This is a genomic window from Enhygromyxa salina (genome assembly GCF_000737335.2).
In the GTDB taxonomy this organism is placed as follows: domain Bacteria; phylum Myxococcota_A; class Polyangia; order Nannocystales; family Nannocystaceae; genus Plesiocystis; species Plesiocystis salina_C.
On record NZ_JMCC02000063.1, the window covers coordinates 1 to 53,791 of the forward strand.

45 protein-coding genes and 1 pseudogene are annotated in these 53,791 nt (G+C 68.2%); 29 read left to right on the forward strand and 17 right to left on the reverse strand.

All coding sequences use genetic code 11. The features are described from left to right. Together DB30_RS23225 and DB30_RS23230 are read right to left on the reverse strand one after the other, a co-directional pair. Window positions 1-3,373, reverse strand: a 3,373-nt coding sequence (locus DB30_RS23225) for an Hsp70 family protein (RefSeq protein ID WP_153258392.1), incomplete at its 3' end; no start/stop codon positions are given. 141 nt (window positions 3,374-3,514) lie between these two features. Beyond that, the gene (locus DB30_RS23230; protein ID WP_052552666.1) at window positions 3,515-4,195 is read right to left on the reverse strand and encodes a glutathione S-transferase family protein; all 681 of its coding nucleotides are present in this window, start codon (window positions 4,193-4,195) and stop codon (window positions 3,515-3,517) included. An 84-nt stretch (window positions 4,196-4,279) separates the two neighbouring features. On the opposite strand from DB30_RS23230, the gene DB30_RS23235 reads away from it, so the two are divergent. From DB30_RS23235 to DB30_RS23270, 8 genes are all read left to right on the forward strand, one after another. Continuing rightward, entirely contained in the window at window positions 4,280-4,948 is a 669-nt protein-coding gene (locus DB30_RS23235; protein ID WP_165703912.1) for a DUF3152 domain-containing protein, read from the forward strand. Between the two features lie 18 nt (window positions 4,949-4,966). After that, entirely contained in the window at window positions 4,967-5,986 is a 1,020-nt protein-coding gene (locus DB30_RS23240; protein WP_052552671.1) for a hypothetical protein, read from the forward strand. A 9-nt stretch (window positions 5,987-5,995) separates the two neighbouring features. Then, entirely contained in the window at window positions 5,996-6,358 is a 363-nt protein-coding gene (locus DB30_RS23245; RefSeq protein ID WP_052552673.1) for a DUF971 domain-containing protein, read from the forward strand. Next, window positions 6,355-7,374 carry a TIGR02996 domain-containing protein gene (locus DB30_RS23250; protein ID WP_052552675.1) on the forward strand — a complete coding sequence of 340 codons (1,020 nt, stop codon included), beginning with the start codon at window positions 6,355-6,357 and terminating at the stop codon, window positions 7,372-7,374. The genes DB30_RS23245 and DB30_RS23250 overlap by 4 nt, the downstream gene beginning before the upstream one ends. 357 nt (window positions 7,375-7,731) lie before the next feature. Beyond that, on the forward strand, window positions 7,732-8,676 hold the full coding sequence (locus DB30_RS23255) for a hypothetical protein (RefSeq protein ID WP_052552676.1): 945 nt from the start codon (window positions 7,732-7,734) through the stop codon (window positions 8,674-8,676). Window positions 8,677-8,794: 118 nt separating this feature from the next. Beyond that, window positions 8,795-9,376 (forward strand): LOG family protein, encoded by a 582-nt coding sequence (locus tag DB30_RS23260; RefSeq protein WP_052552678.1) that lies wholly within the window; start codon window positions 8,795-8,797, stop codon window positions 9,374-9,376. 208 nt (window positions 9,377-9,584) lie between these two features. Continuing rightward, the gene (locus DB30_RS23265) at window positions 9,585-9,899 is read left to right on the forward strand and encodes a DUF4234 domain-containing protein (protein ID WP_052552681.1); all 315 of its coding nucleotides are present in this window, start codon (window positions 9,585-9,587) and stop codon (window positions 9,897-9,899) included. 150 nt (window positions 9,900-10,049) lie between these two features. Further along, entirely contained in the window at window positions 10,050-10,289 is a 240-nt protein-coding gene (locus tag DB30_RS23270) for a hypothetical protein (RefSeq protein WP_052552683.1), read from the forward strand. Window positions 10,290-10,307: 18 nt separating this feature from the next. Here the strand turns inward: DB30_RS23270 and DB30_RS23275 are convergent, their stop codons facing one another. The 4 genes from DB30_RS23275 to DB30_RS23290 are packed head-to-tail and all read right to left on the reverse strand — an operon-like array spanning window position 10,308 to window position 19,096. After that, a complete protein-coding gene (locus tag DB30_RS23275; RefSeq protein ID WP_146660253.1) occupies window positions 10,308-12,659 on the reverse strand; it encodes an FG-GAP-like repeat-containing protein in 2,352 nt (783 codons plus the stop codon). A 56-nt stretch (window positions 12,660-12,715) separates the two neighbouring features. Next, window positions 12,716-13,414 carry a hypothetical protein gene (locus DB30_RS41610; protein ID WP_052552687.1) on the reverse strand — a complete coding sequence of 233 codons (699 nt, stop codon included), beginning with the start codon at window positions 13,412-13,414 and terminating at the stop codon, window positions 12,716-12,718. A 40-nt stretch (window positions 13,415-13,454) separates the two neighbouring features. Then, window positions 13,455-17,237 (reverse strand): WD40 repeat domain-containing serine/threonine protein kinase, encoded by a 3,783-nt coding sequence (locus DB30_RS23285; protein ID WP_052552689.1) that lies wholly within the window; start codon window positions 17,235-17,237, stop codon window positions 13,455-13,457. 35 nt (window positions 17,238-17,272) lie between these two features. Further along, on the reverse strand, window positions 17,273-19,096 hold the full coding sequence (locus DB30_RS23290; RefSeq protein ID WP_052552692.1) for a peptidylprolyl isomerase: 1,824 nt from the start codon (window positions 19,094-19,096) through the stop codon (window positions 17,273-17,275). Window positions 19,097-19,361: 265 nt separating this feature from the next. Here DB30_RS23290 and DB30_RS23295 point away from each other — a divergent pair, with 265 nt between their 5' ends. The 9 genes from DB30_RS23295 (at window position 19,362) to DB30_RS23335 (ending at window position 27,432) form a co-directional block, all read left to right on the forward strand. Further along, window positions 19,362-20,396, forward strand: a complete 1,035-nt coding sequence (locus DB30_RS23295; RefSeq protein ID WP_052552694.1) for a rod shape-determining protein — start codon at window positions 19,362-19,364, stop codon at window positions 20,394-20,396. 7 nt (window positions 20,397-20,403) lie between these two features. Then, on the forward strand, window positions 20,404-21,288 hold the full coding sequence (gene mreC, locus DB30_RS23300; RefSeq protein WP_146660257.1) for a rod shape-determining protein MreC: 885 nt from the start codon (window positions 20,404-20,406) through the stop codon (window positions 21,286-21,288). Window positions 21,289-21,700: 412 nt separating this feature from the next. Continuing rightward, window positions 21,701-22,306, forward strand: a complete 606-nt coding sequence (locus DB30_RS23305) for a DUF4331 family protein (protein ID WP_240480308.1) — start codon at window positions 21,701-21,703, stop codon at window positions 22,304-22,306. 3 nt (window positions 22,307-22,309) lie between these two features. Beyond that, window positions 22,310-23,032: a DUF4331 family protein gene (locus DB30_RS41615; protein WP_052552700.1), complete on the forward strand. Its 723-nt coding sequence runs from the start codon at window positions 22,310-22,312 to the stop codon at window positions 23,030-23,032. A gap of 87 nt (window positions 23,033-23,119) precedes the next feature. Next, window positions 23,120-24,457 (forward strand): tetratricopeptide repeat protein, encoded by a 1,338-nt coding sequence (locus DB30_RS23315; protein ID WP_165703913.1) that lies wholly within the window; start codon window positions 23,120-23,122, stop codon window positions 24,455-24,457. 81 nt (window positions 24,458-24,538) lie between these two features. Continuing rightward, window positions 24,539-25,216 carry a DUF4331 family protein gene (locus DB30_RS23320; protein ID WP_052552705.1) on the forward strand — a complete coding sequence of 226 codons (678 nt, stop codon included), beginning with the start codon at window positions 24,539-24,541 and terminating at the stop codon, window positions 25,214-25,216. A 120-nt stretch (window positions 25,217-25,336) separates the two neighbouring features. Next, window positions 25,337-26,029, forward strand: a complete 693-nt coding sequence (locus tag DB30_RS23325; RefSeq protein ID WP_146660263.1) for a DUF4331 family protein — start codon at window positions 25,337-25,339, stop codon at window positions 26,027-26,029. A gap of 323 nt (window positions 26,030-26,352) precedes the next feature. Then, window positions 26,353-27,054 (forward strand): DUF4331 family protein, encoded by a 702-nt coding sequence (locus DB30_RS23330; RefSeq protein ID WP_052552709.1) that lies wholly within the window; start codon window positions 26,353-26,355, stop codon window positions 27,052-27,054. Window positions 27,055-27,201: 147 nt separating this feature from the next. After that, window positions 27,202-27,432 (forward strand): hypothetical protein, encoded by a 231-nt coding sequence (locus DB30_RS23335; RefSeq protein WP_052552710.1) that lies wholly within the window; start codon window positions 27,202-27,204, stop codon window positions 27,430-27,432. Between the two features lie 26 nt (window positions 27,433-27,458). On the opposite strand, the gene DB30_RS23340 is transcribed toward DB30_RS23335, so the two are convergent. Both DB30_RS23340 and nhaC read right to left on the reverse strand, forming a co-directional pair. Next, entirely contained in the window at window positions 27,459-29,321 is a 1,863-nt protein-coding gene (locus tag DB30_RS23340; RefSeq protein WP_052552712.1) for a thioredoxin domain-containing protein, read from the reverse strand. Next, entirely contained in the window at window positions 29,318-30,733 is a 1,416-nt protein-coding gene (nhaC, locus tag DB30_RS23345) for a Na+/H+ antiporter NhaC (protein ID WP_240480307.1), read from the reverse strand. The genes DB30_RS23340 and nhaC overlap by 4 nt, the downstream gene beginning before the upstream one ends. 46 nt (window positions 30,734-30,779) lie before the next feature. Between nhaC and add the strand changes: the two genes are divergently transcribed. Beyond that, window positions 30,780-31,859: an adenosine deaminase gene (gene add / locus DB30_RS23350; protein ID WP_052552715.1), complete on the forward strand. Its 1,080-nt coding sequence runs from the start codon at window positions 30,780-30,782 to the stop codon at window positions 31,857-31,859. A 27-nt stretch (window positions 31,860-31,886) separates the two neighbouring features. Here the strand turns inward: add and DB30_RS23355 are convergent, their stop codons facing one another. Beyond that, window positions 31,887-33,290 (reverse strand): carboxymuconolactone decarboxylase family protein, encoded by a 1,404-nt coding sequence (locus DB30_RS23355; RefSeq protein ID WP_052552716.1) that lies wholly within the window; start codon window positions 33,288-33,290, stop codon window positions 31,887-31,889. A 14-nt stretch (window positions 33,291-33,304) separates the two neighbouring features. After that, window positions 33,305-34,054: a pseudouridine synthase gene (locus DB30_RS23360; protein ID WP_052552718.1), complete on the reverse strand. Its 750-nt coding sequence runs from the start codon at window positions 34,052-34,054 to the stop codon at window positions 33,305-33,307. A 31-nt stretch (window positions 34,055-34,085) separates the two neighbouring features. Between DB30_RS23360 and DB30_RS23365 the strand changes: the two genes are divergently transcribed. The 8 genes from DB30_RS23365 to lon all read left to right on the forward strand — a co-directional run bounded on the left by DB30_RS23365 (window position 34,086) and on the right by lon (window position 42,092). Beyond that, window positions 34,086-34,694: an RNA polymerase sigma factor gene (locus DB30_RS23365; protein WP_165703914.1), complete on the forward strand. Its 609-nt coding sequence runs from the start codon at window positions 34,086-34,088 to the stop codon at window positions 34,692-34,694. 214 nt (window positions 34,695-34,908) lie between these two features. Continuing rightward, complete coding sequence (locus DB30_RS23370) at window positions 34,909-35,553, forward strand: hypothetical protein (RefSeq protein WP_146660267.1); 645 nt, start codon at window positions 34,909-34,911, stop codon at window positions 35,551-35,553. A 74-nt stretch (window positions 35,554-35,627) separates the two neighbouring features. After that, a complete protein-coding gene (locus DB30_RS23375; RefSeq protein ID WP_052552724.1) occupies window positions 35,628-36,119 on the forward strand; it encodes a YfgM family protein in 492 nt (163 codons plus the stop codon). Next, on the forward strand, window positions 36,116-36,835 hold the full coding sequence (locus DB30_RS23380) for a hypothetical protein (protein WP_052552726.1): 720 nt from the start codon (window positions 36,116-36,118) through the stop codon (window positions 36,833-36,835). Before DB30_RS23375 ends, DB30_RS23380 begins: the two co-directional genes overlap by 4 nt. Next, the gene (locus tag DB30_RS23385; protein ID WP_146660269.1) at window positions 36,819-37,367 is read left to right on the forward strand and encodes a hypothetical protein; all 549 of its coding nucleotides are present in this window, start codon (window positions 36,819-36,821) and stop codon (window positions 37,365-37,367) included. Before DB30_RS23380 ends, DB30_RS23385 begins: the two co-directional genes overlap by 17 nt. Window positions 37,368-37,410: 43 nt before the next feature. Further along, window positions 37,411-38,094, forward strand: coding sequence for an HAD family hydrolase (locus tag DB30_RS23390; protein ID WP_165703915.1), 684 nt, complete (start codon window positions 37,411-37,413; stop codon window positions 38,092-38,094). Then, on the forward strand, window positions 38,091-39,383 hold the full coding sequence (locus tag DB30_RS23395; RefSeq protein WP_052552732.1) for a hypothetical protein: 1,293 nt from the start codon (window positions 38,091-38,093) through the stop codon (window positions 39,381-39,383). Before DB30_RS23390 ends, DB30_RS23395 begins: the two co-directional genes overlap by 4 nt. A 237-nt stretch (window positions 39,384-39,620) precedes the next feature. Next, complete coding sequence (gene lon / locus DB30_RS23400) at window positions 39,621-42,092, forward strand: endopeptidase La (protein WP_052552734.1); 2,472 nt, start codon at window positions 39,621-39,623, stop codon at window positions 42,090-42,092. A gap of 614 nt (window positions 42,093-42,706) precedes the next feature. On the opposite strand, the gene DB30_RS23405 is transcribed toward lon, so the two are convergent. Continuing rightward, complete coding sequence (locus tag DB30_RS23405) at window positions 42,707-43,474, reverse strand: YkgJ family cysteine cluster protein (RefSeq protein WP_052552736.1); 768 nt, start codon at window positions 43,472-43,474, stop codon at window positions 42,707-42,709. A 126-nt stretch (window positions 43,475-43,600) separates the two neighbouring features. On the opposite strand from DB30_RS23405, the gene DB30_RS23410 reads away from it, so the two are divergent. After that, a complete protein-coding gene (locus DB30_RS23410; RefSeq protein WP_052552738.1) occupies window positions 43,601-44,494 on the forward strand; it encodes a hypothetical protein in 894 nt (297 codons plus the stop codon). Window positions 44,495-44,496: 2 nt separating this feature from the next. Here the strand turns inward: DB30_RS23410 and DB30_RS23415 are convergent, their stop codons facing one another. Next, window positions 44,497-45,459: a serine/threonine protein kinase gene (locus DB30_RS23415; RefSeq protein WP_052552740.1), complete on the reverse strand. Its 963-nt coding sequence runs from the start codon at window positions 45,457-45,459 to the stop codon at window positions 44,497-44,499. 299 nt (window positions 45,460-45,758) lie between these two features. Between DB30_RS23415 and DB30_RS23420 the strand changes: the two genes are divergently transcribed. Next, on the forward strand, window positions 45,759-46,358 hold the full coding sequence (locus DB30_RS23420; protein ID WP_052552742.1) for a hypothetical protein: 600 nt from the start codon (window positions 45,759-45,761) through the stop codon (window positions 46,356-46,358). Between the two features lie 13 nt (window positions 46,359-46,371). Further along, window positions 46,372-48,495 (forward strand): 2OG-Fe(II) oxygenase family protein, encoded by a 2,124-nt coding sequence (locus tag DB30_RS23425; protein WP_146660271.1) that lies wholly within the window; start codon window positions 46,372-46,374, stop codon window positions 48,493-48,495. Here DB30_RS23425 and DB30_RS23430 read toward each other — a convergent pair. The 5 genes and pseudogenes from DB30_RS23430 to DB30_RS41620 form a co-directional block, all read right to left on the reverse strand. After that, entirely contained in the window at window positions 48,485-49,834 is a 1,350-nt protein-coding gene (locus DB30_RS23430) for a sigma-54-dependent Fis family transcriptional regulator (protein WP_052552746.1), read from the reverse strand. The genes DB30_RS23425 and DB30_RS23430 overlap by 11 nt on opposite strands. A gap of 2 nt (window positions 49,835-49,836) precedes the next feature. Next, entirely contained in the window at window positions 49,837-50,703 is an 867-nt protein-coding gene (locus DB30_RS23435; RefSeq protein WP_052552748.1) for a hypothetical protein, read from the reverse strand. A 14-nt stretch (window positions 50,704-50,717) separates the two neighbouring features. Then, the gene (locus DB30_RS23440; protein WP_052552750.1) at window positions 50,718-52,247 is read right to left on the reverse strand and encodes a dickkopf-related protein; all 1,530 of its coding nucleotides are present in this window, start codon (window positions 52,245-52,247) and stop codon (window positions 50,718-50,720) included. Window positions 52,248-52,277: 30 nt separating this feature from the next. Continuing rightward, window positions 52,278-53,099 carry a hypothetical protein gene (locus DB30_RS23445; protein ID WP_052552752.1) on the reverse strand — a complete coding sequence of 274 codons (822 nt, stop codon included), beginning with the start codon at window positions 53,097-53,099 and terminating at the stop codon, window positions 52,278-52,280. Beyond that, a pseudogene (locus tag DB30_RS41620) lies at window positions 53,096-53,791 on the reverse strand (hypothetical protein); the annotation flags it as partial. The gene DB30_RS23445 and the pseudogene DB30_RS41620, both read right to left, overlap by 4 nt.

Sequence of the window (53,791 nt, forward strand, 5' to 3'; positions counted from 1 at the left end):
CGGGCTCCGAGTCGATGGCGGCGGACTCGGGGTCGAGGTCGCTCGCGGCGGGCTCGGGGGCGGGGTCGCTCGCGTCGGGCTCCGAGTCGATGGCGGCGGACTCGGGCTCGAGCTCGCTCGCGTCGGGCTCCGAGTCGATGGCGGCGGGGTCGCTCGCGTCGGGCTCCGAGTCGATGGCGGCGGGCTCCGGCTCTTTGGTGCTCACATCCGCGTCAGCGTCTCCGGCCCCGGCTTCGCTGGCGGCGATGTCCGTGTCTAGCTCGTCGGCGTCTACCTCGGCAGCGTCGTCGTCGGGGTTCGAGTCGTTGGCCTCAGCCTCATTCTCGGCTTCGTTGGCGCCGGGGTTCGAGTCATCGGAGCCGTCGGCCTCCGCCTCGACTTCGTGGGTGCTGGGGGTCGCGTCGTCGGCCTCAGCCTCGGGTTCAGCGTCGTCGGGCTCGGGCTCGGGCTCGGGGGCGTCGGCGTCCGCTTCGGCAGCGATGTCGTCGGGCTCGTCGGCGTCGGCAGCGGTGTCGTCAGGCTCGGGCTCGAGGGCGTCGGCGTCCGTTTCGGCAGCGGTGTCGTCGGGCTCGGAGGCGTCGACGTCCGTTTCGGCAGCGGTGTCGTCGGGCTCGTCGGCGTCGGCGTCCGCAGCGATGTCGTCGGGCTCGTCGGCGACGGCGTCCGCTTCGGCAGCGATGTCGTCGGGCTCGGGCTCGTCGGCGTCGGCGTCGGCAGCGGTGTCGTCGGGCTCGTCGGCGTCGGCGTCCGTTTCGGCAGCGGTGTCGTCGGGCTCGGGGGCGTCGGCGTCCGTTTCGGCGGCGGTGTCGTCGGCGTCGGCGTCGGCGTCCGCTTCGGCAGCGATGTCGTCGGGCACGGGCTCGTCGGCGTCGGCGTCCGCTACGGCAGCGGTGTCGTCGGGCACGGGCTCGTCGGCGTCGGCTCCCGTTTCGGAAGCGGTGTCGTCGGGCTCGAGGGCGTCGGCGTCCGTTTCGGCCGTCGGGTCCTCGGCGTCGACGTCCGCCTCGGTCGCCTCGGTCGCCTCGGTCGCCGCGTCGTCGGCCGTTGTCTCCTCGGTGGCGTCGGCGTCGGCGTCGGCCGTGGCTTCCGTGCTGTCTGCGTTCTCCACCTCCGCGAGCTCGTCGTCCTCCACCTCGTCGGGCTCGGGCTCATCGGCGCGGCGCAGCTCGAGCGGCGCGACCCGATCGTTGCTGCCATAGTCATCCTCGCCGTCGTCGAGGTCGGCGAACTCGTCGGCTTCCGCGGCCTCGTCCTCGCTGGCCTCGTCGCCGGACTCGCTGGGCTCGATCGCCACCGCGTCATCATCGAGCTGCGCGCGCAGCTTGGTCGGCAGCGCCTCGATCAGCCCAGCGAAGGCCTCGAGCGCCAACGGCAGCAGCTCTTCGTCGCCCTGCTCGAGCGCGGCCTCGGTGTCCTTGCCCCACGTGACCAAGCTGGTCCGCAGCAGATCGTCAACCCCGGCGTTGAGGTTGGCCAGCCACGCCTCGTTGATCTTGGCGAGCTTGGCCACGCGCTGGCGCAGGCGATCGCTGCGATCCCGCGCCGCCGCGAGCTTGGCCCGCGTCCGCGCCTCGAGCCGCAGTCGCGCGAGCGCCCGCGGGCTCAGGCCCACGCGCTCGCTCAGCGTCAGCGACAAGCTGGGATGATCGACGCGCAGGCCGATGCAGCCAGCGGCGTCGAGCTCGATGTGGAGCTTGGCCTGCTTGCGGCTGCCGCTGTAGCCGTCAACGAGCACCCGCAGGGCGAGCGCGCGCTCATCGTCGTCGGCCTCGTGGAGCTCGAGCAGCGCGCGACCTTCTTCGTCGAACTCGACCAGCGGGATGCTGCGGACCACGGGGGTTGGTGTGCCGCGGTCGATCAAGCGCCGCGTGGTGCCGCCGAGGGTCAGCCACAGCTCGCGGCTGGCGATGTCGACGACCCGGGTCTGCGGGCGCCGTTGGTTGCGACGGTGGGCCTCGAGCGCGAGTCCGCGCACGACGAAGTCATCGTCGAGGGCGGCGGTCGCCAGCTCGGTCTCGGGCACCCGGCCGAGCAGCGCCTCGATCCGATCCTGAATGACGGGGACCCGGGCGCTGCCGCCGACGAGCACGACCGCGTCGAGCTCGTCGGGATCTTGGCCGGCGTCCTCGAGCAGCGCCTGCGCGAGCGCGGCGGTGGCCTCGACCAGATCGTGGATCAAGCGCTCGAAGCGGCTCCGCTCGAGGGTCACGAACAAGTGCTTGGGCCCGCTCGCGTCGGCCCACACGAAGGGCAGGCGGATCTGGTGCTGCTCGTCGTCGCTCAGCGCTCGCTTGGCCTTCTCCGCCACGTCGCGCATCCGGGCGCGGACCGTGGCGTCGCCCGACAAGTCGACCTCGTTGGCGTCTTCGAACTGGCCGAGCAGCCAGTTGACGATGCGCTCGTCGATGTCGTCACCGCCGAGGTCCGCGCGGCTGCGGGACGCGAAGATCTCGACGTTGCCGTCGTCGAGTCGCGCGAGCGCGGCGTCGAAGCTGCTGGCGCCGAGGTCCAACAGCAGCACGGTCTGCTCGCGGGTTTCGTCGGCTTCGCTGCTGCCGTCGTCTGCGTCGTCGGCCTCGTCTGCGTCGCCGGGCTCGTCTGCGTTGGCCTCGCCAGAGTTGGCGTCGTTTTCGTCGTCGCTCTCGTCGCTTTCGTCGTCAGCTTTTTCGTCAGCTTCGTTCGCGTCGTCGTCGTCGCGTCCAGCGACGAGAGACGGCCCGGCGCGACCCATGAGCGCGGTCTCGAGCCCGCGAATGCCCAGTGCGGCTGCGCCCTCGCGCTCGAGGGTCGCCCAGGCCAGGGCCGCCGCGGTGGTCCCGTGAACCAGCTCGACCTGCTCGAGCCCGGCGACGCGGAGCGCGTGAACGAGCGCGCGTCGGCGCGCGTCGCTGCTGCCGGGGGCGATCGACACGACCGCGCGCTCGATCACGAGGTCATGAGCGCGCTGAACCTGCTCGATGATCGACTGGGCCAGGGCCCCAAGCACCCGCGGCACCGGCCACGCCTCGCCGGCCAGGCGAAAGTGCACGTCGCCACCGGGGCCGCGCTCGACCGCGACCTGCCGCCAGCGATCGTCGTCCAGCTCCGCGAGCTCATGGCGGCGACCCGCGAGCCGCAACGCCCCAAACACTTGGGTCCGGGGCTCGGTGATCGCCAGCCGGCGGGCGACGTCACCAAGCACGAGCTGGTCTTTGGGTTGGTGCACGCGGCTGGTGTCGAAGCCCACGATCGTCGGGATTCGCCCACCCTCGGCGGGGAACGTGAGCACCTGCGGCCGACCATCGACGATCAACGCGGCGCGCACCGAGGCGCTGCCGAGGTCGAGCACGAGGATCGGGTCGGGTCGGGAGTTCGTGGGCTTGCGGGCGCGCATGAGAGACGCCGCAGCCTGTCCGCGGCGACGGATCGGTGTCAAGCCGGCGCAGGCGGCGTTACGCGGCGATCGGACAGTTTCCGTGGTTCGCGTCTGCGCGACTTGGAGATCTAATCGCGCGGCGCCTGCCGGGCGAAGGCGTCACGACGAGCCGAGCTGCGAGCCAACCCAGGAGTCTGCCCGGTCGCCGAGGTAGGCCCGATACAGCTCACGCAAGTTTGGGACCGCCGAGCGCTTCACGGACTCGAGCTCGAGCGCGGCTGCATGCCACGCGCGGACCTTGGGCAGTCCCTCGAACACCGCCAGCTCCGGGACGATCTCCACGGTCCAAAACGTGCGCAGGAGCACGGGGATCGTGGCGGTGTCGACCAGCGACAACTTGTCGCCGGTGAAGAACGGCCCGACCAGCTCGGCTTCGACCCGCGCGAGCTTGCCATGTAGCGCCTGCGCGTGCTCGATCGCTGCCTCTCGCGTGCTCGCGGTGCCCATCCGCCACGAGTCGGCGACCATCGCCGAAGCAAACTCGATCATCGCCCGGTGGCGCGCCCGCACCAGCGGGTCGGCGGGCAGCAGCGAGTCTGGGGTGATCTCGTCCAGGTACTCGTTGATGACCGCAGACTCGAACAGCACGATCGCGCGCTCGTCTTCTTGCACCACCAGCACGGGGACCTTGCCGAGCGGCGACAGATCCAGAAACCACTGGGGCTTGTCGTCGAGGTCGATGAACTCGATCTCGTAGGGCACCTGCTTGTGCTCGAGCGTGATCGCCGAGCGCTGGACGAAGGGGCAGGTGGCAGCAGAGATGAGCTTGAACGTGGGCATGGAACGCGGATGGGGTTCGCGCAGCTGGCCCCGATGTTACGCGGGTAGCCGCGCGGTGGGGGCGGCGTGTATGATCGCCACCCAGTGTCGTTGAATTTGTGGTTGTTGCAATGGTTGTTGAGTGCCCGCGCGCTGTTCGTGGTCGAGCCCGAACAAGCGCTCCAGGCTGCGCAAGAGGACATCCTGGGGGCGAAATTCTGGGTGCTGCGTGATCCCGCGCGGCCATCGGTCACGCCCGCGCAGGCGCGCCAACGCCACGCGATTGGCTATCGGGTGTTGCTCGAGGTCGGGCTCGAGTCGGAGCTCCCCGACTGGCTGCGTACAGTCGACGAGGTGCTCGCAGATCCGCGCGGGTGGCAAGGGATCGGTCGCGAGTTCGTGCGGGTCGAGTCCAACGCGCGCTTTAGCGTGTTGCTCGCGCGGCCCAGCACCATCGATCTTCTGTGCGCGCCGCTGCGGACGGGGGGCGTGCTCTCGTGTGGCCGCAAGGGCCGGGCTGCCCTCAACCTCACGCGCTGGCGCGAGGGCACGCCGACCTGGGGCGACGACGTGGAGGGCTATCACCTGTACATGATCAACCACGAGGTTGGGCACCTGCTCGGGATGCCCCACCAACGCTGCCCGGAGGCCGGCGGGCCCGCGGCGGTCATGCAGCAACAGACCATCGAGCTCGACGGCTGCACCCCCCACGGTTGGCCGTCTCCGACCGAGGTCGAGCGGCTCCGGGCGATGCGGGCCAGCTGGGGCCGGTGACCGGGTACAATCGCGGCGATGCAGTCGCTCTCGCGCGCGTGCCCGCTGTGTGGGGTCGACGACGAGGGCCAGCCAGACCCGCTTGGTGTGTACCGATGCCGCGGCTGCGAGATCGAGTTTCGTCCGCCATTGCGTGTGCCGATCCGCCGCGCGGGGGTCAGCGCGGTCCCGGTTGCGGGTTCGGACAATCGCGCGGTCATGTGGATCCTCGCGGGGGTCGGCGCGACGATCGGGGTGGCGATCGCGGCGGGGGACAGCCAAGCACCGAGCAAGCCGGCGCCGTTTCAACTCGACGAGATCAACCTCGCGGTACCAACATTCGAGCCGGTCCACCTCAGCGGGCTCGAGGGGGTCGAGGAGCTCTACGACCCGTTTGCACGGGTAGAGCTCGAGCACGAGGTCCACGCGTCGGTGTTCGACCATGGTGACTTCGTGGCGACCGGGCTGTTGCGCAACCCCAGCGCGGCCGCGCTCGGCGATGTCAGCATGCACGCGCGCTTCCTCGACAGCACGGGCGCGCTGGTGGCCACCCTCTCGGCCACGGTCGCGTGCCTCGCCATCCAGCCAAACGAGGTGTGCGCGTGGAGTCTGGACGCGCCCGTGCCTGTCGCGAGCGAGGTCGTGTTCGAGGCCAACGGCGCGCGCGGGCTGCTTGTCGACCTGCCGACGCTCGCGGCGCGCGGGCGCTTTGATCTGCAGGGTAAGGCGATCACCAAGGTCGCGGTGCCGAGCGCCCAGGGCTTGCGCCTGAACCCCCCGAGTCCTCGTGGCGCCCGCGACGACACGGCGTGGACGGTGATCTTCCCAGTCGACGCGGGCACCGTGCTGCTCGACAGTTGGGCCGCGGTCACCAGCCTCGACGAAGAAGATCAGGTGCTGGGCGTCGAGCTAGCGACGCGCTCCGATCCTCAGCTTGGTGACGCCGAGCTTCGGATATCGGTCGCGGTCGCCCAGCACGAGGGCACCCACGCCTACGAGGTTCGCGTTGGCGGTCACGTGATGCGGCAGCCGGTCGATCCCGGCGTCCCCCCGCTGTAACCTGCAGCGATGGCCCGCCCGACCGATGTGGCTCACAGCCCCAGCGACAACACCCTGACGATCACCTGGTCCGACGGCGTCGCTTCGACCTACCCGGTCCCGTACTTGCGTAGCTGGTGTCCGTGCGCGGGCTGTCAGGGCCACTCGACCCGGATCGCCTACCTGGGATCGCCAGCGACCACCACGATCGCCGGGCTGTGGGAGGTTGGCGCGTACGCGCTTGGCGTGAAGTTTGGCGACGGTCACGACGACGGCATCTACACCTGGTCGTGGCTGCGGCGGATCGCGTTCGAGAGCCCGCCGGTCGGGCCCAAGCGCGGCGCGTTCGAGAACGGGGTCTACGCGCCGCCGATCGAACCCGCGGCGTCATGAGCAACGCCAAGCTCGCGCAGGCCGTGGCGCAGGTGAACCTCAGGCGCGCCCACGCGGCGGTCTGCGCCGGGGACGACGAGGCCGCGCTCGCGCGCCTGCTGACCGCGTGGGTTGCCGTGCGCGATCGGGCGATCGCCGATCAGATCGACATTGTCTCGCACCGGGCGGCCCAGCGCAGGCCGCCCGTGACCGACGAAGCCTCCTGGTTTGCGCGGACCCGCGACGCCGACTGTGTGGAGCTCGGGCGCCTGCTCGAGAAGCTTCCGCGGCGCGCGTCGCTGCTGGTGCCCGGGCTCGAGGCGCTGTGCGAGCGCGGGCCGGATCCTCGCCTGGCTTCAGTGGCGATGCGGCTGCGCGCTCAGTTGCCCCACGAGTTGACGCGCAGCCTGGCGATGCTGCGTCACCTCGATCCCGCGTACCACGAGACGACCCTCGCACTTCGAGCTGCCGCGTCGGATCCGATCGAACGATCCTCGCTCGACGCCATGCTTGCGGACCAGCAGGCGCTGGCCCAGGTCTGCGCGCTGCGCTTGGATCCTGACGGCGCGGCTTGGTTGGCGATGCTCGACGTCACGAATGTGGTGAGCAAGCCGGCGAGGAGCTTCGCCGCAGCGCAGAACAGGCGCCGTCTCGCGCTGGCGACCCCTCGCTTGGATCCGGGCGTCGAGCTGCTCGCCCGGATCGCCGTGACCCCATCCGAGCGGCGGCAGCGAAAGGTCTACGCCGATCTGCTCCAGCAGCGCGGCGACCCCCACGGCGAGTTCATCGCGCTGCAGCTCCGCGACGAGCAAGGCGAGCTCGACCGGACTGGCGGCCAACGCGTCGAGGTGTTGCGCCACCAACACGAGCGCGAGTGGATGGGTGGGCTCGCAGCCGTGCTGGATCTCGAGCGGCTGGAATTTGTCGCAGGCTTTGCGGCGCGCGGTGAGTTTGTCGCGCTCGACGGTACGCAGATGCTCGGCGCCCGCGAGGCGGTCTGGCTCGAGACACACCCCGGCGTCAGCACATTCGTGTAGCGCTGGATTGGTACAAACTGGCGACCTGTTTCGATAGCAGTCGAGCGAGCACGTCAATACAAATTTGCGCTGGCGTGCAAATCATGTTAGGTTGTATGAGTTCGTGTCCCGTGGAGGCGCCCCGCGCTTCCGGTCGATACGCTCCGACCGGGCTTCTTGGCCCGTTACTACGCTAGCTAGGTCGCTAGTCATCGCTGGGTGCCACTCGGGCGCCCGTCAATCAGCCAATGCGCGAATCATCGCGCCTTCGCACTGCAAGGAGAACATCGCATGCAACCCACCACCCATCAACCTCCTCATACACCCGCTGGCTCCGAAGTCCAATTGGTTCGTCATCAGAGCCGCAAACACTGGGGCGTGGCCGCGTTGTTGTGGGAGCAGGACGGCAAGCGCGGCTATCAGTTCTCCGATGGTAAAATGCGAGTGTTCAAGCAGGGATTCTATCACCTGTTCGAGACCGCCGAGGCGCCGGGTGACGGCAGCGCCAAGGCGGTTCGGCGTTTGGCCCGACTCGCCCGCGCCGATGGTGTGACAGAGGCGACCCGGCTGCCAACGCTGCGCGACCAGATCTTGCTGTTTCGGCGCAGCTACCCCAAGGGTTTTTATGGTGATGCGTGGATGGCAAAATGTCGCGGTGTTGGGGTTCGCAAGGCGCTCAAGCGGCTCAAGCGGCATCGCGATCCGGCGATCAGTGACGCGCACCAGCTCAGCGCGGCGCAGCTCGCCCCGCTGGTCAAAGCCGGTGATCATGCGCAGATCCTCGATCGCATGATCGCGGTGGCCGAAGCCACCAACTTGGTCCCGGGCGCGCACGTGAAAAAGCTGCGCAAGCTCTCGCCGTCCCGCGAGCTGACGACGGCCGTCTACGAGTGGATCACCTGCGAGCAAGACAACGATGACGCGGATCGCCGCTTCAACCACCTCGTGCGGCAGCTCGGTGATGCCGGGACCTGGCCAGTCGTCACGTCGTTGCGGGGGTTGCTCGAGGCGGGCGAGCACGTGTGTGTGCGGCCAAGCGTGTTCAGCAAGCAGGCCAAGCTGCTGCTGCCAAGCTTCAGCGCCGAGTCACGGCCGCGCTACAAGAGCTACGTTCGCTACCTGCACGTGGCCAACGTCGTCCGCGACGAGCTCACCGAAGCGGGGTTCGAGCCGCGTGACCTGCTCGATGTCCATGACTTCATGTGGGAGACCCTGCGGCCGGCGGCGCGCGAGGATCTGATCGCCCAGTACGAGCTGCCGCCGCCCGCGGTCGCCGAGGTCGCCCCAGCAGTCGCACCGGTCGCCGAGCAGGCCGCTGCCTGATACCTGACACCTCGTTGGGCGAGGCCCTCTTTCAGGGGGCCACCCCTGTCGAGCTAGCTAGAGCGAGGGATGAGCGCGGCGAGCCGGCCCTCGTGCTCCCGCGTGCTATGCAACGCCCATGCAGCGAATCTGCGTGTTCTGTGGTTCGGCCGCCGGAGTCTCCCCAGCGTATGCCCAGGCCGCCAAGCAGTTTGGCCAGGCGCTCGCGGGCCGGGGTCTGGGCTTGGTGTTTGGCGGCGGAAACGTCGGGCTGATGGGGGCGGTCGCCAACGCGGCGCTCGAGGCCGGAGCCGAGGTGATCGGTGTGCTGCCCAAAGCCCTACAAGCGCGCGAGCCCGGACACCAGGGGCTGACGCAGCTGCACGTGGTCGCGGGCATGCACGAGCGCAAGGCGATGATGGCCGAGCTGTGTGACGGCTTCGTCGCCTTGCCTGGCGGCCTCGGCACGCTCGAGGAGCTGTTTGAGGTGTGGACCTGGGCGATGCTGGGCTTTCATCGCAAACCGGTCTGCCTGCTCGATGTCGGGGGCTACTGGGCCCCGCTGTTGGCGATGGTCGAGCGCATGGTCGATGACGGGTTCGTGATCGCGGCCCACCGGCGAATGCTGATCGTCGACGACCGTATCGAGAGCCTGCTCGATAAGATCTCCGAGTATCAGCCGCCACAGGTCCCCCGCTGGATCGGCGACGGCGAGACCTGAACGAGGTTTAGCGGCCCGGGCCAGGGCGGGAGGGCCAGGATGTGGCGAGCGCGATGCCGCGCTCGAGCGCTCGAGTGTGCCCGCTCGGACCCCTCTGGTTCCTCTTGCCATGCGTGAGCGGCCCAGTCATGCTCGCCGCTCGATTGTCGGAGGATTTGCGAGGCGCTGGGCCAAGCAGAATCCCGACTCCCACCGACAGGAACCAAGCATGTTCGAGAAGAGCCCCATCTCCGTCCTCATCCTCTCCTTCGTCACCTTCGGCATCTACGGCATCATCTGGATGTACAAATGCTCCGAAGAGATGAAGCAACGCGGCGTCGAGCTGCCCAGCTTCATCCTCGTGTTCATCCCCATCGCCCAGTTCCTCTTCATTTGGAAGTTCTATCAGGGCGTCGAGAAGCTGAGCAACGGCGAGCACACGGCCTCGATGTTGTTCCTGTTCTCGCTGCTGGGCCCGCTGGCCCTCGTTTCGTTCTGGCAGACCCAGACCACCTTCAACAAGGTCGCTGGCGTCGCAGGCTGAACCCCGGTCTCCCACCTGTGCCCGGCTTGTCGGGCCAGGTTGGGCTCCCCCGCTGATGTTGATCGTTAGATTAGATATGCTGCGGCATGCCGCAACGAACGCTGCCCTCGGTGAACCGACGCGGCGGATCGAGCTCGGTTTGCCCAGCGCGTGGCGGACAGCCTGGGGCCGGGCGGTGAATGGCTGAGCCTCGTTGGCAGCACCGAAGGGCCCGCGCGCGAGCAAGGGCCCCCGCGCCGCTCGGCGCGTGATCTCGTCGAAGCGGTCGAGCCGGTGCTCGAGCTCATCGAGCTGCGCTCGAGCGAGTTTGACGGGAGCGTCGCCAAGGCTTGGCAGCTGCTCGCTCGCGTCCGCGAGGTCCCAGCGCAGCCGTCGACCCGGTGGACCTGAGCTTGGCGCGGCGCGGCGTCAGCCGATCGTTGGGCACAGCTCGACGGGCCCGAAGTCGTTGTTGTCCTCGATGCACTCGTTGAAGTCGTTGCCGCCCATGCCGTCGTCGTCGACTGACACGCTGACCTCGAAGGGCGCGGCGCCAGGCAGCGGGACGCTGAGCCCAACCTTCACGCAGCCGCCGGCCGGGATCGCCTGAGTGGTTTGCACGGTCCCAAGCACGCCCGCGTTGGTCTCACTGAAGGTCACGTCAACCCCAGGCCCGACGCCAAGGCAGCCCTGATTGCAGATCCGCACCGACACCCCCAGCTCGTCGATGCACATCCCAACGGCCTGGAGGTCCTGGGCGACCAGATCCGGCGCGCAGCCGTCGACGCCGCCTTGGCTGTTGCGGCGGTACGAGTTGTAGGGCTTGGACATGGGGAATTCCCAGTTGTTGGGCTCGACCACGGGGATCTGGCCCGCCGCGTTCACGTTGGTGATGTGATAGGTGTGCTGATTCCAGATCGGCAGGGTCCCCACCCAGTTGTCCAGACGATCCTCGAATACCTCGATCCCTGCGTCGCCAATGTTGCCCTGATCGAAGTTGTTGTTGGTCGAGACCACCAGCTCGGCCTTGAAGTCGCCGTCGACGTCGGCGACGACCGGGTACTCGACCCGGGTGCCCGACGAGGTGATGTCGATGAACAGGATCTCGGCGTCGGTCATGTTCTGATCGCAGTTGGGGCCGGCCGGGTCGAGGGCGCAGTCCGGCTCGACGCCAGGGTAGATCCGCAGGTACCACTCGTCGGCGTAGATGACCTCGCTGCGCCCGTCGCCGTCAAAGTCGAACACCGATGAGCCGGTCCGGTTCGAGGACACGTCCTTGGTGACGGCGTCCCACAGCTTGGTCATCGTGTTGACCCCGTCGAACTGCACGACCACGTAGCGTGAGCCGCCCGCAGAGCCGATGTCCGGGAACCCGTCGCCGTCGAAGTCGGCGATGTTGGGGGCCCCGCCGCTGCCGCCACCCGGAATCGAGAACGTGGCCAGTTGCGCGCCGGTTGGGCCGTCGAGGATCACGATGTTGCCGCCGCGCACGACGACGACCTCGGGGATCCCATCGAGCTGAAAGTCGGCGACGCCACAGTAGCCGTCGCCGCCGCTCTGCCACATCGTCGAGCCAGTAAAGTCGACGCCGACCGTGCCGGTGAAGGTGTAGGCCGTGCCGCCGCCGATCAGCTCGGGGCGAAGATCACCGTCGAGGTCGGCCACGCACGAGAGCGTCGCGTAGGAGCTGTTGGTCCCCAGCCCGCCGTTGCCAGCCCACAGCAAGCTGCCGTCGCTGGCGTAGATCTCGCGGCCGTGGGCGATCTCGGCGTCGCCGGACAGATCGAAGTTGGCGAGCGCGGGCGCCCCCGACACGAGGTTGGCCGCGAGCACGTTGGCGGTCTTCCAGATCGGGTTGCCCTCGTGATCGATGAGTTGGAGGTGTTGGTCGGCGCTGACGTTCACGATCTCGAGATCGCCGTCGTAGTCGATGTCGCCGATCGCAGGGATCGCCGTGCCGTCGCTGCGCCAGGCTGGATCGCCGAGTGACCACAGCTTCTCGCCAGTGTCACCGTGGACCGCCCGCAGCACACCGTTGTTGGTCCAGCTGCTGGGCTCGTAGCTGTTGAAGATGACCTCGGGGATGCAGTCGCCGTCGAGGTCCGCGACCATCGGCGAGGCCATGACCTGATGGTGCTGGGGGTAGTCGTCGGGCTGCGGGACGTGGTGGGGCCAGGTCACCGCGCAGCCGCCGTTGTCGCAGATCTCTTCTTTCTGGCAGTCGCTGTCGATCATGCAGTTGCGAGGCTTGCGAACCCCCCACGACCAGCGCGGGACTGGATCGAACACGCCAGGCTCGGGCATGAAGGTGCAGGTCTCGTCGGCCAGGTTGGGCACACACAGGCCCAGGTCGCCGTCGCAGATCTCACCTTCGGCACAGTCGGACTCGGTCTGGGTCGCGCAGCCAAGCTCGGAGCAGGGGCCACCCGGGATCACGCATTGGCCGACGTAGCAGATCTGGCCGTCTCCGCAGCACTCACCGGGCGCGACGCCGCATGGATCGGTGTCGCCGCAGTCGAGCACACACTCGAGCGTGTTTGGGTCGCAGGCTTCGTCCGCAGCGCAGCAGTCGTCGCCGCAGGGGTTGGTGCACGCGTCACCGTCACCGTCGCCGGGGTCACCGTCGCCGTCGCCCGTGGGGAGCTCGTCACCGGTGCCGCTGCCGTCGATCGTGGTGACGCCCTCTTCGGTGCCGAGCGTGGTGTCACCGTCCGCGCCGCTGTCGCCGCAGGCAACGGTCAGGGCGGTGAGGCTGACGAGGGTCAGGGCAACGTGTCGCATGGCGTGGTTCTCCACGGAATCGGCAGGGGCTGCAAGCTTGGAGGGTGAGAACGGTCTCAGCAGCCGAGGTGGGCGGCTTGGCAGTCGTCGAGCTCGAGCGGCAGGCTCTCGCAATCTGGGCCTTCGCACTCGCAGCCGTTGACCGCCACGCACATGGCCCCATCCCAAGCCCAGCCGAAGAACTGATCGCACAGACCCACGCCGAGGGCCTGCTCCGGAGCGCACTCGGGCGGGGGCTCGGTGCACTCCGCGTAGGCAGCTTGGCAGCTGGGCTCGTCCCGGTACAGGGCGTTGCAGTCGCTACCTTCACAGGTGCACAGGATCTGATCGCAGACGGTGCCGTCCCAGAACCATCCGCGTGGGTTGAAGCACTCTTCGGGGCCGTTGGCGGCGTCCATCGCGGAGCAACCTGGGTCGCCGTCGCCGTCGCCGTCGCCCGTGTCACCGTCGCCGTCGCCGTCGCCGTCACCCGAGTCGCCATCGCCGTCGCCGGAGTCACCGTCGCCGTCGCCCGTGTCACCGTCGCCATCGCCGGAGTCGCCGTCGCCGTCACCATCGCCGGAGTCGCCGTCACCGTCGCCCGGGTCGCCATCGCCATCGCCATCGCCATCGCCATCGCCATCGCCGGCGGACTCAGTCGTGTCGGCGCCGCCCGAGTCGGCGGGGCTCGAGTCGTCGGCGCAGCCAAGTGAAGCCAGCGGGCCAAGCAGCAGCGCGAATGTCAGTGAGGGTTTTGTGAACTCGAGCCAAGTCATGCTCGAAGTCTACCCTGGCCTCGGAAGCCGCGGCGCGAGATCACAGGTCGTCGAGCCAACGGACGCTGCACGCCGCGTTCGCCTGGGTTGCGGCTTCGGGCGACTCTCCGACGAAGCGCATGCGCTGCTCGGGGCTCAGGCACACCTGCGTGGCTTGCATCACGCGGGCCTGCAGGTTGCCTGGGTCGAGCGAGTCGCCCAGCGACCACAGCGGCAGCTGGGTGGCAAACCCGGCCACGGCGACGCGTCGGCCTGCGTCGGCGAACGTGACCAGGTTGAGCTGGAAGCCGGCGTCGAGCACGATCGGGTCGCCGCCCTGGGTCGGCCACAGGCGCAGCATGCCATCGAGGGAGACCGCCGCGATCAGCTGACCATCGGGGCTGAACTCGACGTCCCTGACCTCGGCGGCGGCGCCTGAGAGCACCACCGGCTCGCCGGGATTGTCGAGATCCCACAGATAGGTGTGGGCGTCGCTGCCAGCGGTGATCAAGCGCCTGCCTTCGGGATCGAACTCAACCCCGTTGATCTGGTAGGGGTGCTCGAGCACGAGCGGCGCCGCGTCGGGCTCTGCGACGGTCCACACCCGCAGCATGCAGTCGATGTCCACGGACGCGAGCCGGCCGCCATCCGGTGAGAAGCGCAGGTAATTGATGCGGTTGGTGTGGCCGACCAGCTGGGTTGGATCGGCTGCGGGTCCGCCCGACGTCGCCTGCAGCAGGGATTCGCGGTCCCACAGGTTGATCAGGCTGTCGCCGCCCGCCGACGCCAAGGTCTGGCCGTCGGGCGAGAATTCGACCGTGGTCATCGATGCCATCGCGCTGCGGTGTGGGTGTTGGCCAAGCCGCAGGGCGGACGGGGCTGGCGGCGGGCTCGAACCAGCGGGGGCGGGCGTGGCGTACGAACCAACCGGCCAGACGAGGACCGTGCCGTCGAGGGTCGACGCGCCCAGCAGCTCGCCCTGGCCGTCGAGCGCGAGCACGCGGATCGGGCCAGCGTGGGTGAGCAGGGTCGCCGCGGGCCGCTCGGGGTCGAGCACCCATGTGCCGGTGATCCGCCACAGTCGCACCTGCTCGTGGGTGTCGTCTGCGGTGGCCAGCAGGCGAGGGAACGCGTCGAGGCTCACGACCACGCGCCCGCTGTGACCTTCGAGCGCGGCGGGGCGCTGGCTCACGGCTGGCGCCGGGCCGGGATCGGTGACCGGCCACACCCGCACCGTGCCGTCTAGCGAGCCACTGACCAGCACCTTGCCGTGGCGAGCGAGCGTCGAGATGTCGTCTTGGTGCCCGTCCAAGCCGCGCGCGACGTGCTGCCAGTTGGTGTTCCACACCCGCACGGTGCCGTCGCTCGACCCCGAGTACAGCCGGGTCCCGTCCGGCGAGTAGCGGACCCGAAACACCTCCGTGGAGTGACCGGCGAGCCGCAGCGGGGGGCCACCTTCGAGCGGCCAGACTTGGACGAGGCCGGGCCGCATCCCCAGGGCGAGAAACCGTCCGTCGGGGCTGAAGTCGGCGCTCCAGACCGAGCCGGCCTTGGTCGCGAAGACTTGCGGGGGTCCAGTTAGCTCCCCGCTGTCGTCGAAGGTCCACAGCTTCGCGGTCTCGTCGTGCGAGACCGTGACCACGCGCAGGCTCTCGGGCGAGAACCGGGCCCGGGACACAGCGGCGTCGTGCTGCAGGATCGCGTGGGCCTGCAGCGGGCCGGTCGCGCTGGGGTTGAAGCGATAGACGCGAGCGGTGTTGTCGTCCGATGTCGTGACGATCAGGCTCATCCGACCATTGAAGTGCACGTCGCCGACCCTGTCGGTGTGACCCTCCAAGATCATCGGCGGCCGCGCTGGCTCGTCGACCGACCACACCCTGGCCTTGTTGTCGCCCGACGCTGCGACGATCCAGCGGCCGTCGGGCGAGAACTCCGACCACCACACGATCGACTTGCCGACGCGGTAGACCGTGGAGTCATCGGGGGCGTCGAGTGACCAAATCCGCGCCGTGCCGTCGCGCGAGCTGCTGACGACCTTGCTGCCGTCGGGGGAGAAGCGGGCCGACCACAGGACCGACTCGTGCCCCTTCAGCACCAAGGGTTCTGGCGCTGGCGCTGGCGCGTGGGTGGTTGGCGGCTTGGGGACCTGCCAGACCCGCGCCGTGCCGTCGCCGCAGGCCGTGACCACGCGCTGGCCCTGGCGGTCGAAGGTTACCGAGACGACCTTGGCCGGGTGTTGCAGCACCGTGGGCGGTCCGCCGTTGGTCGGCCACAGCCGCGCGGTCCCGTCGAAGCTCGCCGACGCGACCCAGTCGCCCGTGCTCGCGACGTCGATGAAGACGACACGGTCGGTGTGTCCACGCAGCACCCGCTCGCTCAACGGATGTTGGAGGGTGTTGACGACCGCCGAGGCCCACCCAGGTGTCGTGGCTGCGTGCTCGACGTCGCGCAGCAACGCCGCGGCGACGTCGGGCTCGCGCTCGAGTCCACGCGCGGCCAGGACCCGAGCGGTGTCGCGGGCTCGCACTGCGCTGGCGGTCGCGTCGATCAGCGCCAGATCACGCTCGGCTTGGGCCTGGACCTGTTGGGCGTGGGCGAGCGCCTCTTCGCGTCGGGCCTCATCGCGCGCGCGCTCGGACGCGACGGCGCTGCGCATCTGGTCGCTGGCGAACGCGCCAAGGCCGAAGATCGCGAGCAAGCTGACCGAGATGAAGGCCGTCTTGCGCCGCCGTCGTCGCCGCCGGGCTTGGGGGTCGCGGCTGAGCGCGGTCAGCAGCTGATCCATTGTGGGCCAGCGCGCGCCAGGCTTGACCGAGAGGCCGCGCACCACGACTTCTCGCACCCAGCCAGGGACGTCCGAGCGCGACGGGATCGGCCGCAGCTGGCCGGTGATCACGCTCAACATCAAGGCCGCCGGGTTGTCGCCGGGGAACGGGCGCTCGCCGTACAGGGCCTCGTAGAGCGCGACGCAGAAGCTGAATTGATCGCTGCGCGCGTCGACGGGCCCGTGCTCGAATTGCTCGGGTGACATGTACGCCGGCGTGCCGATCAGCGCGCCGGTCAAGGTCAGCGGCGTCGACAGTGGATCGATGAACTCGTCATGTCCGCCGCTGTGGTCGCGGCTGCGGGCTGCGGCCGCGGTCACGTCGAGCTCCAACTGCTGCGCCTCGACCCCCGTCCGTCCAGAGTTGGCGGTGCTCTGGCTCGCGTCCGCGGCGAGCTTGGGTTCGGGCGCGCGCGCGATGCCAAAGTCCAGCACCCGCACGCGCCCGTCATCACCCACGATCGCGTTGGCCGGCTTGAAGTCGCGGTGAACGATGTGCGCTGCGTGGGCAGCCGCGAGCCCGCGCCCGGCCTCGATGTAGCGATCGAGGACAGTCCGCCACCGCGTCGGCGCGGGCGGCTGGGCCCGGGTCCACTCGGCCAAGGTCGGGCCGGTCACGAACTCCATCGCGACGAACACCTGCTCCTCGTGCACGCCGACCTCGTAGACATGCACGACGTTCGGATGCGAGAGCCGCGCCATCGCCTGGGCTTCTCGGCGGATCCGCGCTTGCGAGTCGCCGCGGGCCCGCGTCACGTGGACGAGCTTGATCGCCAAGCGCCGCTCGAGCTCGTTGTCGTAGGCGGCATAGACCACGCCCATGCCGCCCTCGCCAACGCGGCGCAGGATCACGAAGCGATCGATGCGGCTTGGATCTCCGCTGTAGTCGACCCCGTCGCCAGCGAGGGCGGTGCCGTCGCCGTCCGTCAGCAGCGTCTCGAGGCCAGACGACAACCCAGACGACAAACCAGACGAGGGCGGGTTGCTGTCATCCTTGCCATCGAGCGTGCCCTCGTCCATCGCGGGCCTCCCCGTCTCTCGTCAGCCGTGAGTGTTCAGGAGCCCGGTGGTGCGCCGACGTTGCCTTGCCCGCGCAGCATCATGGCCAGCTGCAGCAGCCCGCCGCGGTCGCCGACGCGATCGCACACATGATAGGGGGGGACCAGCGGGACGCCGTCGGCATCTGCGGGGGTCTCGCCGCCGTAGTTCATCAGGGCTTTGACCGTGTTCTCGTTGACGCGGATGTCCACGCGCGCCTTACCAAGGAAGCATTGGTTCTTGGTGAACCCGCTGATCACACCGTTGGCGCGCTGGGTTGCGAGCTCGCGGTAGAGCTCGCTGCGGGCCTCGACGAAGCCTTCGCGCGTGGCCGTCTGGCGCTCATCGACCGCGGCGATGGCGAACCCGCCCGGCACTTCAAACACCTCATCGAGGATCGGCGCCTTGGGGTCGCTGTTCCACGCCTTGTTGGTCAGCGTTGGCTGTGCGCCGATCCCCGGGACCGACTGGCCGTTGGCGAACAGCCCGGTCTCTTCGATGGTTCGTTTGGGCGCGCCGTTTGGCTGGCCGAGCCCGAGATCCTCGATGTTCTCACCGCCGAGGTTGGGCAGCCCACCGGGGCCGCCGAGCGCCGGGGTGCCAGGCGAGAACAGCTCGTCGAGATCGGTCCCAGAGGTGACGGCGAGCAGCGCCTCTTCGGCCGCGCGCTTGGCAAGCTCGCGGCCCCGAACGCTGCGCACCGCGTTGGTAGCGAGCTCGCGCTTGGCGATGTCCTCGGGGACGTCACCCTCGCGGTGGCCGGCGACCATGACCAAGTACAGACCTTCTTCGCCGTCGATCAGCTCCGAGACCTGGCCGTCCTCGAGCGTCTGCGCGGCCTGGTCGATGACCGGCTCGAGCCCGCTGCCCGAGTCGGTGACCTGGGCCCAGCCGTAGTATCCACCCGAGCGGGCCGTGTCCGCGTCGATCGACAGCTCACGAGCGACGGCCGCGAAGGTCTCGCCACCTTCGGTGATGCGGCTGCGTGCCGCGGCCACGGCCGCGCGCGCGGCCTCGAGCTTGGCCTCGTGCTCCGCGACCATCTCGGCTGGGGACCCGGGCGGCGGCGCGATCGGCTTGGCAAACTTGATCAAGCGCAGATCGACCTGGGCCGGGAGCTTCAAGAACCGGGCTTGGTTGGTCTCCCACGACTCTTGCAGCGAGTCGGCGTTCTTTTCGATGTAGGCGTCGATCTCGTCGTCGGTTGGATCGACGATCTCGGAGTAGTCGCTGACCGGGAACCGCACGTAACGCAGCGATAGCTGGTTGTTGTCCGCCTCGTACTTGGTCCACAGCTCGGCCTCGGGCACCGTGACCGACGCCGCGATGAGATCTCGAACCTGGCGAGCGAGCAGCTCTTGCCGTTGGATCTCGAGGTAGCGGGCCTCGGACACGTTGAACTGCATCAGCCCGCGCTTGAGCATCTCGTAGTCGAAGGCGTCCTTGTCGGCCCACGGCCACGGGCGATCTTGATCCAGGACGATCAAGAACCCGTCCTTCGTCAGGAGCTCCGCGTCGCGCAGCTCAGCCCCAAGCCCGAGCTCTTCGCCAACGTGGACGAGCACGAGGCGCTCGATGACAGCTTCGAGCACCTCTTCGCGCACGCCCATGTTCTGGGCTTCCTCGCCTTCGGGCAGCGGGATCACCCACGAGATAGCCCGACGTTGGTACGCGAAGTCTTCCTTCGTGACGTTCTCACCGTGCACCTTCAGCAAGCCAGACTCCCCGAAGGACAGCTGGTCCGACGGCAACCCGAAGGTGAAGCCGAAGGCTAAGGCGAGGACGCCAAGGATCAACCAGACGACGATGTTGCCGCCTTTTCCGCGCTCGAGGCCAAGCATGGGTGCGGCGAACTCTAGCCCACCTCGGGGCCCGCCACGAGGGGGTAGAGCAGATCGCGCTGACTCCGGTGGGTGAGCGGTCTGACACCGTCTGCGCTGGCACCCCCTGATCAAACCAAGGCTTGCCCGTTCTCGTGTTGGCGTGTATTTCACGACAGTTGCGAGCTCCGGCGCTTGTCGCTCACGCTCACCGCCAGACCCACCCACGAAGCCTTGGAACAGGCTGGGCCGGTCAGGCGTCCCTCGACCCTCCACGTGCACCCGCATGCTGTTCGACTGGGTATACGGCCTCTTCTCCAACGACATGGCCATCGATCTCGGGACGGCCACGACCCTGATCTATGTCAAGGGGAAGGGCATCGTCGCGCACGAGCCCAGCGTCGTCGCGGTCCAGAAGCAGGGCGGGGTCGTCAAGCGGGTGCTCGCGGTCGGCAAAGAGGCCAAGGAAATGCTCGGCCGTACGCCGGGCAACATCGTCGCCATTCGGCCCATGAAAGACGGCGTGATCGCCGACTTCGAGGTCACCGAGGCGATGATGCGGCACTTCATCAACCGGGCCCACAACCGCCAGACCCTGGTCAAGCCGCGCATCATCATCTGCGTCCCCTCGGGCATCACCGAGGTCGAAAAGCGGGCGGTCCGTGACTCGGCGCTGGCCGCCGGTGCCCGCGAGGTGTTCTTGATCGAAGAGCCCATGGCCGCCGCGATCGGCGCAGGCCTGCCGATCACCGAACCCGGGGGCAACATGGTCGTCGACATCGGCGGCGGCACGGCCGAGGTCGCCGTGATCTCGCTCGCGGGCATCGTCGCTTGCAAGAGCGTCCGCGTGGGCGGCGACAAGATGGACGAGGCGATCGTCCAGCACATCAAGCGCAAGTACAACCTGCTGATCGGCGAGCGCACGGCCGAGCGGGTCAAGATCGAGATCGGCACGGCCGCGCCGACCGACGTGGTCATGACCATGGAAGTCAAAGGCCGCGACTTGGTCGCAGGCATCCCCAAGACCGTCCTGATCGACTCCGACGAGATCCGCGAGGCGCTGTCCGAGCCGGTCTCGCAGATCGTCGACGCCGTGCGGGTCGTGCTCGAGCGCGCGCCGCCAGAGCTGTGCGCCGACATCGTCGACAAGGGCATCGTGCTGACCGGCGGCGCCGCCCAGCTGCGCAACCTCGACGTGCTGCTCTCGGACGAGACCGGGCTGCCGGTGTTCTTGTGCGACGAGCCCGAGTTCGCCGTGGTCTTGGGCTCTGGCGCCGCGCTCGACGAGATCGACATCCTGCGCGAAGTGGCGATCGAGTAGGGCAGCCGTGGCTGTTTCTCTTCGTGACGTGCGTAGCGGGGCGATCATCGTCTTGCTTCTGGGCATCCCGCTGCTGCTGCTGCGCTCGACGGTCGCGGATCCGCATCACATGAACGGCTTCGACCGGGCCGTGCATCGGATCGGGGCGCCGCTCGAGGCTGGCGTGACCTACTCGGCCCGCTGGGTCGGCAGCTTCTTCGAGCGCTGGGTGTTCCAGGCTCGCATGCTCGACGAGAAGCAGGCGCTCGAGGAGCAGACCCGCGACTTCAAGCGCCAGCTCGTCGAGCTCGCGCAGCTCCGCGAAGAGAACCGACAGCTGCGTCGGGCCCTACAGATGCGCGACCAGGTCCCCGAAGATCTGCTCTCGGCCGCGGTCACTGGCGTCGAGCAGTCGCCGTTCTTTCGGGTCGTCAAGATCTCCGTCGACCGCGGCGACGACTACGTGCGCCCCGACATGGCCGTGCTCGCGCCCGACGGCGTGGTCGGGCGGATCAATCGAACCCACGCGCAGCACTCCGACGTCATGCTGATCACCGATCCCGAGAGCAAGATCGCCGTCGAGGTCGCGCGGACCCGGTGCCCCGGGATCCTCGAAGGCGCGGGTGAGGATCACTGCAAGGTTCGGATCATCTCGTGTGATGAGCCGGTGATCGAAGGCGACGTAATCCAGACTTCTGGCGTCGACGACCTGTTTCCCAAGGGACACCCGGTCGGGCGGGTGATCTCCGTGGATCGGCGGGTCAACGCGCAGCTGGTCGACGTCGTCCCCACGGTTCGGTTTGATCGCTTGGATATGGTCTGGGTGGTGTTGGCCAACGCACCCGAGGCGGATCCGCAGGCTGGCAAGCCGCGGGCGCGCGTGCCTGCTCGCGGGTTCTCACCGCTGCGATGACGCGGCCGAGCGACCCCACAACGCGGTAGCGATGAGCCGCCACCCGAGCGAGGTCTCTCTCGCCGCGGCCCAGGCCAAACGCATCGAGTAGCCTTCGCATCGTGCCCCACAACATTAGCAGTCGTGGGTTTGGGGGCTCGCTGATCCCTTTGCCATTTGGCGGAGCTTTGTCGGGTTGTTTTCGGGTCTACGCGCGGTCCCGCACCGGCTTCGGGACTGGGGTGGCCGAAGGAACAGTTGCGCCGTGACACCGAGGGTGGCGATCCCAACACCCATGACGTGGGTGCCACAGCAGATCGGCGATCACGAAGTGGTGTGGCAGCGCGGAATTGCCGTTACACTCGATGACGTATCTTCGGAGACAAACATGAAAAAAACTCGACATGAAAATCAACTGAAGCCGAAGTTGAAGGTGGTCGCAGCGCTTGGCTTCGCGGCCGCGATGCTGCTCGTCAACGACGGCGTTCAGGCGGCCGACCACACCGAGGCCCCCGGCACGCAGGCGGACCCCCCCGCGGACATCACGGATTTCTACGCGTGGGAGGCTCCCGATGACAAGTTGGTCGCGGTGGTCAACTTCGCGGGGAAGACCGAGGCGGGCGCCGATCCGACCTACGATACGCAGGTGCTCTACGGCATCCACATCGACAACGATGGCGACAACATCGCCGACATCGACATCTGGTGCCGGTTTGGCACCAACATGGCGGAGGACCTGTGGGGGATCCAGTGCCTCAACGTCCCGGGTGCCGCGGATACGGACACCAACGGAGAGGTCGACGGGGTGATCGACGGCGGGAACGGCACGAAGATCTTCGCCGGGCCGCGCGACGATCCCTTCTTCTTCGACCTCCAAGGCTACCTCGAGACCTTGGACAGCGGGACCCTGAGCTTCGATCCAACGCGCGACAGCTTCGCGGGTACGAACGTGACCTCGATCGTGATCGAGATGGACGCGCTCGCCGCTGCCGGTGAGGGCACGACCCTTCAGATCTGGGCCACCACGGGGAGGCTCTAAGCCATGTCATACGCAAGCAAGACCTTGATGCTCAGCCTGCTTGTCACTCCGCTGATCTTCGGCGGCGGGTGCAAGAACGACGACGTCGCTGAAGAGGGGACCACCGACACCACGGGTGACGGGGATGGTGACCCGAGCGGTGATGGTGATGGGGACCCTACCGGCGACGGTGATGGGGATCCGGCGACCACGGGTGATGGTGATGGGGATGGGGATGGGGATCCGACTGGCGATGGGGACGGGGATCCGCCGGATCCGATCGTCTATTCCGACGCCGCGGTGGAGGACTACACCCGCGTCGATCGCATGGGTATGCCGGCGGTCAACACGGCGCTGATCATGTCGAAGGACGAGTACAACGCTGCCAACCCGACGGACGACGTCGCTTTGGACTTCGGGCCGGAGGTTATTGCGAGTCTGACCGGTCTTCACGCGGCGCTGGACGATGACCTTTTGGGTGTGATGCTTACGCCCTGCGCCCCGAATCAGTGCTTGAACCAGGCCAGTCCGCTGGTCATCCCCGACACTCTGAAGATCGACCTGGACGACGACGACACCTTCCCGAACGGGCGGGCGCTGACGGATCCGGTCATGGACGTGACGTTGGGGCTCATCATGCTCAACCTGATGGTCCATGAGGTGACGACCTTGGTCGGCGTCCTCAACCCCACGGAGAACGACGTGCCCTTCGAGGCCGACTTCCCGTACCTGGCGCCGCCGCACTAGTTCGCGGCCCACGGCCAGTGTTCACGGGGCTGGGCCATACACATGGCTCAGCCCCTGCTTCGTCTTCTCTCGCTCCTTGCTGCTTCGATGATCTCTCGCACCTTCATACCCATTTTGCTCGCTGCCGCGCTCTCGCTCGCTTGTTCGCGCTCGTCGTCCGAAGCCGACACAAAGCCCACCGCCCACGATCCAGGCGGCCCAGCGCCCAAAGGTTCGAAGGCCCTCAATTTCAACCGCGACGCGAGCAGCTTCGACGCCGCGCTCGCGGAGCTCGACAAGAACATCACCGCGACCGCCGAGCGAGCGGCGAAGCAGACCGACTCGTGGTTGGTGCTCGAAAAGCTCGCCGGCTTGTACATGAGCCGCGCGCGGCTCAGCGGTAGCTACGACGACTACGCCAAAGCCCAGGCGGCCCTCAACCAAGCGTTCGAGCGCGCGACCGAGGGCTCGGGCCCGATGCTGACGCGGGCGTCGCTCAACTTCACGCTGCATCGGCTCGCCCCGCCCGAGCTGATCGAAGCGGACCTGGCCGCCGTCGAGGCCCGACCCATCGTCGACGATCCAACCCGGGCGTTCATCGCCGGCATGCGGGGCGACGTCGCCCTCGAGCGCGGCGAGTACCCCGAGGCGCGGGCCTTCTACGACGCCGCGCTGGCGCTCACGCCCAAGAACGCGTCGCTGCTGGCCAAGCTCGCGCAGTGGCACTGGCGTGTCGGTGAGCTCGACGAGGCCGAAGCCCGCTACCGCGAGGCCGAGGCGCACATGCTGGCGAGCTCGCTCGAGGGCCGCGCGTGGGTCCAGCTCCAGCTTGGCCTGATCGATCTCGGCCGTGGTCGCTACGACGACGCGTTCGAGCACTACCGCGACGGCACCGATCTACTCGGCGGCTGGTGGTTGCTCGAGGAGCACATCGCCGAGATCGCCACGCTGAAGCAGTATGACGAGTTCGCGCTCGAGCTCTACACCAAGATCATCGAGCGGACCGGCAAGGGCGAGTTCTTGGATGCCAAGGCAGGGCTGTTGCAGGCCGCGGGCGACGAGGCGGGGGCGAGCGCGCTGGTCGAGCAGGCGACCGCCGTGTACGAGGCGCAGCTCGAGGCGTTTCCCGAGGCGAGCTACGGACACGCGCTCTCCCACTATCTCGAATTTGGACCGGCCGCTCGCGCGCTCGAACTCGCCGAGGCCAACCATGTCCTGCGACCCGGGGTGCCGGCGAAGATCTCGCTGGCCGAGGCGCGGCTGGGGGTCGGCGATGTCGCGGGGGCCCAGCAGATCATCGATCAGGCCCTGGCGACCACGTGGAAGTCGGCGGATCTATTCTGGGTGGGGGCGCTCGTGTACACGCAGGTCGGCGACGAAGCTCGCGCGACGCAGCTGCGCGAACAGGCCGTCGCGCTGCACCCGACGATCGCGGCTGACTACTGAGGGCTCCGCTCGCCAGGGCGTGGTCTGGTAGACGGGTGGTCGGTGCTTCGATAGTCTGCCTTGGTGCGTACGAGTGGTTTGATGGTGGCAGAGCGCCTGCTGATGGTGTTGGGCGCCTTCGCGGTTGGGGGCTGCACGGTGCCGTTTTGCACTGCGCTGCCAGAAAACTGCGCGGCAGAGGATGGGACGACGGACACCGGCGGCGAAACGACGGACAGCAGCGAGACGACCGATTCGGGTGATGGGGATGGCGATGGCGATGGGGATGGCGACGGCGACCCGCCGGAACCGATCGTCTATTCCGACGCTGCGGCGGAGGACTACACCCGGGTCGATCGCATGGGGATGCCGGCCATCAACACGGTGCTGATCACGTCGAAGGACGCGTACAACGCCGCAAACACGACGGACGACGGCAATATCATGTTCGGCAACGAGATCTTTGCGAGCGTGCTGGGCCTCCACGCCGCGCTCGACGATGAGCTCGCAGGGTTCCTGCTCACTCCTTGCGGCGGGGTAGCGTGCGTGCTTCAGGCCGACGGGCTGATCTTCCCGGATACCCTGAAGATAGACCTCGAGAACGACGGCACCTTCCCGAACGGAAGGACGCTGACAGACCCAGTCATGGACGTGACGTTGGGGCTCATCATGCTCGACCTGTCGGTCCATGAGGTGACGACTTTGGTCGGCGTCCTCAACCCCACGGAGAACGACGTGCCCTTCGAGGCCGAGTTCCCGTACCTGGCGGCGCCGCACTAGCTCAGGTCGCGGAGCCGCGACCCGAGATGGCTCCGCCTCCAGACGCTGGCGAACTGAGAGCTGCCCGAGTTACGGTATCGGGCGGTGGACGGGCGGCCGGTGCTTCTATAATCTGCCCTGGTGCGTACGAGTCGTTTGATGGTGGCTGAGCGCCTGGTGGTGGTGATGGGCGCCTTTGCGGTTGGGGGCTGCACGGTGCCGTTTTGTACTGCGCTACCAGAGAACTGCGCGGCAGAGGACGGGACGACGGACACCGGCGGCGAAGGGACGGACAGCGAGACGACCGATTCTGGCGACGGGGACGGGGATGGCGATGGGGATGGCGACCCGCCGGTTCCGATCATCTATGCTGACAATCCGGCGGAGGACTACACCCGCGTCGATCGCATGGGCATGCCGGCGGTCAATACCGTTCTGCTCACGTTGAAAGACGAGTACAACGCCGCCAATCCGGTTGACGACGGCTCTCTCACGTTGCTCAACGAAATCACTGGGGTCATGTTGGACCTGCACGCTGCCCTCGATGACGACGTCATGGACGCGGGTCTCATCGTGGGCAGCGTGCCGATGTGCATGGGCCAAGCCCAACCGCTGATCGTTCCGGACACCCTGAAGATCGACCTCGAGCAGGAAGGCACCTTCCCGAATGGGCGAGCGCTGACGGATCCAGTCATCGATGTGACCTTGGCGGTGCTCATGCTCGACCTGAGCGCCCCAAATCAGGACATCACGACCTTGGTCGGCGTCCTCAACCCGACGGCGAACGACGTCCCGTTCTCGGACACATTCCCGTATCTGGCACCCCCTCACTAATGCCGCACACCCTAAGTTCGTTCCGGGTTAGGTGCGGAGCTGAGGCCCAAGGGCGAGGAGCGGCGACGACGCTGTACCGGGCGTACTGCTAGGGGCTGCGACACTGCCATTGGGCCTCAGTGCCGTGCCTAACCCGGATCGAACTTAGGGTGTGCGGCTCTAGACTGGTCCGCGGGCCGGGCCGCGCACACGGTCCGCCCCGCTTCGTAGATCCTCGTCACCTCTCGCCGCTCGCGCGTTGGGGCCTGCCCTCGCTCCTGCATGGTGCGGTGGACGGGCGGTCGGTGCTTCGATATTCTGCCTTGGTGCGTACAAGTCGTTCGATGGTGGCAGAGCGCCTGCTGATGGTGTTGGGCGCCTTCGCGGTTGGGGGCTGCACGGTACCGTTTTGTACTGCGCTACCGGAGAATTGCGCGGCAGAGGACGGGACGACCGACACCGACAGCGACAGCGACACGACGGGCAGCAGCGAGACGACCGGCTCGGGGGATGGCGATGGGGACGGTGATGGCGATGGGTACGGGGACGGGGACGGGGACCCGCCGGATGCGATCGTCTATGCGGACAACCCGGCGGAGGACTACACCCGCGTCGATCGCATGGGCATGCCGGCGATCAATACGGTTCTGCTCGCAGTGAAGGACGACTACAACGCCGCCAACCCGACCGATGACGCTAGCCTGATGTTCCTCAACGAGATCAACACGATCTTGTTGGACCTGCACGCTGCCCTCGATGACGACGTCATGGACGCGGGTCTCATCGTGGGCAGCGTGCCGATGTGCATGGGCCAAGCCCAACCGCTGATCGTTCCGGACACCCTGAAGATCGACCTCGAGCAGGAAGGCACCTTCCCGAATGGGCGAGCGCTGACGGATCCAGTCATCGATGTGACCTTGGCGGTGCTCATGCTCGACCTGAGCGCCCCAAATCAGGACATCACGACCTTGGTCGGCGTCCTCAACCCGACGGCGAACGACGTCTCGTTCTCGGACGCGTTCCCGTATCTGGCACCCCCTCACTAGACTGGTTCGCGGTCTGGGCCGTGCACATGGTCTGCGCTGTTTCGTAGCTCATCGTCACCTCTCGCCGCTCGCGAATTGAGGCCTGCCCTCGCTACTGGGTGGTGCGGTGGACGGGCGATCGGTGCTTCGATAGTCTGCCATGGTTTGATGGTTGCTGAGCACCTGCTGATGGTTTTGGCGCTCGCGCTGTCGTTGCTGGCCCTCAGCTCGCGCTCGCGCTACGCCGAGGCCGCGCTGGTCTCGGTGCTCGCTACCTTGGCCGTGTTCGCGGTTGGGCTGCTGTACTTTGAGCTCTACAGCCGCCACCACTTGGTCGCGTCGGCGCCCGAAGAAGAGGCGGCGCTGATCGAGCAGGCCGAGCGCGAGCTCAATGCCTGACGAGCCTGGCCGGAGGCAAAGCTGGACTACTCGCGCAGCAAGAACGCCTCGGCCTCGGCGGCGACCTGGGCCGGATCCGTGATCGGCCGCGAGCATGACCGCTCGCTGCACAAGTAGATCGCCGCCGCGCCGGTGTCGGGATAGCGCTGGCCTGGCTCGCTGCGCTCGAAGCTGGCCCGCGGCTCCCACACCCGCAGCGCCGCCTGCCACAGCGCGTCGCCGACCGGGTCACCTGGCTTGGCGACGATCGAGATGTCGATCTTGCTCGCGCCCAGCAGCTCGATCGCGCTCAGGTAGCGAGCGACCAGCTTGCCGCGCGACTCGATCTGCGCGTCGCCGCCCACCGCGAGCAGGGCCGCGCGGGCGGGCTCGAGGTAGGGCGTGTCCGTGCTGCCGTCGCCGTCTGTCAGGCCGTGCAGCTCGAGCAAGAACTGGGCGGCGAGGGCGTTCTCGGGCAGCGGCTTGCGGCGCTCGGCGAACACACCGACCGCGTCCGGATCTTTGGTGTGCGCATAAAATCCACCGTCCTCGGCGGCGAGCGACGCGAGCATGGAGTTGGCCAGCTGTGTGGCCGCGTCGAGCCAGCGAGGATCCGCGGTGACCCGGTGCAGGCTGAGCAGCGCCCAGCCCATCGCGGCTTGATCCGCGAGGTAGCGCAGCGCTTCGGCGTTGCCGGGCCCGTGGCTCAGCGCGAGCATGTTGGGACCGCTGGCGCGGCCATGTGTGGCCAAGATCCGCGTCGCAGCAGCGAGCGCCGCGTCGAGCAACGCACGGTCGCCGCTCGCCCGGTACAGCTCGGCCAGCGCGTGGATCGTCAGCCCGTTGAGATCTGCGTAGACGGCTCGATCAACCCGCGGGATCCCCAGCGCCCGGCGGCCCGCGTCATCGAGCGCGAAGTAGACCTCACCCTCGACGCTGCTGTGATCGGCCCGGCGCAGATCGGCGTCTTGGCTGGTGTAGAAGCCGCCGCTTGGATCCCGCATCGTGCCCAGCAGGTACTTGGTGATCGCACGGGCCGGCTCGAGCCAGCGTGCGTCACCGGTGATCATGGCCGCGTGGGCGTAGTTCTCGAGCGCGCCGGCCTGGATCATGGCGATCTTCTCGTAGTGCGGCCGGTCCCACACGCCGCGCAGCGAGTACTGGTACATGCCGCCCCAGACCGGGTCGATCAGCGCCGCCTCGGCGTCGAGCGTGGCCAAGGCCCGATCGCGCCACTGCGTGTGCTCGGGATCATCGTGTCGCAGGCGGGCGCGCAAGAACGCGTACTCGATCGGCTCGGACCACGGGTACTTCTGCTTGTCCCCCCAGCCCAGGCCGTTCACGTCGAAGTAGCGATCGAGCTGGGCGGTCGCCTTGCCGCGGATGCGCTCGAGGTCGCTGTCGGTTGGCGCGCTGACTCGCGTCTCGCGGGGATCTTCGCGCTGATGCAGCTCGCCGCGCGCGTGCTCGGCGATCAGCTCGCGCAGCAACGTGGCGAACACCTGTGGCGCTCGGTAGCCCCGCAGGTTCATCACCGGCTCCGCGCGCGGGGACAACAGCGCCGTCGCCGGCCACCCCCACGCACGGTAGCGCTCGGAGATGTCGGGCCGCGCGTCGGAGTCCACGCGGATCACGACGAAGTGCTTGGCCAGCAGCGCCGCGACCTCGGGATCCGCGTAGGTGACCTCGTCCATCACGTGACACCAGTGGCACCAAGTGGCGACGACGTTGATGAGGATCAGCTTGTCCTCGCGGGCGGCCCGCTCGAAGCTCGCGGGGGACCAGCTGGCCCACTCGGTCGGGCCGTGCTGCGTGGCGGAGTTTGAGTTGTCGCGGGCCCCACTGGGTGTCGCGCAGCCTAGCAGCAGCCCCACCAACGAGAGCGAGCGCAGCTTCGACAGTGTCGTCATGCCGGGTCCTGGACCTTGGCGAGATCTTCAGGCGCGTCGAGCTTGGCGATTGACCAGCCCGTGAACCCCAGCAAGATCCCAATCAGCGGGTTGAGCAAATTCAAGAAGCACCACGGCAGATACGCCAAGGTCGCGACCCCAAGCGTCGAGCTCATGAACGCCCCGCAGGTGTTCCATGGGATCAGCGGCGAGGTGATCGTGCCCCCGTCTTCCAGCGCGCGCGACAAGTTCTTGGGATGCAGCCCGCGCGCGGCGTACTCGCTCGCGTACATCCGCCCCGGCACGACGACCGCCAAGTATTGATCCGCCGCGAGCACGTTGACGCCGATCGAGGTCAGGACCGTCGCCGCGATCAACGACCCAGTGGAATTCGCGACAGCGAGGGTCTTGGAGGCCAGGGTCTCGAGCTGCCCCGATCGCTCCATGATCCCCCCAAACGACATCGCGCATAGGATCAGCAGCACGGTGCTGGCCATGCTCGTCATGCCCCCGCGCGCCAGCAGCTCGTCGACCTGGGCCGAGCCGGTCGCGGGCGCGAACCCGGTCATCGCCGCCGTGAGCACGTCTTGGATCGGCGCGCCTTGGACCCCCGCGAGCACGCCACCAAGCAGCGCCCCCGTGACCAGGGTTGGCAGCGCGGGGAGCCGAAAGCCGACCATGATGGCGACGATCCCCGGGACCACCAGGTGGATCAGCCCCGGGTGAAAATTCGTGCGAATGACATCGGTGATCGCCTCGATCGAGCCGGGCTCCGCCGTGCTCTTCAACCCCGCGCCGATCACCGCGTAGGCGATCATCGCCAGCGTCCAGGCGGGGCCGGTCGTCCACAGCATGTGGCGGATGTGGGTGAACAGATCCGTCCCTGCCATCGCTGGCGCGAGGTTGGTGGTGTCGGACATCGGCGAGAGCTTGTCGCCGAAGTAGGCCCCGCTGATCACCGCCCCGGCGCTCATGGCCGGGTTGATGCCCATCGCGTTGCCGACCCCGATCAACGCCAGGCCAACCGTACCCGCGGTCGACCAGGATGAGCCGGACACCAAGCTGACGACCGAACACACCGCACAGGTCGCCGGCAGAAACCAGCTGGGCGACATCAGCTCCAGGCCCCAGGCGATCAACGCGGGGACGATCCCCGCGGCCAGCCAGGTGCCCATGAGCACGCCGATCGTCAGCAGGATCAGCACCGCGCCCATCGCCAGACCGATCGCGCTGAGGATGCCCGCTTGGATCTGCTCCCAGCGGTAGCCGTGCGCCCACGCGACGAGGCCGGCCACGCAGGCCCCAAGCATCAGGGGGATGTGGCCGGAGCCCTCCAGCACGATGATCGTGCCGGCGAGCAGGGAGATCAGCGCGACCACGGGGACCAGCGCCCACACGAAGGGGATCGCGGGCGGGTCGTCGTGAGGCGCCACAGATGCACCTTGCCCTGTTGCTGGCGGACGGACAACCTTGGAGGTGATGTCGAACGCGACGGACGGCGATGGGGCGGACAGCTTGGACAGCTTGGACAGCTTGAACAGCTTGATCATGGCGCTGCCGAAGGCCGAGCTGCACGTCCACCTCGAGGGCTCGATCGTGCCCGAGCTCGCCCTGAAGCTGGCGGCCAGGCGCGGCGTCGCGCTACCGGGGGCCGAGCGCGGCGTCGAGGGTCTGCGCGAGGCCTACCGCTTTGCGAGCTTTCGCGACTTCTTGAAGGTCTACATCGCGCTTTCCAACACCTTGCAGCAGGCCGAGGACTTCTCGGACGCGGTGTTTGGCATCGCGGAGGGCCTCGCCGCCCAGCAGGTCCGCTGGGTCGAGATGACCTTCACCCCGATGACCCACGTGGTCCAGGGTGTCGACCCCGACGCGATGCTGGCCGGCCTCGCAGATGGCCGCCGCCGCGCGCTCGAGCAGCTCGGGATCGAGTTCGCGTGGGTGTTCGATGTGGTCCGCAGCCTCCCCGAGCAGGGGCCCCAGACCCTGGAATTGGCCCTGCGGGCGCGCGATCAGGGGGTCGTCGCCCTCGGCGTGGGCGGCCCCGAAGGACCGCAGTGGTCGGTCGTCCCGCTCGCGGGGGTGTTCGAGCGGGCCCACGCCGAAGGGCTGAAGAGCGTGCCCCATGCCGGCGAGCAGCACGGCCCGCCCAGCCTGCGCGAGACCTTGGATCTGCTCGCGCCCGCGCGCATCGGTCACGGGGTGCGCTGCCTCGAGGATCCCGAGCTGACCGCCGAGCTCGCCGATCGAGGGATCCCACTGGAGGTGTGCCCAAGCAGCAACGTCGCCCTGGGAGTGGTGCCAAGCTTCACCGCGCACCCGCTGCCGCAGCTGCTCGCGGCGGGCGTCGAGCTGAGCTTGGCCAGCGATGATCCGCCGCTGTTTGGAACCACGCTGACCGAGGAGTACCGGCGCTGCGTATCCGCGTTCGGTTGGGGCCCCGAGCAAGTCCTGAAGATCGCCGCGGCGGCCGTCCGCCACAGCTTCATGCCCGAGGATCGCAAGCGTGCCTTGTTGGCTGCCCAGCGCAGCGTTGCGCAGGCGCACGCGAGCCTGCCCTGATCTGGCTGAGCCAGATGATCCAGATGCTCAGGCTGCGGTCAGCCGGACCTTGGCGCACTGCTCGTCCCAGCTCGTGCCGTGGGTATACGGCTGCGCCTCGAGCCCGAGCACCGCGCCATGCTGGGCCACGAACGCCGCGATCTCGGGCTCGTAGTTGTCGACCGGATAGGTGGAAGTATAGCGATTGAGCATGCCGTGAACGCTCAGCGCCACGACGATCTCGATGATCCCGGCCGGGGTGAAGAAGCTGGTGAGCCCGGCGATCTCTTTGCGGGTGACGGCCGCGGGGGAGATCGCGGCGACATGGGCGAACGCAAACGCTGCGGCGTCTCGGCCTTCGTCGTCACCAGGGGTGAGGGCGCTGGCCAGCCGCTTCGCCGTGGCGCCCGCGCGGATCGCCAAGAACGCGAAGTGAGCGGCGAGCAGGGGGTTCTTGCTCTTCTTTGCCGCCACGAAGCACAGCGCATGCTTGAGCCAAACCGGGACTGAGCCGGCGTCCGACTGCAGCCGCTCGACCAGGCAGTGGGTGAACACGCGCTGGGTCGACACCCGCTCGATGCGCTCGACGTAGTGGGGCAGGAACCCGAGCGAGGCACGCAGCTGCTCGTAGATCTTGCCCGGTCGACCCGCGATGCCTGCGAGCGCGCCGCGGTCATAGGCGATGATCCCCGCCATGGTCCGCGCGAGCGCGAGCGGGCCAAGCTTCTCCCCGTCGTCGGTCTCTTTGTCCGCCTCGATGATGTCGCGGTCGAACGCCTCGTCGTAGTTCTGGCCTGGCTGCCAGTCGCTGGGCGTGAGGTACTGCTGGGCGATCTCGAGGATCCGCCACTCGAGCACCATGCCCAGCGAGTCCATCGCGCAATTGAGGAAGCCCATCAGCGTCGCGGCGAGCACGATCGCCTCTTCGTGGGTCTCGCTGTAGTAGCGAGCCAGATCCAAGCGGTGCTCGAGCGTGACCTCGCTGGGGATCTTGGCGACCGCGGTCGCGTAGTTGATCGCCGCGATGTCGGCCGCCCCGAACAAGTCGCAGGACTTGGCGTCGAGCGCTTGCTTGTTGCGCTCGAGCGAGCCGCCCGGCCCACGAAACACGGTGCCAACGCCGGCCGAGTGGGCGGAGCAGTAGGAGCAGCCATACGAGCGGCTGGCGATGTACAGCACGAGGCTGCGCAGATCAGGCGAGATCCCGCGGCCGAGATCGCAGCGCGGGATGTCGAGCAGGCTGGGCACCAGCACGCTGTAGGTGGTGAACGCGGGCGGCCAGATCTCGAAGTAGCTCATCGCGTGGGGGACCACGCCAAGGATCTGCCGGACCATCATCATGACGGGCCGATAGCGGTCGACCAGCTCGCTTCGACTGATCGCGTGAGGCCGCAGGGCAAACTCGAGCGTGGGCTTGCTCCCGCTCAGAGGGGTCTCGACTTTGGTTCCCACCGCACCTTGTCATATCACGGTCCCCCGCCAGGCAGCGAGGTCAGCTCGCGCCACGCCCCGGCCTCGAGGGTCTCGGGCAGCCACAAGCCCGCGTGCGCGACCCTGACGAGCAACAGGACGTGGCTGTCGAGCGCCGCGAAGATCCGCTTGACCTCATGGTAGGCGCCATCGAGCAGGGTGATCTGAGCCAGCGCGCCGGTGCCCGGGGGCGGCTGCAAAGCTGGATGAAGATCACGCTCCAGCAGCGGGCCGAGCTCGGTGATGCGCGGGCGCGAGCCGTCGGCCAAGCGGAGCTCGGGTGACCCCGTGGGTCCAAGCGGCGCCGGCGTCCACGGCCGCGCGAGCGCGACTTGGTAGCTGCGCGGCACGGCGCGGTTGGGGTGGGTGAGCGCGTGGACCTGCGGCGTGTCGGTTGTCCACAGCAACAGGCCGGCGGCGTCGAGGTCCAGGCGCCCGATCGCGCGCAGCTCCGCGTGCATCGGCGCGCCCTCGAGCAGGCCCCACGCGGTCGGGTGACGGTCGTCGTTGCGTGAAGTCACGACCCCGACCGGCTTGTGCTGGATCAGATGTACGTGCAGCCGCAGCTGCAGGACGACCCCGGACACCTCGACCTCAAACGGCAGCTGGGTGGTCGCAATCGCCAGCCGACCGTCCCGCAGCCGCTCGCCGCCCGGCCCGGCCACCGCCCCGCGACGCAGCAGCCGTGTGACCTCGCGCCGAGATTGGCCGAGGTTGCGAGCCAGGAGTTGATCGAGGCGGGGCATTGCCGGCCGATAGTAGGGTATGGTGCGCGGCGTGGGTCGCCCGGAGCCCCTGGCCGAAGAGCGCGCGATTGTCGAACGCGCGATGCAGGGCGACCAGCACGCTTTCGAGCGGATCTATCGTCACTACGCGCCGATCTTGTTCAGCTACATCCTGGTCCCGATGCTCGGTGACAAGGACGACGCCCACGACTGCGTGCGCGAGACCTTCATCTCGGCCAACCGCGCGCTGCCGCGCTACGAGTGGCGGGGCACCAGCATCTGGCCCTGGCTCAAGGTCCTGGCCAAGAACAAGGCCCGGGATCTGCTGCGCGCGTCGGGTCGGCGACAGCGTCTGCGCGGGTCATTCTCTCATCACCTCGACGTGTTCGGTGACCGCGAGTCCGAGACGCCGATCGAAGAGGCCGTCCAGCACCAGGCCCTGCGCACGCGCATCGACGGGGTCCTCGACGTGATCAACCCCCGCTACGCCCGGGTTCTGCGCCTGCGCCTGCTGGAGGATCGCAGCCGCGAGGACTGCGCCGAGTTGCTCGAGGTCAAGATCGGGACCCTGGATGTGCTCCTGTTTCGGGCCGTCCGCGCGTTTCGGAAGGCCTGCGAGCAACAGGGCGTGGAGTTCGACCTGGCCGAGGTGAGCGTGTGAACGCCCCAGCAGGTCCAGGTCCAGGTCCAGGTCCGGCTCGAACGTCGGCCTCGGCTCGGCTGGCCCTTGCGGGCGCCGGCCCCCAACCACTCGTATTGTCAGCTCGACGTAAGCCCAATTTCCAAGCAGGCGTTACCCGCCGCGGCAGCCCAAGGCTCCCCACGGGCCGGCCCGCTTCGCCTTACACGCGCCACCTCGCGCAAGGGTGTTCATCATGACCAAACCAAAGCCCAGCAATGTCCTCGACCCAGAGTGGGAACAGGCTCTGCGCCGTGGGCAAGAAGCCGAGGGTGAGGCCGGCAGCGTCGATGCCGAGCTCGCCTTCGTCCATTTGCTCCGTCACACCCGCGAACCCGAGGCAATCTCTGCCGAACAACTCGACGCGATCTGGTCCGACATTCGGGCCGAGGTCGCGCCCGCGAGCGAGCCCTGGTGGCGCAAGGCTTGGGTCTGGTGGACGGCGCCCGCGCTCGCGGCCGCGGCTGTGCTGTTCGTGGTCGTCGTCGACCCCGCGTCCGACGAACCCAACAGCGTCGCGCTGCAAGACACCGCCGCGCACGAAGACGCGCGAAAGGCCGAGCAGCCCCCGGCCGCGGCGCCGAGCGAGGGCTTCGCCGAGCAGCCGGAAGCGGAGCTCGCGGACTCCACGGCGGCGCGGGCCAAGTCCAGTGAAGACAAGGCGAGCGGTGGCAGCCGCGGCGCAGGTCAGCTCGCAACCCGCGACGGGCAATCAGGCGCGTTCGAAACTAGTTTTGCTCGGCTCGCTCCGCACGGGCGCGCGGCGATCGGCGTCAGCGTTGATCAGAGCCGCGACGAGCTCCAGTCACGACTTCTGGCCAAGTCCAGGGGAGGTGGATGATGAAGACAGCAAGGGCACCTTCGACTCCCTCGCACGCGCTCGGGCAGCTGCTCACGGGCGCAATCCTGGGCGCATTGTTGACAGTTGGCGGGTTCGCGCTCGCCGGCAAGCTCAAGCCTCCCGGCGAACCCGACGCCCTCGTCGCGCTCGCGCAGACGGTCGACACGACCGACAAGCAGGTCGACGTCATGCTCGCTCGGGGCGACATCGCCGGGGCGATCGGAGCGCTCGAGCAGCTGCGCGCGATCAAGTGGCCCGGTCGTGATCGCGGCGGTGATGCCTGTGTACAGCTGCGCCACGACGCGTTCGGCCGGCTGCTGCGGCTGCGCCTCGACAACCCACAGGTCGACGCCAAGACCCCGCAACAGCTGCTCGATCTCGCGGAGCAGGGCCTAGGCCGCGAGTGGGAGCTGCTCGATCCCAACCCCTTCACCGCGCACCTGTTGTCGCTGCGCGGCGAGATCCTCGAGCAGATGGGTCGTGACGATGATGCGCTGTTGATCTACCAGCAGGCCCTCGACATGAACCGCGACCTGCTCGACGAGGTCATGGAGGGCAGTCGGTGACGCCCACTGGCAACTGGATCGTGCTCGCGTGTGGGTGCGCCTTGGCCATTGGGTGCGCCGCGCCGCGCGAGGAGGCCATGCCCAACGACGCCGATCACTGGGCCGAAGCCGAAGCCGAAGCCGAAGCCGATGTCGAAGCGGAGCTCGGCTCGGCATCCGCCGCCGCCAGCGAGCCTGCGACCGCGGCCCCGCGAGATCTCGAACAGATGCAGCGCGAGCTCGCCGCCAACGCAGCCAAGCTGCGCTCGCTCGGGGTCGCGCTGCCTTCATCCGCGGGGATCGAGCAGGCAGAGGATGCCGACGGGACGCTCGATCGGCCCAGCGAGGCCAAACCATCGGCCAACGGTGGACTCGCCCCCGCGCCGGAGTCCCAGCCAGGCGAGCGCAGCAAAGACGAGACGCGCAAGCAGTCCAAGCGCGACCGCGAAGACAAGTCGGCCAAGTCCAAGCAGGCTCCCAGCCATGACGGGGGCGATGCGAAGCCGGATCCAGCCAAGGCCGCGCCGCTGTCCCCGAACAGCGAGTCGCCCGAGCAGGACGCGGCCGGACGCTGCTCGATGATCTGCGAGCTCAGCCAGATCACCTGCGAACTCAACACCCAGATCTGCGAGCTCGCGGACCGCCACCCGCAGGAAGACGACTACCGGTCCGCCTGCGATCGCGCGGCCGAAGACTGCGATGTCGCCCAGGAGGCCTGTCATGCGTGCGTTGGTTAAATCGGATCGGTCTCGCCTGGCTGCTGTCGCGCTGCTCGCAGCCGTGTGTGTGCCCGCGCCTGGGTGCAGCAAGGCCGCCAACAAGGCATCCATGGCCCCAGACTCCCAGCCAGACTCTACGCGCGAGGCGGGGGGCGATCTCGCCTACGCGGATGATCCCTTGGCCGAGCTCGACGCGCTCGAGGGCCGCATGCGCGCGCTGGGGTTGGCGACCGCGCGCAGTAAAGGCGCGACGGCCAGCCCGGGCGACGCGGTCGCGGTCGATGGGGATGACGACGAGGCCACGGCCGACGTCGCAGCGGCCCCCGAGGCCGCGCCCGCCGCAGAGCACGATCACCCGACGGCCACGGAACAGACCGGATCGCGCTGCGGCGATCTGTGTGACCTGAGCGAGTCGATCTGCATGCTCGAGGTTCGCATCTGCTCGCTGTCCGACTCGCACGGCGAGGATCCGATCTACGCAGACGCCTGCGAGCGCGCCGTCGACGACTGCCACACGGCCGGCCAAGCCTGCGACGCCTGCGACGCCTGAGCAGGCGTTTTCTCCTCCGCGTTTCCAACCTATGCTGGGCGCGATGCTGCCCGCAGCCGTATTGCTCGACATGGACGGGACCCTCGTCGACAGCGAGTCTGTCTACGCCGAGGCGATCGCTCGCTACATGGCTTCGCGCGGGGTCGAGCTCGACTCGCGCGAGCGCAGCTTCGTGATCGGTCACGCGTGGCAAGACATCTACACCGAGCTCCGGGTGGCCGAGCGCGTCGGCGTGGATCTGGTGACGATGCAGACCGGATCAATCGCGATGCGCGGGCAGATGCGCGCCGAGGGCATCGAGCTGACGGTGCTCGACGGCGCGCGCGAGCTCGTGGAGACCCTCGCGGAGCTCGATGTCCCGACCGCGGTGGTCTCTGGTTCGTGTCGGGCCGAGCTCGCCGAGGCGATCGAGCTGCTTCGGATCGGCCCGCGCTTGCGCATGTACCTGGGTTCGGAGGACTACCCGCGCGGCAAGCCGGCACCCGATGGCTACCTCGCAGCCGCCGACCAGCTCGAGGTCGCGCCCGCGCGCTGCCTCGTGTTCGAAGATAGCTGGGCAGGGATCGGCTCGGGATTGGCGGCCGGCATGCGCGTGGTCGCGACCGCGGCTGCCAACCGTCCTCCCGGCGACCCTGGCCACCAAGATCAAAATGGCGCCCACCGCATCGTTCAGAGCCTCGCGGGGATCGACGCTGACTTCTTGCGGGCGGTCATGCTGACTTCATGAGCGGGGAGTTTACAGCTGGAAACACCGAGCCCGACGGCGCCGCGGGCCGAGCGTCGCGCGTGCCTCGGGGTGACAGCCCTGCCGGCGAGCTTCGCCCAAAGTTGGTGCTGCTCCCCGACCCCGAGGCGCGCGCGCGCTTGGCCGCACCGCTGCTCGGAATTCCGCTGGCCCAGCGCACGACCTCGGCCGCCCGCGAAGCCGGGTTTTCAGAGGTCGTCGCGGCGCCCGGCCTGGCGATCTCGCCCGAGGGGGCGCGCGAGGTCGCAACCGGCGAGGAGCTCTCGGGGCCAGCGCTGGTCGTGTTCGAGGGCACCTTCGTCGATCCCAAATTGCTGCGCCTGATGGTCGAGCATCCGCTCGAGGCCGACGAGCGCTTCAGCCTCTACGATGGTGTCGCGCGTCCGGCCGGGTTCTTCGCCGGGGAGCTCGGCGCGATGCCGGCGATCATGCCCGTGGCCGAAGAGCTCGACTGGCCCGAGAGCCTGGGCCCCGAGGACATCGCGCGCGTCGTCTACCCCGAGGACGTCGAGCGTGCCGAGTGGTTGGTGCTGCGGACCGAGGCCCGGCGCTCGCGGACCAGCGGCTGGCGCGGAACCGAGACCGAGCACGTGCACCGCAGCCTCGCGGGGGAGTCGCGTTGGCACCGAGAGATCAGCGTCCGAACCCTGCGGTGGCTGGCGCGCTCGAACTTGGCCGTCGCCCAGCTCGAGTTGCTCGCGCTCGGCGTCGCGCTAGCCTCCGGTCCGGTCGCGCTGGTCAACAGCTGGGCCGGGTTGGTGTTGGCCGGCCTGCTGCTGCTGCTCGGGGTCCACGTCTCGCGGCTGCTCGCGCCGCTTCGGTTCTTGCGAGACGAGGCCATGAACCCCCGCGACGAGTTTGGTCGCCCCGAGATCTGGGTGCCCGGCGACACGCTGGCCGGGGCCACCCGACCCTTGGCCCACGCGACCTTGACGGTGTGTCTGACCTACGTGTTGGTCGCAGAGACCGATCGCTCCAACGTGGCCGCGCTGGTGCTGCTCGCGGTTGGTGGGGTCTCGGCGCTGTTGTCTCTTGCCCATGCGCGCGCGCGGCTTCGCGGAGACGACGCGAGGATCCTCGAGCTCCCGCGCTCGGCGGCGCTGATCAAGCGCCTCGGCGTGACCATGCCCTCGTGGCTGCAGGGGGCGCCCTTGCTCGAGATGGCGACCGCGATCGGGGCCCTGAGCGGAGAGCCCGGCGTGCCGTGGACGGTCCTGGCAGGGTCGGCGGTGGCCCGCCTGTGGCGGTGGTTCACGAGCCCGGTCCCGTGATCTTCAGATATCCGTCGGCCCGATCCGGGGTGTCTGACAAAACGGTCTCGGGGCCATCCGTGCGCAAAGGTCTCGCGGGCTGCGCCGGGGGTGGCGGTGGTCACGGAAACGCCGATAGTCACCAAAAATCGGCCGTTTTCGGGCATCCCGGTTGTTTGACCACCTCTGGCGCCGGTGCTAGCGTTTGCTCGGCCTAGGCCCCCGGGATTCAAGATCGCGCGCGGCCACTGCTGAGCCATGGCAACCGTCAAAATACCCCTCCTCCCGCTGCGTGAGCTGATCGTCTTCCCCCACGAGGTCGTGCCGCTGTTCGTCGGCCGCGAGAAGTCGATCAACGCCCTCGAAGAGGCGATGGCCGCAGACCGCCAGATCCTCTTGTGCGCTCAAAAGAAGGCGAAGGTCAACGACCCCAAGCCCGAGGGCATCCACGAGTTCGGGACCATCGGCACCATCGTGCAGCTCCTTCGTCTACCCGATGGGACGGTCAAGGTCCTGGTCGAGGGCAAGGCCCGCGCGCGCATCAAGGAGTACTTGGACACCGCCAAGTACTTCGAGGTGCAGGCCGAGCTGGTCGACACGCCCGAGATTGATCCGGAGCAAGAGTCGGAGTTCCAAGCGCTGATGCGCTCGGTCCAGGCCACCTTCGAAAATTACGTCAAGCTCAACAAGCGCGTGCCGCCGGAGCTCGCGGTCAGCGTTCAGAGCATCGACAACCCGTCGCGGCTCGCTGACACGATCGCCGCCCACGTCAATTTCAAGCTCGCCGCCAAGCAAGACCTGCTCGAGACCGAGAACGTCTGGACCCGTCTAGAGACCCTCTATGAGCTGATGCAGAACGAGATCGAGATTCTCCAAGTGGAGAAGAAGATCCGCACTCGCGTCAAGAAGCAAATGGAGAAGAACCAGAAGGAGTACTACCTCAACGAGCAGATGCAGGCGATCCAGAAGGAGCTGGGGTCGCAAGACGAATTCAAGAACGAGCTGCAAGAACTCGAGGACAAGATCCGCCGCAAGAAGATGAGCAAAGAGGCGACGGATCGCCTCAAGAAGGAGCTGCGCAAGCTCAAGATGATGAGCCCGATGTCGGCCGAGGCCACCGTGGTCCGCAACTACATCGACTCGGTGCTCTCGCTGCCGTGGAACGACAAGACCGGCGACAAGCTCGACATCGCTGACGCCGAGCACATCCTCGACGAAGATCACTACGGGCTCGAGAAGCCCAAGGAGCGCATCGTCGAGTACCTCGCCGTGCAGGCGCTGGTGAAGAAGGTCAAGGGTCCGATCCTGTGCTTGGTGGGTCCGCCCGGCGTCGGCAAGACCTCACTGGCGAAGAGCGTCGCGCGCTCGACGGGCCGCAAGTTCGTGCGCGTGTCACTTGGTGGCGTGCGCGACGAGGCCGAGATCCGCGGGCACCGGCGTACCTATATCGGCGCGATGCCGGGCAAGATCATCCAGGGTCTGCGCAAGGCCGCGTCGTCCAACCCGGTGTTCTTGCTCGACGAGATCGACAAGATGTCGATGGACTTCCGCGGCGATCCTTCGGCCGCGATGCTCGAGGTCCTCGATCCCGAGCAAAACTCGGCCTTCGTCGATCACTTCTTGGATCTCGACTACGACCTCAGCGACGTCTTGTTCTTGTGCACGGCCAACAGCCTGCACACGATCCCGCTGCCGCTGCAGGACCGCATGGAGATCATCGAGCTGTCGGGCTACACCGACGAAGACAAGCTCAAGATCGCCCGGCAGTACTTGCTGCCCAAGCAGCGCGAGCTCAACGGTCTCGACGAGGTCGAGGTCAGCTTCTCGGACGCCGCGCTCAAGGAGCTGGTCCACCACTACACCAAGGAGGCCGGTGTCCGCTCGCTCGAGCGCGAGATCGCCTCGGTGTTGCGCAAGGTCGCGCGCGACTACGTCAAGGACAACAAGAAGAAGAAGTCGTTCAAGGTCGACTCCAAGGCGGTCCAGAAGCTGCTGGGGCCGCGAAAGTTCCGCTACCAACGCGGCGAAGAGAACGACCAGATCGGCATGACCAACGGCCTCGCCGTCACGATCTTCGGCGGCGATCTGCTCCCCGCCGAGGTCACGATCACGCCTGGCAAGGGCAAGGTCACGCTCACCGGTAAGCTCGGTGAGGTCATGCAGGAGTCAGCTCGCGCCGCGATCACCTACGTGCGCTCGCGCTGCCTGACCTTCGGTCTCGACCCGGACTTTTACGAGCACGTGGACTTTCACATCCACTTCCCCGAGGGCGCGGTGCCCAAGGACGGCCCGAGCGCAGGCGTCACCATGGTGACCTCGGTCGTCTCGGCGCTGCTCGGCGTCCCGGTTCGCAAGGACGTCGCCATGACTGGCGAGATCAACCTGCGCGGCGCCGTGCTGCCGATCGGTGGTCTCAAAGAGAAGATCCTCGCCGCCTATCGCAGCGACATGAAGCTGGTCCTGTGCCCGGCCGACAACGAGAAGGATCTGCACGACATCCCCAAGAACGTGCTCAAGTCCCTCGACATCCGCTTCGCCAAGAGCGTGGATGACGTCCTGCGTTGGGCCTTGACCCCGCTCGACGAGGATCACCACAACAAGGCGCTGCGGCGGTTCATGTCCGGCGAAGAGCCGGCCAGTCCCACGGACTGGGTGCAGGCGCGCGACTACCTCGAAGAGCGGGACCGCAAGAAGCAACTCGAAGCCGACGCGCGCCACGGCCCGCACTAGGCATTACCCCCACAGGGGCCTTCGCACTACGCAGGTCACTCGCTTCGCTCGCTCCCAATGGGCTGGCTGTATGCGGGCGCATGTGTGGCCCCCTAGGAGGGGGCTCTCGTCTGGCCACCTACCGCCACCCGTCGACTACCCAACAACGTGTCGATTCGGGTTGGTTGGGGGGGGGTCCGGGCGTCGTGACAGTGGTTTTGGCCGCGCAGCGAGCAGAGAGATTGGAGCGCCGTTCAGTGGCAGTAGGTGGTCAGACGAGAGCCCCCTTCTAGGGGGCCACACATGCGCCCGCATACAGCCAGCCCGTTGGGAGCGAGCGAAGCGAGTGACCTGCGTAGTGCGAAAGCGGCTGTGGGGGTCATGGTAGGTGGCCAGACGAGAGCCCCCTTCTAGGGGGCCACACATGCGCCCGCATACAGCCAGCCCGTTGGGAGCGAGCGAAGCGAGTGACCTGCGTAGTGCGAAAGCGGCTGTGGGGGTCATGGTAGGTGGCCAGACGAGAGCCCCCTTCTAGGGGGCCACACATGCGCCCGCGGACAGCCAGCCCCGAGGAGCGAAGCGACCAGACGCGTCAGCGGCTGCAGTCGGCGAAGGGCCAAGGTCTATGTGGGGGTCTAAATGAAACCCGCCAGACCCCATTGGAGGTTGGGAGCTTGGGGGAGCTCGAGCAGCTTGCTGATCGCCGCGAGCGCGAGCTCGACCTCGCACTCGCGGGGGTGGCCCCACACGGGGGGGCGCTCGGCGATCAGGAAGCGGGGGCTGTCTGGTTCGCAGTGGGCGGGGTCCTCGATGTGGACGTGGGCGCGGCAGCTGAGCGGGCGGGCCTCGTAGGCGGAGCAGCTGCCGTCGTCGCCAAGCACGGGGCAGGGGTGGCCGAGGCGGCGCCAGGCTAGCTGGGCTTCGCGGTAGCCGGGCTCGGTGCCGTCTAGCTTGGGCTGCGGGCCCGTGTGGGCGAGCAGGACCTGTCGAAAGGCGCGGGCTTGCTCAACGGCTCGCTGCAGGCGAGCTTGGCCTTGGTCTTGACGTCGCAGGCTTCGAGCCATGCGCAGCGCTTCGATCGGGAGGATCGGTGGGAGGTCGGTGCAGCAGGCCGAGCACCGCGGGCCGCAGGCGGGATCGATCGCGGCTTCGTTGAGGAGGTCGGCGAGGTAGGTGTCCAGGGCTTCGTAGGCGCGATCGAGGAGCGTCCACATCTGCTCGGACGGCGCCGGTTTGTGGCCCTTGGCGATGGCGGCTTCGATGCCGCGCTGGGCTTCGCGCAAGGGGGTGAGGACCGCGGCTAGGTTCGCGCGGGCTTCGTCGCGATCGCGGGCGCGGTGTAAATCTTGACCTCGCTGCGCGGACGAACGCCCGTCTTCGTCGACGACCCTGAGCCGGACCACGCCACATTATTTCATGGACCGGGGGCGCTCACAGGCATGATTTCCCGGACAGTCGGCGCTGCCGCAAGCCGCTGGTGGTCGTGACGCTCGGGAGGTCGCCACACCCAGCCTGCTACTCTTCACGCTGTGCGCCGATCAACGCTGCCGTTCATCATCGCAGTCTCGCTGCTCGCCGGGGTCGCTTGTGCCAAGGGCGGGGCCCCCAGCGGCGGACCCGACGACGAGGATAGGTGGGTCGGATACGACGATCCTTCGTCCGCGGACATGGCAGCGATCCAACCCGCGCTCGAGGACGGTGACCTCGCTGGGGTCGTGGCCCGCGGGCTGACGATCTGGCGGATGCGGCGAGCCATGCGGCTTGGTGATCGGGCGTTCGCGGGCTTCGTTGGGGTGACCGCGGCCAAGTTCGTGGCGATCCCCATGATCGATCCGGGCGGCGCGTCGGGCCAGGTCGCGTACTACCGCTGGGACGACGGCGACCTCGACGATGGGCAGGCGAGCGCCGGCGAGGCCCGCAACTGGGTGGTGGTGCCGCTGACGATCGATCCCGACGAAGCGCTCGAACCCGTGGAGCTCGGCGGCAAGCCTGACGCGGAGCAGCGCCGGGTGATCGCGGCGATGCTGCTCACGCAAGCCAGCGCGAACGCCAAGCACGCTGAAGGTCGCTGGGTGTCCTACGCGTTCCGTGAGCAGGTCATGGCCAACGGCGCGGCGACGGGCCAACGGCAGACGCGGATCTACATGATCGGCGCCGACGAGAATTCGCCCGACATCGAGTACACGATCTTGGATCAGATCAAGCGCAAGCAAGCGCTGACGATCGCCCGCGAGCGTGTGCAGCTCGTCGCTGGGGCGGCGGGCAAGCTGCCGCTGTCAACGCCCGAGCGCGGGGTCGGGCCAAGCACGGTCGCGCGCGCGGTCGAGATTGCGACGGCGACCAAGAAGCCGGTCCAGATCGTGGACGGGGCCGGCGGCAAGTGGGAGGTCGCGCCCAACACCGCGGCGCTGACCCGGCTGTAGGGTCACTCGCCCTGCGGGTCCACCACGTGCTGCAGGGCCCGCTTCATGATCGCGGCGGAAGGAAACCGCTCGTTGGGGTTCTTGGCCGTGGCGGTGGCGAAGAACCCGTCGATGTCGCTGGCGTGCTCGGGGTCGATGTCCGCGGGCAAGTAGGTGCTTGGCGGCGCGGGGATCCGCTCGCGTTGGGCCATCAGGGCTTCGCGCGGGTGCTGCTCGAACAGGTCTTCGAACGGGTGGTGGCCGTTGGTGACCATCTCGTAGAAGGTGATACCCAGGGCGTAGAGATCCGAGCGGGCGTCGAGCTTGGGGTTGGCGTAGGTCTGCTCGGGGGGCATGTAGAAGGGATCGCCCATGATCCGGGCGGTCCGAGCGGTGCCCTTTGGAGCTGGATCTTGGTTGGTCAGATCCATGGCAACGCCAAAGTCGATCAGCTTCACGAGCCGGAGGTTGGGATCGTAGAGATCGATCGCCACGAAGATGTTGGCCGGCTTGATGTCGCAGTGCACGAAGTTGCGGGCATGCACGTGGGTCAGGGCGTCGAGGGTCTGGCTGAAGATCTCGCGCAGGTGCGCGAAGCTCAGGTGCTGGCCGCGGTTGAGGTAGCCGAGCAGATCGGAGCCCTCGAGGTAGTCCATTGCGAACCAAAACAGCCCGTGCTCCTTGGTCGTGCCGACCTCGAGCGTGCGGATCAAGTTGGGGTGCATGAAGGTGCCGCACAGCCGGGCCTCTTGCCGGAACCGTCGCCGCTCGTCCTCGGGCACGCTCATCTTCATCATCTTGAGCGCGGAGTAGCGGTTCATGATCGGGTCAAAGACCTTGTAGACCTTGCCGAAGCCGCCCTCGCCAAGGCGGTCGACGATCTTGTAGGTCTTCGACTGGGTGATCAGGCTGCCCGCCGCGAGCTCGATGTTCTCGAGCTCCTCCTGTGAGAGCTGCGGTTCTGCTTGTGCTGGCTCGGAGCTCACATGAGCACCTTATCGCCACGCAGCGCGGCGGAAAAGCGGCGACTGCGAGGCAGGCAGGACCGGCGCGGAGGGCCCAGGCGGGGCTTCGGGAGCGGTGGGGGCGCGAACGCTCACGGGGCGCCGCAGCTGAGGTCGGGCCCGACGCCTTGCAGGAGATGATGGCGTTGCAGCAGCTGGTGCGCAGGCGATGGCGGCGACTCTCGCCGGCCGACCTCGAACATTGACGAGTGTCACACGTGAAGCTATCGAGCCTCACTCTGCCACGCCGACTCAAACCTGCGCATGCCGTCGCGGTAGCGATGATCCTGCTGATATTCCAGGTCGCCTGCGAAGCCGATGACACCTCGAGCGATCACTTCGCCGATGCGCTCGTCGAGTTCACGCCGGCCGCGTCCAGCAGCTTCGGTCACGACCGGTTGCCGGAGATCGTGCTTGGCGCGCCCGGTGGTCTGTACGACGTGGCGAGTCTGGGTTGCGAAGGCTCGATCGTGATCGGGTTCGACGCGCCGGGGATCATCGACGGGCCGGGGGTCGATCTGATCGTGTTCGAGAATCCGTTCACCGAAGACTTCCCCGAGCCGGGCGAGGTCTCGGTCAGCGAAGACGGGGTCGAGTGGTGGGTGTTCCCGTGTGATCCCGTCACGCTCGCTGGGTGCGCGGGCGTGACCCCAACCTTGGCGCTACCGGGCTCGGGCCTCGATCCTACGGATCCGGCCGTAGCGGGTGGCGATGGCTTTGATCTGAGCACGCTGGTGGGTGGGCCCGCGCAGGTCGAGTTCGTGCGCGTGCGGGATCGCAGCCGCGAGCACTGGGAGCCGCTGGGGGGGCTGTCGTACTGCGACCCTGGCAACCAGGGTGCGGGCGGCTTCGATCTCGACGCCATCGTTTCAGTACACTGAGCCAGGTGGCGGTTTGACTGGCTCACGGGCATCGCAGGACTTGGCGGCGCTGATCCCTTCGAGCACGGCGGAGCTCGACGCGTGGCTGTCGCAGGAGATCCAGGACGAGCTTGGGACCCGGGCGTACCTGCTGCGAGCGATCGCGTGGTGTCGGCGAGGGGCCCTCGCGCGGGCGCGGGCAGACATCGACGCGGCGCTGGCCAAGCTGCCGGCGCACGAGCTGGTGGAGCTGACCTGCGGGCTGATCTCGTACGTGACCCGCGACTACGACCGGGCGCTGGTGTTGCTCGATCGCGTCGCTGACGGGCATCGCTACATGGCCGCGCCAACCCTGCGCGAGTTGATCGCTCGGCTTGGGCGGCTGGGGTGGACGGAGGAGCAGCGCGAGCGCCAACGGCAGCTGGGCGCGCTCGGGATCCGCGATCTTCGTGCGCACGTGAAGGGCCTGCAGCAGACGCGCGCGGCGAGCGGGCGCGGGTCGGTGGCGGACCAGCCGGAGCAGGTGTGGGCGAGCCTTTACGAGCTAGGGCCGCGTGAGGTCGAGGCGCGGCTCGAGCAGCTGGCGGCGTTGGGAGGGCGGGGGACGGCGAGCGAGTTGGCCGGGGTGCGGGCGCGCTTGCAGTTGCTGCTGGGTCAGCTCGACGCGGCCGCGGACGCGCTCGCGGGGTTCGAGGTGGGCGATCCAGAGCTGGCGGACGAGCACTTGGCGCTGGCGCTCGCTCGCGGTGAGTTCGCTCGGGTCGCTGCTGCGCCCTTGGATCATGCGCGGGGCTCCGCGCGGGCGTGGCGGCTGCGGGCCGAGGCGCTGCTCGAGCTGGGCCAGCTCGATGGATCGGCGCAGGCGCTGGCGCGCGCGGACGAACTCGAGCCCGACCACGCGATCACGCAGCTGGTTTGGTTCTTGGTCGACGCGGCCAGCGGCGAGCGGCCCGCAGACGCGGCTCGGTTTGTGGAGCTGTACGCGTTGGCCCCCGGGTTGGTGTCGGATGCGGCCCGCGAGCTCGGCGTGGCGATCTGGATCGACGGGGGCGTCGTCGATGATCCGGCTGTGCTGGCCCGCGTGTGTGCCCGGGCGCGCGCGCTGTTGACCGCAGACCGCAGCGCGGCGCCGATCAGCTACCGCAGCGTCAGCGGATCCGGGACCACGCGGCTGCGTCACGTGCCCGCGGCTGGGGTCGCGCGGGTGGCCCACGCTGACGACGAAGGTGATCTCGTTCGCGCGGCGCGGCTGCTGTTGCGCTCGCTCGAGCGCCACCCAAAGGGCGCTCGCTCGGCCCACGCGGCCACGGCGGTGCGCTCGCTGGACGCGGAGCAGATCGATCAATTCATGGCCGACGGCTACGTGCACTTGCGTGGCGCGTTCCCGCGTTCGCTGGCGCAGTCGATCGTCGACAGCGCCCACCGCCGACTCGCGCAGGATCCGGCGCGGTGGCTCAGCGGGCCACACGCCAAGCGCCAGGCGGCCGAGCTCGCTCGCTATGATCGCAACGATCCACGCACGTGGCCGCAGGGGCGCCTGGACGTGGTTGGCGAGCGTCCGTTCACGATCAGCGAGTTCTCGCCGTTCGCGGAGCGGGCGGTGTTTCAGCTGCTCGGCGACGCTGGCCGGATCCGCACGCGCTCGTGGACCAGCAACCTGATCGTTCAGTACCCGCGCCGAGCCGAGTGGGATCCGTCGGCGCGCGCGTGGGAGCCAAGGCCCAACCAAGAGAGCTGGCACCTCGACTCGCCCAGCGTGCAGACCCGGCTGGATCAGCTGCGCATGGGGCTGTTGGTGTTCATCGTGTTCTCGGATCTGCTCCCGGCGAGCGGCAACAGCTGGCTGGCGCTGGACTCCCCAGCCAAGGTCGCCCGCAAGCTCGCGGCCGCGCCGGAGGGGGTCGACTTTTGTGATGTCCACGCGGGCCGAGCGATCACGAGCGAGTGCGAGCGCCTGTTCGAGGTCACGGGAGAGGCGGGGGATCTGTTGTTGGTGCACCCCTTGATGCTGCACTCGGCGTCGCCCAACCCTTCGCCGCGGATCCGGTTCTTGGGCAACCCGATGGTGTACCTGCAAGCCCCGCTGGACCACCGCCGCGCCGACGCGTCGCCGGTCGAGTTGGTGATCGCGCGGGCGCTGGCGGGCCTCATGGCCTGACGCTCTCGCTGTCACCCCACAGACCCAGCGCTCGCAGCTTGCCGCGCAGTCGGTCTCGGGTGATCCCGAGCTGCCGCGCCCCTGCGCTGATCGTCTTGCACTCGGCGAGCACGCGCGGCAGGTAGAGCCTGTCGACCGCCTCGTGCAGCGTGTCGTAGTCCCGCGTGGGGCCGTCGAGGTTCAGCTTGTGTGCCCACGAACGCGGGGCGCCGAACTCCAGATCTTCGGACCGGATCACGCGATCCCGACACGCCAGCGCCGAGCGGCGGATCGTGTGGTCGAGCTCGCGGACGTTGCCGGGCCAGTCGTACGCGCCCATCAGCGCCATGGCGTCGTCGGCCAAGCTCATGCACGGTTGGTCTGCAGCAGCGAGCTCGGACAGGATCCGCTGCGCGAGCATGAACATGTCTTGGTCGCGCTCGCGCAGCGCGGGCAGGCGCACGCTTGCGTGGGCGATGCAGAGCAAGAGCTCCTCGCGCAAGCGCTTGGCTCGGACTTCGCTAGCGAGGTCGCGCCGACTGATAGCGATGACCCGCACGTCGAGATCGCGAACATGGTCGGGTTGACCAAGTCGACAGACTCGCCGCTGCTCGAGCACGCGCAAGAGCTTGCTCTGCAGCTCGGGCGCCAGCCGATCGATGTCGTCGATGAGCAAGGTCCCGCCGTTCGCTTGCTCGAACACGCCCGCCCGGTCAGCGTCGGCGTCGGGGAAGGCGCTGCGACAAAACCCAAACAGCAACGGGTCGGCGAGTGACAGCGGCAACGCGGCGCAGTCGAGCACCACAAAGGGCCCCTCGGACCGCGCAGAGGCGCGGTGGATCGAGCGCGCAGCCAGCTCCTTGCCCGTCCCTGGCTCGCCTTGGATGAGCACGTCTGCTGGCGCGCTCGCAAGCTTGGCCAAGGTCGCGAATAGCTCGCGCATCACGACGCTGTGCCCGTGCAGCAGGCCCCACTCGTGCGCGGGCGCGACCTCGACATCCACGTGGTCGACGTCGATCAGCTGCAGGCAGACCTCGCCGGCCCACAGCCGGTCGCCCGGAAGCAGGGTCATTCGCCGGACCCGACGCTCGCCGACCCACGTCCCGTTCTTCGAGCCCAGGTCTTCGAGCTCGACGCCGCCGTCCACGGCACGCAGCGAGAAGTGGACCTTGCTGACCGACTGATCGCTGATCACGACCTGGGCGGCGCGGCTGCGGCCAAATGTCACCGCTGCGCTGGTGTCGAGCGCGACATCGATGACCGGCCCAGCGTCGACCCGAACCCGAAGCCGGCCGGGCCTGCGGGCGGCCGGGTGAGTCCGCGACGGTACCGTTGAATTCGTGTGCTCGGAGGGCGACATGCTCAGAACCGTCCTGCGAGCGTGAGCCCTGGGGTGGCGAGCTCGACGTGGCGCAGCGACGCCCGCGACTTGCGGGTGCGACGGGGGCCGAGCACCCAGGCGTCGACCGCGAGCAGCACGGTCCCGGCGACGATCGACGTCAGCCCGACGCCGAGCAGCGCGGCGCCGGGCGGCTCGTAGTTGATGGTCGTCAAGTACAGGTCGTCGCCGGGTCGAGACCTGGGATCGCGCGCGAGCAACACGCCGCCCATGATCGACCCCACCACACCCAGCGCGGTCAGGGAGATGCCCGCAATGCTCGCGGGTCCTGGCTTGGGTGTGCGCGGGGCGAGTGTGTCGGTGTTGGGTGAGTCCGTGAGCGCTGGCGCGGGCGCTTCGACGGTCTTTGGTTGGAGGGCGACAGCCTGGGAGACGGCGCGCGGCAGCAGCTCGAGCGCGTCGGCGACCAGCTCCGCGGGTGTGCATCGAAAGCAGGTCCGCGCCTCGGCGCGCTCGAGCAGCTGTCCCTCGTGGAGCGCGGCCGCGTAGATCACATAGACCGGGTTCTTGTGATCTGGTTGGCCCAGCTCCACGCGCAAGACCAGGCCTGCCGCCTCGGACTCGGCCACGCGGAACCCGAGCTCGCTTGCGATCACCGCGAGCTGATGCGCGACCTCGGCTTCGACCGCGGCCCGGGTGTCGGGGGGCAGGGAGTCCGCGATCAGCTCGACCCGTGCAGAGATCGAGTCGGCGCCCGGCAGCGCCGCGTGGGCGTGGGATGGTTCCGGATCTTGGGCGGAGGCCGGGGAGCTGACTGCGAGCGCGGCGACCAAGGTGAACAAGCCGATCGCGCAGGCGGGGGCGCGGGGGAGGGGAGGGAGTGGGCGCATGGTGGCTCCAGCGATTAGGGGGTGCGGTCAGCTCCGGCGAAGTCGGGTGTGCCGTCCTGGGTTGGGCGCGGGTCGCCGTCGATGTCAGTGGGTGGGTCGCCGGTTTGCCAGGTGGCAGCGGTGTCGATCGCGGCGGGGTACATGTTGGGGATCAGGTGAAAGTCGCCACTGTCGAAGTCGAGGAACCAGTCCGCCATGAGCGCCCCGAGAGCAACGTTGTTGCCCATGGACATCTCGAGCGCACTGTCGGTGACGGAAACGCCGGAGCATTGGACTTCGTCGGCGTCCGATGCTGAAACCAGCAGGCTGTTTCGCACCGTGGTGGCGCCGCCGTCGGTGCATCGAAGCGCTGCGGAGGTGCCGAATCCTGAGCCAACTGTCGTGAAGCTCATCTGCAGTGCGCCGTCGACGATGTCGATCGCGGCCTTGTTGCTGACGTCGCCGCCCACGAAGCTGTTCTCGAGCACGAGGGTGCCGCCGCCGTCGACGAGGATGCCGCCGCCAGCGTTGTTGGTGATCTTCGCCTGCTCGATCCAGGCTTGGCCACCCGTGATCGCCAAGCCCTCGCCTCCGTTTTGGGTTCCGGTCATCGCCACGCCTCGCAAGAACAGAAGCCCCGACGGTGCCACTGTCAGCGGCGCAGACATGTTGACGCCCTGCAGGACCGGATGCTCTCCCGCGGCCGCAAACATCGCCACCGTGTTGCTGATCAGGTTGGTCTCCAGGTATGGGGTGTCCAAGTCTTGCGCGTGGATCACGAGCAGCGGTTCGACCGGCGCGTTGGCCAGCGCGTCTCCGATGTCGCAGTACGGCGCGCCTTCACTGCCGTCGGCCCCGGCACAAACGAAGTCGCCGTCGACATGGAGGATGTTGGCCGGGTCGAAGCAGTTCCCCGCGGCCAGGTTGCACGCGCTGTCGGGACACTGTCCGTGATCCACGCATCCGATACATGTGCTGGTCTCAACCTCGCAGATCGGCGTGGTTCCCGTGCACGCACTTGGGTCATTTTCGGTGCAGGCGACGCACACACCCCCGACACACAGAGGATGTTCTGGGTCGGCACCCGCACACATGCCATCTGGGTCCGCGGTCCCATCACAGGAGACGCACTCCCCGGAGCTGAGGTCGCAGAAGGGCATCGCGCCGTCAGAGCAGTCCTCGTCGCCCATGCAGACGGTGTCGCCGTCACCGTCGCCAGTCGGGTCGCCATCGCCGTCGCCGTCACCAGTCGGGTCGCCGTCGCCGTCGCCCGCGAGCAGGCACGAGTCATCGTCGATGACGGTGTTGTCCCCCCCGCACGCGTAGTAGCAGTCGTCAGCAGGCTGCTCCGCTACGCATCCCAGGAACCCCTCCGAGGTCGAGTCGCAGGCCGCCGCGGTGCAGTAGGGGCGCTCGTTGCCATAGCGCTCAGCGCAGGTTTGATCTCCCTTGGCGTACCGGCAGTGGTCGGGATTGTCGTAGTTGCTGACACAAGCAGCCATCAACAGGCCGCTGGCGAAGCCCAGACTCGTGAACAGAGTGACGTTTGACTTTGAGATCGGCATGACGGTGGCTCCCTATATAAAGGTCAGAGATCAGAATTTTCCCGAGACGCCCAGACCGACGCTCGTGCTGTGGACCAGGGGGAACACACGGGCCTGGCCGGCGCCCGCTCGCTGCTTGCGTTTCTTGGCCTGCACACCAAGGTCGACGCCCAGCAAGATCACACCAGCGACGAGCGCGGCAGCGCCCACACCCACCAGCGCGTAGCCAGGGGCGCGATGATCCGTGCGCACGCCCTGCTCATCGAGGCCGTCCTCGAGCACCACCCCCCGCGAGACCTCCACCCCACCCCCGATCAGCACCCCAACCCCAACCGCCGCCACGATCGCCCCGCCGATCCCCAACCCCGTGATCACCTTCGGCGGCGGCGTCTCATCGGCGGCCCCAGCTTCCCGCGCGTCCGCGAGCGCCTCGACCCGCGCCTCCAAGCTCATCAACAACGCCGGCAGCTGCTCATCGAGCACGGGGATCAACCGAGCATCCACGCACACATGACAGTCGACCCACTCGATCGCCGGCTCCCGCCCGCCGCCGTCATCCACGAACTCGAAGTGCACCCCATAGTCGTACTCGCCCGACTTGAGCACGCGCAGCCGCACCCGCAGCACCATCTCGGCCGGGTCGCCGTCCCCGACGAGCTCGAACGTTGCCGCCCGAACGCGCGGCCCAACGCGATCGACGATCATCTGGCTCATCCCGATCGCCTTGTCGCCGAGCTCGTCGGCGTCGACCTCGAGCCGCACCGTCCGGGGCGCGGGCGAGGCGGTCGGCGGCGCGGCCATGCTTGGCCCCGCGTAGATGAGGGTGACGCACAGGCAACAGCTAGCGATCATCGTGGACAGAGACTTGCTCATTTGGGCTCCGGGTATTCGGGCGTCGCGGCGGCCTGACAGGCGTCGGCGATCGAACGAACCTTCGCATCGTCGGACTGCGCGCCGATGGTGGCACACTCGCTCCAGCGGCCGAAGTTGAACAGGGCAGTCGTCCGCAGGCGGACACGCGTCTGGGCTTGGGTCGACCAACAGGACTTGCGCGCGGTGTGGGTGAGCACGGCTTGCCAATCGCGGCTCTCGAACGCGAGCTGGCCCCGCGCCTGCATGCCTTCGCAGCTGCGCCCGGTCGGCGAGTCTTCGCCGCTGCCGTTCGGTGCGTGGGTGGCCACGAGCTTGGGCCGACGCACGGCGTCAGGTGCTGGCTCGGGGTTTGGGCTGGATGCGGGCTCGGGCGCTGGGCTGGATGCGGGCTCGGGCGCTGGGCTGGATGCGGGCTCGGGTGCCGGTTCGACCCGTGCCGGTTCGACCCGCTCGGGTTCGACCGGCTCGGGCCCAGGCTCGAGCGCCCGATCCTCGCCGAGCGCCGGTGGTTGAACCGCCGCGCCGGTCTTGGCCCGGTCCGCGCGGCTCATCGCCAGCCACCCGCCACCGCTCGCGGCCACCAGCGCGATGATCCCCGCGACAACCACGACCCGGCGCAGCCCAGAGCCCGGTTCGAGCGACGGCCCGCTCGCAGCTACACGCGCGCCAACGGGGGCCGTCACGGCGGCCCG

Coding starts and splice junctions, on each gene's coding strand:
- DB30_RS41615 (WP_052552700.1), top strand. CDS start 22,310: ATGTCATACGCAAGCAAGACCTTGATGCTCAGCCTGCTTGTCACTCCG.
- DB30_RS23240 (WP_052552671.1), top strand. CDS start 4,967: ATGCAGTCGCTCTCGCGCGCGTGCCCGCTGTGTGGGGTCGACGACGAG.
- DB30_RS23430 (WP_052552746.1), bottom strand. CDS start 49,834: ATGTCGCCCTCCGAGCACACGAATTCAACGGTACCGTCGCGGACTCAC.
- lon (WP_052552734.1), top strand. CDS start 39,621: ATGGCAACCGTCAAAATACCCCTCCTCCCGCTGCGTGAGCTGATCGTC.
- DB30_RS23260 (WP_052552678.1), top strand. CDS start 8,795: ATGCAGCGAATCTGCGTGTTCTGTGGTTCGGCCGCCGGAGTCTCCCCA.
- DB30_RS23435 (WP_052552748.1), bottom strand. CDS start 50,703: ATGCGCCCACTCCCTCCCCTCCCCCGCGCCCCCGCCTGCGCGATCGGC.
- DB30_RS23290 (WP_052552692.1), bottom strand. CDS start 19,096: ATGCTTGGCCTCGAGCGCGGAAAAGGCGGCAACATCGTCGTCTGGTTG.
- DB30_RS23250 (WP_052552675.1), top strand. CDS start 6,355: ATGAGCAACGCCAAGCTCGCGCAGGCCGTGGCGCAGGTGAACCTCAGG.
- DB30_RS23440 (WP_052552750.1), bottom strand. CDS start 52,247: ATGCCGATCTCAAAGTCAAACGTCACTCTGTTCACGAGTCTGGGCTTC.
- DB30_RS23230 (WP_052552666.1), bottom strand. CDS start 4,195: ATGCCCACGTTCAAGCTCATCTCTGCTGCCACCTGCCCCTTCGTCCAG.
- DB30_RS23370 (WP_146660267.1), top strand. CDS start 34,909: ATGACCAAACCAAAGCCCAGCAATGTCCTCGACCCAGAGTGGGAACAG.
- DB30_RS23360 (WP_052552718.1), bottom strand. CDS start 34,054: ATGCCCCGCCTCGATCAACTCCTGGCTCGCAACCTCGGCCAATCTCGG.
- DB30_RS23385 (WP_146660269.1), top strand. CDS start 36,819: ATGCGTGCGTTGGTTAAATCGGATCGGTCTCGCCTGGCTGCTGTCGCG.
- DB30_RS23445 (WP_052552752.1), bottom strand. CDS start 53,099: ATGAGCAAGTCTCTGTCCACGATGATCGCTAGCTGTTGCCTGTGCGTC.
- DB30_RS41610 (WP_052552687.1), bottom strand. CDS start 13,414: ATGACTTGGCTCGAGTTCACAAAACCCTCACTGACATTCGCGCTGCTG.
- add (WP_052552715.1), top strand. CDS start 30,780: ATGTCGAACGCGACGGACGGCGATGGGGCGGACAGCTTGGACAGCTTG.
- DB30_RS23420 (WP_052552742.1), top strand. CDS start 45,759: ATGATCCTGCTGATATTCCAGGTCGCCTGCGAAGCCGATGACACCTCG.
- DB30_RS23330 (WP_052552709.1), top strand. CDS start 26,353: ATGGTGGCAGAGCGCCTGCTGATGGTGTTGGGCGCCTTCGCGGTTGGG.
- DB30_RS23320 (WP_052552705.1), top strand. CDS start 24,539: ATGGTGGCAGAGCGCCTGCTGATGGTGTTGGGCGCCTTCGCGGTTGGG.
- DB30_RS23340 (WP_052552712.1), bottom strand. CDS start 29,321: ATGACGACACTGTCGAAGCTGCGCTCGCTCTCGTTGGTGGGGCTGCTG.
- DB30_RS23265 (WP_052552681.1), top strand. CDS start 9,585: ATGTTCGAGAAGAGCCCCATCTCCGTCCTCATCCTCTCCTTCGTCACC.
- DB30_RS23390 (WP_165703915.1), top strand. CDS start 37,411: ATGCTGCCCGCAGCCGTATTGCTCGACATGGACGGGACCCTCGTCGAC.
- DB30_RS23395 (WP_052552732.1), top strand. CDS start 38,091: ATGAGCGGGGAGTTTACAGCTGGAAACACCGAGCCCGACGGCGCCGCG.
- DB30_RS23245 (WP_052552673.1), top strand. CDS start 5,996: ATGGCCCGCCCGACCGATGTGGCTCACAGCCCCAGCGACAACACCCTG.
- DB30_RS23285 (WP_052552689.1), bottom strand. CDS start 17,237: ATGGACGAGGGCACGCTCGATGGCAAGGATGACAGCAACCCGCCCTCG.
- DB30_RS23335 (WP_052552710.1), top strand. CDS start 27,202: ATGGTTGCTGAGCACCTGCTGATGGTTTTGGCGCTCGCGCTGTCGTTG.
- DB30_RS23275 (WP_146660253.1), bottom strand. CDS start 12,659: ATGCGACACGTTGCCCTGACCCTCGTCAGCCTCACCGCCCTGACCGTT.
- DB30_RS23315 (WP_165703913.1), top strand. CDS start 23,120: ATGATCTCTCGCACCTTCATACCCATTTTGCTCGCTGCCGCGCTCTCG.
- DB30_RS23295 (WP_052552694.1), top strand. CDS start 19,362: ATGCTGTTCGACTGGGTATACGGCCTCTTCTCCAACGACATGGCCATC.